66 protein-coding genes and 1 pseudogene (1 of these 67 cut by a window edge) are annotated in these 52,945 nt (G+C 63.1%); 54 read left to right on the top strand and 13 right to left on the bottom strand.

Translation table 11 applies throughout. The features are described from left to right. The 30 genes from cutA to gdhA form a co-directional block, all read left to right on the top strand. On the top strand, positions 1-60 hold the 3' end of the coding sequence (gene cutA, locus WP12_RS14190) for a divalent cation tolerance protein CutA (RefSeq protein WP_046194327.1). It extends 156 nt beyond the left edge of the window; 60 of the gene's 216 nt are visible here — the last part of the coding sequence; its start codon lies beyond the left edge, outside the window; it ends in the stop codon at positions 58-60. Between the two features lie 290 nt (positions 61-350). Then, complete coding sequence (rpsL, locus tag WP12_RS14185; RefSeq protein ID WP_011952201.1) at positions 351-722, top strand: 30S ribosomal protein S12; 372 nt, start codon at positions 351-353, stop codon at positions 720-722. Positions 723-735: 13 nt separating this feature from the next. Continuing rightward, positions 736-1,206, top strand: coding sequence for a 30S ribosomal protein S7 (rpsG, locus tag WP12_RS14180; RefSeq protein ID WP_046194326.1), 471 nt, complete (start codon positions 736-738; stop codon positions 1,204-1,206). Positions 1,207-1,320: 114 nt separating this feature from the next. Then, entirely contained in the window at positions 1,321-3,396 is a 2,076-nt protein-coding gene (gene fusA / locus WP12_RS14175; protein WP_046194325.1) for an elongation factor G, read from the top strand. Between the two features lie 76 nt (positions 3,397-3,472). After that, positions 3,473-4,663 (top strand): elongation factor Tu, encoded by a 1,191-nt coding sequence (gene tuf / locus WP12_RS14170; protein ID WP_046194324.1) that lies wholly within the window; start codon positions 3,473-3,475, stop codon positions 4,661-4,663. Positions 4,664-4,804: 141 nt separating this feature from the next. Beyond that, positions 4,805-5,116: a 30S ribosomal protein S10 gene (rpsJ, locus tag WP12_RS14165; protein ID WP_011952197.1), complete on the top strand. Its 312-nt coding sequence runs from the start codon at positions 4,805-4,807 to the stop codon at positions 5,114-5,116. 271 nt (positions 5,117-5,387) lie between these two features. Further along, positions 5,388-6,143, top strand: a complete 756-nt coding sequence (rplC, locus tag WP12_RS14160; RefSeq protein WP_046194385.1) for a 50S ribosomal protein L3 — start codon at positions 5,388-5,390, stop codon at positions 6,141-6,143. Positions 6,144-6,145: 2 nt separating this feature from the next. Further along, on the top strand, positions 6,146-6,772 hold the full coding sequence (gene rplD, locus WP12_RS14155) for a 50S ribosomal protein L4 (protein ID WP_046194323.1): 627 nt from the start codon (positions 6,146-6,148) through the stop codon (positions 6,770-6,772). Then, a complete protein-coding gene (locus WP12_RS14150) occupies positions 6,765-7,076 on the top strand; it encodes a 50S ribosomal protein L23 (protein WP_046194322.1) in 312 nt (103 codons plus the stop codon). The genes rplD and WP12_RS14150 overlap by 8 nt, the downstream gene beginning before the upstream one ends. A 4-nt stretch (positions 7,077-7,080) precedes the next feature. Then, positions 7,081-7,917: a 50S ribosomal protein L2 gene (rplB, locus tag WP12_RS14145; protein WP_046194321.1), complete on the top strand. Its 837-nt coding sequence runs from the start codon at positions 7,081-7,083 to the stop codon at positions 7,915-7,917. Between the two features lie 3 nt (positions 7,918-7,920). Beyond that, a complete protein-coding gene (rpsS, locus tag WP12_RS14140) occupies positions 7,921-8,193 on the top strand; it encodes a 30S ribosomal protein S19 (RefSeq protein WP_046194320.1) in 273 nt (90 codons plus the stop codon). Next, on the top strand, positions 8,193-8,576 hold the full coding sequence (gene rplV, locus WP12_RS14135) for a 50S ribosomal protein L22 (protein WP_046194319.1): 384 nt from the start codon (positions 8,193-8,195) through the stop codon (positions 8,574-8,576). The genes rpsS and rplV overlap by 1 nt, the downstream gene beginning before the upstream one ends. 1 nt (position 8,577) lies before the next feature. Then, positions 8,578-9,273, top strand: a complete 696-nt coding sequence (gene rpsC / locus WP12_RS14130; protein WP_046194318.1) for a 30S ribosomal protein S3 — start codon at positions 8,578-8,580, stop codon at positions 9,271-9,273. A 63-nt stretch (positions 9,274-9,336) separates the two neighbouring features. Beyond that, complete coding sequence (rplP, locus tag WP12_RS14125) at positions 9,337-9,768, top strand: 50S ribosomal protein L16 (protein ID WP_046194317.1); 432 nt, start codon at positions 9,337-9,339, stop codon at positions 9,766-9,768. A gap of 1 nt (position 9,769) precedes the next feature. After that, entirely contained in the window at positions 9,770-9,973 is a 204-nt protein-coding gene (gene rpmC / locus WP12_RS14120) for a 50S ribosomal protein L29 (RefSeq protein WP_046194316.1), read from the top strand. Between the two features lie 12 nt (positions 9,974-9,985). Continuing rightward, entirely contained in the window at positions 9,986-10,246 is a 261-nt protein-coding gene (rpsQ, locus tag WP12_RS14115; RefSeq protein ID WP_046194315.1) for a 30S ribosomal protein S17, read from the top strand. A 19-nt stretch (positions 10,247-10,265) separates the two neighbouring features. Beyond that, a complete protein-coding gene (rplN, locus tag WP12_RS14110; protein ID WP_046194314.1) occupies positions 10,266-10,637 on the top strand; it encodes a 50S ribosomal protein L14 in 372 nt (123 codons plus the stop codon). Next, on the top strand, positions 10,637-10,954 hold the full coding sequence (rplX, locus tag WP12_RS14105; RefSeq protein WP_046194313.1) for a 50S ribosomal protein L24: 318 nt from the start codon (positions 10,637-10,639) through the stop codon (positions 10,952-10,954). The genes rplN and rplX overlap by 1 nt, the downstream gene beginning before the upstream one ends. Next, a complete protein-coding gene (gene rplE, locus WP12_RS14100; RefSeq protein ID WP_046194312.1) occupies positions 10,947-11,528 on the top strand; it encodes a 50S ribosomal protein L5 in 582 nt (193 codons plus the stop codon). The genes rplX and rplE overlap by 8 nt, the downstream gene beginning before the upstream one ends. A 32-nt stretch (positions 11,529-11,560) precedes the next feature. Continuing rightward, positions 11,561-11,866 carry a 30S ribosomal protein S14 gene (rpsN, locus tag WP12_RS14095; protein WP_046194311.1) on the top strand — a complete coding sequence of 102 codons (306 nt, stop codon included), beginning with the start codon at positions 11,561-11,563 and terminating at the stop codon, positions 11,864-11,866. A gap of 11 nt (positions 11,867-11,877) precedes the next feature. Beyond that, the gene (rpsH, locus tag WP12_RS14090; protein ID WP_046194310.1) at positions 11,878-12,273 is read left to right on the top strand and encodes a 30S ribosomal protein S8; all 396 of its coding nucleotides are present in this window, start codon (positions 11,878-11,880) and stop codon (positions 12,271-12,273) included. Further along, entirely contained in the window at positions 12,273-12,806 is a 534-nt protein-coding gene (gene rplF / locus WP12_RS14085) for a 50S ribosomal protein L6 (RefSeq protein ID WP_046194309.1), read from the top strand. Before rpsH ends, rplF begins: the two co-directional genes overlap by 1 nt. Next, positions 12,806-13,162 (top strand): 50S ribosomal protein L18, encoded by a 357-nt coding sequence (rplR, locus tag WP12_RS14080; RefSeq protein ID WP_046194308.1) that lies wholly within the window; start codon positions 12,806-12,808, stop codon positions 13,160-13,162. The genes rplF and rplR overlap by 1 nt, the downstream gene beginning before the upstream one ends. Then, positions 13,163-13,894: a 30S ribosomal protein S5 gene (rpsE, locus tag WP12_RS14075; RefSeq protein ID WP_046194307.1), complete on the top strand. Its 732-nt coding sequence runs from the start codon at positions 13,163-13,165 to the stop codon at positions 13,892-13,894. Positions 13,895-13,899: 5 nt separating this feature from the next. Continuing rightward, on the top strand, positions 13,900-14,082 hold the full coding sequence (gene rpmD, locus WP12_RS14070; protein ID WP_046194306.1) for a 50S ribosomal protein L30: 183 nt from the start codon (positions 13,900-13,902) through the stop codon (positions 14,080-14,082). A 107-nt stretch (positions 14,083-14,189) separates the two neighbouring features. Beyond that, positions 14,190-14,744, top strand: a complete 555-nt coding sequence (gene rplO / locus WP12_RS14065; RefSeq protein WP_046194305.1) for a 50S ribosomal protein L15 — start codon at positions 14,190-14,192, stop codon at positions 14,742-14,744. Positions 14,745-14,849: 105 nt separating this feature from the next. Beyond that, entirely contained in the window at positions 14,850-16,217 is a 1,368-nt protein-coding gene (gene secY, locus WP12_RS14060; protein WP_046194304.1) for a preprotein translocase subunit SecY, read from the top strand. 31 nt (positions 16,218-16,248) lie between these two features. Then, positions 16,249-16,896 (top strand): adenylate kinase, encoded by a 648-nt coding sequence (locus WP12_RS14055; protein ID WP_046194303.1) that lies wholly within the window; start codon positions 16,249-16,251, stop codon positions 16,894-16,896. A 68-nt stretch (positions 16,897-16,964) separates the two neighbouring features. Further along, a complete protein-coding gene (locus WP12_RS14050) occupies positions 16,965-17,198 on the top strand; it encodes a hypothetical protein (protein WP_046194302.1) in 234 nt (77 codons plus the stop codon). A 209-nt stretch (positions 17,199-17,407) separates the two neighbouring features. Next, a complete protein-coding gene (gene gdhA, locus WP12_RS14045; RefSeq protein WP_046194301.1) occupies positions 17,408-18,769 on the top strand; it encodes an NADP-specific glutamate dehydrogenase in 1,362 nt (453 codons plus the stop codon). Between the two features lie 37 nt (positions 18,770-18,806). Here the strand turns inward: gdhA and WP12_RS14040 are convergent, their stop codons facing one another. Beyond that, positions 18,807-19,955 carry an acyltransferase family protein gene (locus tag WP12_RS14040; RefSeq protein ID WP_235399142.1) on the bottom strand — a complete coding sequence of 383 codons (1,149 nt, stop codon included), beginning with the start codon at positions 19,953-19,955 and terminating at the stop codon, positions 18,807-18,809. A 337-nt stretch (positions 19,956-20,292) separates the two neighbouring features. Between WP12_RS14040 and rpsM the strand changes: the two genes are divergently transcribed. The 8 genes from rpsM (at position 20,293) to WP12_RS14000 (ending at position 28,909) form a co-directional block, all read left to right on the top strand. After that, positions 20,293-20,661, top strand: coding sequence for a 30S ribosomal protein S13 (rpsM, locus tag WP12_RS14035; RefSeq protein WP_046194300.1), 369 nt, complete (start codon positions 20,293-20,295; stop codon positions 20,659-20,661). A 62-nt stretch (positions 20,662-20,723) separates the two neighbouring features. Further along, complete coding sequence (gene rpsK / locus WP12_RS14030; RefSeq protein ID WP_011952170.1) at positions 20,724-21,113, top strand: 30S ribosomal protein S11; 390 nt, start codon at positions 20,724-20,726, stop codon at positions 21,111-21,113. A gap of 81 nt (positions 21,114-21,194) precedes the next feature. Further along, positions 21,195-22,256 (top strand): DNA-directed RNA polymerase subunit alpha, encoded by a 1,062-nt coding sequence (locus WP12_RS14025; RefSeq protein ID WP_046194299.1) that lies wholly within the window; start codon positions 21,195-21,197, stop codon positions 22,254-22,256. Between the two features lie 115 nt (positions 22,257-22,371). Further along, complete coding sequence (gene rplQ / locus WP12_RS14020; protein WP_046194298.1) at positions 22,372-22,794, top strand: 50S ribosomal protein L17; 423 nt, start codon at positions 22,372-22,374, stop codon at positions 22,792-22,794. Between the two features lie 145 nt (positions 22,795-22,939). Beyond that, the gene (locus WP12_RS14015; protein WP_235399141.1) at positions 22,940-25,021 is read left to right on the top strand and encodes a prolyl oligopeptidase family serine peptidase; all 2,082 of its coding nucleotides are present in this window, start codon (positions 22,940-22,942) and stop codon (positions 25,019-25,021) included. A gap of 146 nt (positions 25,022-25,167) precedes the next feature. Next, positions 25,168-25,641, top strand: a complete 474-nt coding sequence (locus tag WP12_RS14010) for a hypothetical protein (protein WP_046194297.1) — start codon at positions 25,168-25,170, stop codon at positions 25,639-25,641. Between the two features lie 120 nt (positions 25,642-25,761). Next, positions 25,762-27,360, top strand: coding sequence for a glutamine-hydrolyzing GMP synthase (guaA, locus tag WP12_RS14005; protein ID WP_046194382.1), 1,599 nt, complete (start codon positions 25,762-25,764; stop codon positions 27,358-27,360). Between the two features lie 235 nt (positions 27,361-27,595). Next, on the top strand, positions 27,596-28,909 hold the full coding sequence (locus WP12_RS14000) for a tyrosine-type recombinase/integrase (RefSeq protein WP_009820570.1): 1,314 nt from the start codon (positions 27,596-27,598) through the stop codon (positions 28,907-28,909). On the opposite strand, the gene WP12_RS13995 is transcribed toward WP12_RS14000, so the two are convergent. Further along, positions 28,881-29,171 (bottom strand): helix-turn-helix transcriptional regulator, encoded by a 291-nt coding sequence (locus WP12_RS13995; RefSeq protein WP_009820571.1) that lies wholly within the window; start codon positions 29,169-29,171, stop codon positions 28,881-28,883. The genes WP12_RS14000 and WP12_RS13995 overlap by 29 nt on opposite strands. 140 nt (positions 29,172-29,311) lie before the next feature. Beyond that, entirely contained in the window at positions 29,312-29,692 is a 381-nt protein-coding gene (locus WP12_RS13990) for a hypothetical protein (RefSeq protein ID WP_009820572.1), read from the bottom strand. A 75-nt stretch (positions 29,693-29,767) separates the two neighbouring features. On the opposite strand from WP12_RS13990, the gene WP12_RS26360 reads away from it, so the two are divergent. The 7 genes from WP12_RS26360 to WP12_RS13960 all read left to right on the top strand — a co-directional run bounded on the left by WP12_RS26360 (position 29,768) and on the right by WP12_RS13960 (position 36,266). Continuing rightward, complete coding sequence (locus WP12_RS26360) at positions 29,768-30,388, top strand: recombinase family protein (protein ID WP_327196223.1); 621 nt, start codon at positions 29,768-29,770, stop codon at positions 30,386-30,388. Next, positions 30,283-30,660 (top strand): hypothetical protein, encoded by a 378-nt coding sequence (locus WP12_RS26355; protein ID WP_327196225.1) that lies wholly within the window; start codon positions 30,283-30,285, stop codon positions 30,658-30,660. The genes WP12_RS26360 and WP12_RS26355 overlap by 106 nt, the downstream gene beginning before the upstream one ends. Continuing rightward, entirely contained in the window at positions 30,657-31,541 is an 885-nt protein-coding gene (locus tag WP12_RS13980; protein ID WP_009820574.1) for a plasmid partitioning protein RepB C-terminal domain-containing protein, read from the top strand. Before WP12_RS26355 ends, WP12_RS13980 begins: the two co-directional genes overlap by 4 nt. 1 nt (position 31,542) lies before the next feature. After that, positions 31,543-32,433 carry a plasmid partitioning protein RepB C-terminal domain-containing protein gene (locus WP12_RS13975; RefSeq protein ID WP_046194296.1) on the top strand — a complete coding sequence of 297 codons (891 nt, stop codon included), beginning with the start codon at positions 31,543-31,545 and terminating at the stop codon, positions 32,431-32,433. A 305-nt stretch (positions 32,434-32,738) separates the two neighbouring features. Then, complete coding sequence (locus tag WP12_RS13970; RefSeq protein WP_046194295.1) at positions 32,739-34,592, top strand: type II toxin-antitoxin system HipA family toxin; 1,854 nt, start codon at positions 32,739-32,741, stop codon at positions 34,590-34,592. A 14-nt stretch (positions 34,593-34,606) separates the two neighbouring features. After that, complete coding sequence (locus WP12_RS13965) at positions 34,607-35,131, top strand: DUF6361 family protein (protein ID WP_235399140.1); 525 nt, start codon at positions 34,607-34,609, stop codon at positions 35,129-35,131. 256 nt (positions 35,132-35,387) lie between these two features. Beyond that, positions 35,388-36,266 carry a LysR family transcriptional regulator gene (locus WP12_RS13960; RefSeq protein WP_268794733.1) on the top strand — a complete coding sequence of 293 codons (879 nt, stop codon included), beginning with the start codon at positions 35,388-35,390 and terminating at the stop codon, positions 36,264-36,266. On the opposite strand, the gene WP12_RS13955 is transcribed toward WP12_RS13960, so the two are convergent. The 4 genes from WP12_RS13955 to trbF are packed head-to-tail and all read right to left on the bottom strand — an operon-like array spanning position 36,233 to position 39,411. Further along, a complete protein-coding gene (locus WP12_RS13955; protein WP_046194294.1) occupies positions 36,233-36,481 on the bottom strand; it encodes a DUF2274 domain-containing protein in 249 nt (82 codons plus the stop codon). The two genes, WP12_RS13960 and WP12_RS13955, sit on opposite strands and share 34 nt — an antisense overlap. Before the next feature lie 4 nt (positions 36,482-36,485). Further along, the gene (locus tag WP12_RS13950) at positions 36,486-37,730 is read right to left on the bottom strand and encodes a TrbI/VirB10 family protein (protein ID WP_046194293.1); all 1,245 of its coding nucleotides are present in this window, start codon (positions 37,728-37,730) and stop codon (positions 36,486-36,488) included. Then, positions 37,727-38,728, bottom strand: coding sequence for a P-type conjugative transfer protein TrbG (gene trbG, locus WP12_RS13945; RefSeq protein WP_046194292.1), 1,002 nt, complete (start codon positions 38,726-38,728; stop codon positions 37,727-37,729). The genes WP12_RS13950 and trbG overlap by 4 nt, the downstream gene beginning before the upstream one ends. After that, positions 38,728-39,411, bottom strand: a complete 684-nt coding sequence (trbF, locus tag WP12_RS13940; RefSeq protein ID WP_428842952.1) for a conjugal transfer protein TrbF — start codon at positions 39,409-39,411, stop codon at positions 38,728-38,730. Before trbF ends, trbG begins: the two co-directional genes overlap by 1 nt. 417 nt (positions 39,412-39,828) lie before the next feature. Between trbF and WP12_RS13930 the strand changes: the two are divergent. Together WP12_RS13930 and WP12_RS13925 are read left to right on the top strand one after the other, a co-directional pair. Next, positions 39,829-40,274 (top strand): annotated as a pseudogene (locus tag WP12_RS13930) (helix-turn-helix domain-containing protein); the annotation flags it as partial. Between the two features lie 182 nt (positions 40,275-40,456). After that, positions 40,457-40,870 carry an EVE domain-containing protein gene (locus tag WP12_RS13925; RefSeq protein WP_046194291.1) on the top strand — a complete coding sequence of 138 codons (414 nt, stop codon included), beginning with the start codon at positions 40,457-40,459 and terminating at the stop codon, positions 40,868-40,870. A gap of 9 nt (positions 40,871-40,879) precedes the next feature. Here the strand turns inward: WP12_RS13925 and WP12_RS13920 are convergent, their stop codons facing one another. From WP12_RS13920 to WP12_RS13910, 3 genes are all read right to left on the bottom strand, one after another. Then, positions 40,880-41,857: a 50S ribosomal protein L11 methyltransferase gene (locus tag WP12_RS13920; protein WP_046194290.1), complete on the bottom strand. Its 978-nt coding sequence runs from the start codon at positions 41,855-41,857 to the stop codon at positions 40,880-40,882. Next, positions 41,847-42,557, bottom strand: coding sequence for an SDR family NAD(P)-dependent oxidoreductase (locus WP12_RS13915; protein ID WP_046194289.1), 711 nt, complete (start codon positions 42,555-42,557; stop codon positions 41,847-41,849). The genes WP12_RS13920 and WP12_RS13915 overlap by 11 nt, the downstream gene beginning before the upstream one ends. A gap of 180 nt (positions 42,558-42,737) precedes the next feature. Then, a complete protein-coding gene (locus WP12_RS13910) occupies positions 42,738-44,099 on the bottom strand; it encodes a methyl-accepting chemotaxis protein (protein WP_046194288.1) in 1,362 nt (453 codons plus the stop codon). Positions 44,100-44,274: 175 nt separating this feature from the next. Between WP12_RS13910 and sdhC the strand changes: the two genes are divergently transcribed. Genes sdhC through sdhA form a run of 3 tightly spaced genes read left to right on the top strand, consistent with a single transcriptional unit; the run spans position 44,275 to position 46,858 of the window. Continuing rightward, a complete protein-coding gene (sdhC, locus tag WP12_RS13905) occupies positions 44,275-44,682 on the top strand; it encodes a succinate dehydrogenase, cytochrome b556 subunit (RefSeq protein ID WP_046194287.1) in 408 nt (135 codons plus the stop codon). After that, positions 44,682-45,071 (top strand): succinate dehydrogenase, hydrophobic membrane anchor protein, encoded by a 390-nt coding sequence (gene sdhD, locus WP12_RS13900; RefSeq protein ID WP_046194286.1) that lies wholly within the window; start codon positions 44,682-44,684, stop codon positions 45,069-45,071. The genes sdhC and sdhD overlap by 1 nt, the downstream gene beginning before the upstream one ends. Continuing rightward, complete coding sequence (gene sdhA / locus WP12_RS13895) at positions 45,071-46,858, top strand: succinate dehydrogenase flavoprotein subunit (RefSeq protein ID WP_046194285.1); 1,788 nt, start codon at positions 45,071-45,073, stop codon at positions 46,856-46,858. Before sdhD ends, sdhA begins: the two co-directional genes overlap by 1 nt. Before the next feature lie 61 nt (positions 46,859-46,919). Here sdhA and WP12_RS13890 read toward each other — a convergent pair whose 3' ends face one another. Next, the gene (locus WP12_RS13890; RefSeq protein ID WP_046194284.1) at positions 46,920-47,498 is read right to left on the bottom strand and encodes an arylesterase; all 579 of its coding nucleotides are present in this window, start codon (positions 47,496-47,498) and stop codon (positions 46,920-46,922) included. A 163-nt stretch (positions 47,499-47,661) separates the two neighbouring features. Between WP12_RS13890 and WP12_RS13885 the strand changes: the two genes are divergently transcribed. Both WP12_RS13885 and WP12_RS13880 read left to right on the top strand, forming a co-directional pair. Beyond that, positions 47,662-49,521, top strand: coding sequence for a M1 family metallopeptidase (locus WP12_RS13885; protein WP_046194283.1), 1,860 nt, complete (start codon positions 47,662-47,664; stop codon positions 49,519-49,521). Positions 49,522-49,576: 55 nt separating this feature from the next. Beyond that, a complete protein-coding gene (locus tag WP12_RS13880; RefSeq protein WP_046194282.1) occupies positions 49,577-50,335 on the top strand; it encodes a phosphocholine cytidylyltransferase family protein in 759 nt (252 codons plus the stop codon). 8 nt (positions 50,336-50,343) lie between these two features. Here WP12_RS13880 and WP12_RS13875 read toward each other — a convergent pair whose 3' ends face one another. Next, positions 50,344-50,778, bottom strand: a complete 435-nt coding sequence (locus tag WP12_RS13875) for a hydrolase (RefSeq protein ID WP_046194281.1) — start codon at positions 50,776-50,778, stop codon at positions 50,344-50,346. 1 nt (position 50,779) lies between these two features. Further along, positions 50,780-51,865, bottom strand: coding sequence for a CDP-alcohol phosphatidyltransferase family protein (locus WP12_RS13870; protein ID WP_046194280.1), 1,086 nt, complete (start codon positions 51,863-51,865; stop codon positions 50,780-50,782). Positions 51,866-51,931: 66 nt separating this feature from the next. Here WP12_RS13870 and WP12_RS13865 point away from each other — a divergent pair, with 66 nt between their 5' ends. Then, a complete protein-coding gene (locus WP12_RS13865; RefSeq protein ID WP_046194279.1) occupies positions 51,932-52,723 on the top strand; it encodes a nucleotidyltransferase family protein in 792 nt (263 codons plus the stop codon). Positions 52,724-52,784: 61 nt separating this feature from the next. Then, on the top strand, positions 52,785-52,945 hold a 161-nt coding region (locus WP12_RS24185), incomplete at its 3' end, for a transposase (RefSeq protein ID WP_152663831.1).

The following is a 52,945-nucleotide window of genomic DNA, read 5'->3' as shown; positions in this document are numbered from 1 at the left end:
CGATGGGGGGGCAATATTCCGCCTGGGTCGACGCCGAAATCGGAGCCCGAGACTCGGTAGCGGCGAGTGGCGTATCGGGCGCTGCTTCGTCCTGTCTTTGCAAGGGAGCGGCGAATTGCGGCGGTTCCGGCGGTTGACCCGATCCGACTCCTTCTCTATAGGCGCGCCCTGCTCAGGACCGGCTTAGCCGTATCTGGGCAAGCTTGAACATTGCTGATGCGTGTGAAGGCCTGGGGGGTCGAATATGACCGCCGGGGCTTTCGTGCATTCCCGGATGACCTGATTTATCGGGTTTTCGGGAAGGCAAGTTGGGCATTAGTAAAGTAACTCTCTTAGAGGTGAAGGGCTTCATGCCAACGATCAACCAGCTGATCCGCAAGGGTCGCGAGCCGCAGAAGGCCAAGTCCAAGGTCCCTGCGATGGAAAAGAACCCGCAGAAGCGTGGTGTTTGCACCCGCGTCTATACGACGACCCCGAAAAAGCCGAACTCGGCGCTGCGCAAGGTGGCCAAGGTCCGCCTGACGAACAGCCGCGAAGTGATCAGCTACATCCCCGGTGAAGGTCACAATCTTCAGGAGCACTCGGTTGTCCTGATCCGTGGCGGCCGTGTGCGCGACCTTCCCGGTGTGCGCTACCATGTGCTCCGCGGCGTGCTCGACACGCAGGGTGTGAAGGACCGCAAGCAGAGCCGTTCGAAGTACGGCGCCAAGCGTCCTAAGTAAGAGGTAGATCGAAATGGCTCGTCGTCGTCGTCCCGAAAAGCGCGAAATCCTTCCGGATCCCAAGTTCGGAGATATCGTGCTCACCAAATTCATGAACAGCGTCATGCTCGACGGAAAGAAGTCCGTCGCCGAAGGCATCGTCTATGGCGCGTTCGAAACTATCGAAACCCGTGCCAAGCGCGAGCCGCTCGGTGTGTTTCATGATGCACTCAACAATGTGAAGCCGGGCATCGAAGTTCGCAGCCGCCGCGTCGGCGGTGCGACCTATCAGGTTCCGGTCGAAGTCCGCACGGAGCGCTCGCAGGCGCTCGCCATTCGTTGGCTGATCTCGGCCGCGCGTGCACGTTCGGAGCACACGATGGCCGGCCGTCTGTCGGGCGAACTGATGGATGCCGCGAACAATCGCGGTAACGCCGTCAAGAAGCGCGAAGACACGCACCGCATGGCGGAAGCGAACCGCGCCTTCTCGCACTACCGCTGGTAACAGCACCGCTTATCGAGCCTCACCCCCGGTGGGTGGGGCTCGAAAGTGTAACACTTCGTTCCCATATCGTCGGGGCAGGGCCAAAGCCTTCCCCGACATCGGAGTTTTAAGATCATGGCCCGCAGCCACCCGCTCGACAAGTATCGCAACATCGGCATCATGGCCCACATCGATGCCGGCAAGACGACGACGACCGAGCGCATCCTTTATTATACCGGCAAGTCCTACAAGATCGGCGAGGTCCATGAGGGCACCGCGACCATGGACTGGATGGAGCAGGAGCAGGAGCGCGGGATCACGATCACGTCGGCGGCCACGACCTGTTTCTGGGACGACCACCGGATCAACATCATCGATACTCCCGGCCACGTCGATTTCACGATCGAAGTCGAGCGTTCGCTGCGCGTCCTCGACGGCGCGGTCGCATGCTTTGACGGCGTTGCCGGCGTCGAGCCGCAGTCCGAGACCGTCTGGCGCCAGGCCGAGAAGTACAAGGTCCCGCGGATGTGCTTCGTCAACAAGCTCGACCGCACCGGCGCCAGCTTCGAGCGTTGCGTCGAAATGATCAAGGATCGCCTGGGCGCCCGCCCGGCCGTTCTTTATCTTCCGATCGGCATCGAAGGCGGCTTCAAGGGCCTTGTCGATCTGGTTGAGAATCGCGCGATTATCTGGCTCGAAGAGTCGCTCGGCGCGAAGTTCGAATATCAGGAAATTCCTGACGATCTGAAGGGCGCTGCGGCAACGGCGCGGTCCGAGTTGATCGAAATGGCGGTCGAGCAGGACGACCACGTCATGGAGGCCTATCTCGAAGGCGATGAGCCCGACGCCGCGACCCTGAAGAAGCTGATCCGCAAGGGCACGCTCAACTTCTCGTTCGTTCCGGTCCTCTGCGGTTCGGCGTTCAAGAACAAGGGCGTGCAGCCGCTGCTCGACGGCGTCATCGACTATCTGCCGAGCCCACTGGACATTCCGCCGGTCGAAGGCCTCAAGCTCGACGGCGTCACGCCCGAGACGCGTCCGGCTACCGACGAAGCGCCGATGTCGGCGCTCGCGTTCAAGATCATGAACGATCCGTTCGTCGGCACGCTCACCTTCGCCCGCATCTACTCGGGCAAGATGGACGCCGCGACGACCGTTCTGAACTCGGTCAAGGACAAGAAGGAAAAGGTTGGCCGCATGCTGCTGATGCATGCGAACAGCCGCGAAGACATCCAGGAAGCCTATGCGGGCGACATCGTCGCGCTGGCGGGCCTCAAGGACACCACCACGGGTGACACGCTCTGCGCGCAGAACGCCCCGATCATCCTGGAGCGGATGGAGTTCCCCGATCCGGTGATCGAGCTTTCCGTCGAGCCAAAGACCAAGGCCGACCAAGAGAAGATGGGCATCGCCCTGAATCGCCTCGCTCGCGAAGATCCGTCGTTCCGCGTTTCGTCGGATGCCGAATCGGGCCAGACGATCATCAAGGGGATGGGTGAGCTTCACCTCGAAATCCTCGTCGATCGCATGAAGCGCGAGTTCAAGGTCGAAGCGAACATCGGCGCGCCGCAGGTCGCCTATCGCGAATCGATCGGCCGCAAAGTCGACGTCGACTATACGCACAAGAAGCAGTCGGGCGGTTCGGGTCAGTTCGGCCGGATCAAGTTCACCGTGGAGCCGGGCGAGCGCGGCCAGGGCGTCATCTTCAAGGATGAGGTCAAGGGCGGCAATATTCCCAAGGAATATATCCCGTCGGTCGAAAAGGGCATCCGCGAGATCGCGGCATCGGGTTCGCTGATCGGTTTCCCGATCATCGATTTCACCGCGACGCTGTATGACGGCGCCTATCATGACGTTGACTCGTCGGCGCTGGCGTTCGAAATCACCGGCCGTGGCGGTATGCGCGAAGCGGCCCAGAAGTCGGGCATCAAGCTGCTCGAGCCGATCATGAAGGTCGAAGTCGTCACCCCCGAGGATTATCTCGGCGACGTCATCGGCGACATGAACAGCCGCCGTGGCCAGATCCAGGGCACGGACAGCCGGGGCAATGCCCAGGTCGTCGAGGCGCAGGTGCCGCTGGCCAACATGTTTGGCTACGTCAACCAGCTGCGTTCGTTCACTCAGGGACGCGCGCAGTACACGATGCAGTTCTCGCATTATGAGGAAGTGCCGGCGAATGTGGCCGAAGAGGTCAAGGCAAAGCTGGCATAATCCGAAATTTGTAGTTATGGGCGCGTCCGCATCGGGCGGCGCGTCCGGCAATTGATTCGAAGAAAAGAGGCGAAAAATGGCTAAGGCTAAGTTTGAGCGGACCAAGCCGCACTGCAACATCGGCACCATCGGACACGTCGACCATGGCAAGACGTCGCTCACGGCTGCCATCACGAAGGTGCTCGCCGAGACCGGCGGCGCGACCTTCACCAGCTACGACAACATCGACAAGGCTCCTGAAGAGCGCGAGCGCGGCATCACCATCTCGACCGCGCACGTCGAGTATGAGACCGAAGCGCGCCACTATGCGCACGTCGATTGCCCGGGCCACGCCGATTATGTGAAGAACATGATCACCGGCGCCGCACAGATGGACGGCGGCATTCTCGTCGTTTCGGCCACCGACGGCCCGATGCCGCAGACCCGCGAGCACATCCTGCTCGCCCGTCAGGTTGGCGTGCCGCAGCTCGTCGTGTTCATGAACAAGGTCGATCTGGTCGACGACGCCGAGATCCTTGAGCTCGTCGAGCTCGAGATTCGCGAGCTGCTCTCGTCCTACGACTTCGACGGCGACAACATCCCCGTCATCGCGGGTTCGGCGGTCTGCGCCCTGAACGGCACCAAGCCGGAGATCGGCCATGACGCCGTTCTGAAGCTGATGGCCGCAGTGGACTCGTTCATCCCGCAGCCCGAGCGTCCGCTCGACAAGCCGTTCCTGATGCCGATCGAAGACGTGTTCTCGATCTCGGGTCGCGGCACCGTCGTCACCGGCCGTGTCGAGACCGGCATCGTCAAGGTTGGCGAGGAAGTCGAGATCGTCGGCATCAAGGACACCCGCAAGACCGTGGTGACCGGCGTCGAAATGTTCCGCAAGCTGCTCGATCAGGGCCAGGCTGGCGACAACATCGGCGCGCTGATTCGCGGCGTCGGCCGTGAAGAGGTCGAGCGTGGTCAGGTTCTTTGCAAGCCGGGCTCGATCAAGCCGCACACTGACTTCTCGTCGGAAGTCTACGTCCTGTCGAAGGAAGAGGGTGGCCGTCACACGCCGTTCTTTGCGAACTATCGTCCGCAGTTCTACTTCCGTACGACCGACGTGACCGGCACCGTCGAGCTGCCAGAGGGCACCGAGATGGTCATGCCCGGCGACAACATCAAGCTTGGCGTCAAGCTCATTGCCCCGATCGCCATGGAAGAGGGCCTGCGCTTCTCGATCCGTGAAGGTGGCCGCACCGTCGGCGCCGGGGTTGTCAGCTCGATCTCGAAGTAATATAGGGCGGCACCGCTCGGCTCCTTAAGGAGTCGGGCGGTGCGCTTTTTAAACAATATTTTGCCTCGGTCATGAGGTGAGGGCGACCCCCGGGGTCGCCTTATCTTTGGCCAGGCGCGGCTCTTTCGCATCGGTGAGACCATGGAAACGCAGAATATTCGTATTCGTCTGAAGGCTTTTGATCATCGTGTGCTCGATCAGGCTACCGGCGACATCGCAGACACCGCCCGCCGTACCGGCGCTCTCATCCGTGGTCCTATCCCGTTGCCGACCCGCATCGAGAAGTTCACCGTGAACCGGGGCCCGCACATCGACAAGAAGTCGCGCGAGCAGTTCGAGGTTCGCACCTACAAGCGGCTGCTGGACATCGTGCAGCCCACCCCGCAGACCGTCGACGCTCTCATGAAGCTCGATCTCGCCGCGGGTGTTGATGTCGAGATCAAACTGGCCTAAGAGGCCGGCTCCGCGCGGGATCGAATCGGTCCCGCGCTCGTCGTTTCTCTCCCTTCGGATTGAGAAGCGACGGAAAGAGTAGGGATACCGACCGGCCCGATCTTCGGATAGGTGCCGGTGCTCTGGTCCCCGCCTTTTCGCAGTAATGCGAAAAAACCGAGCCCAGGCGGGGGCTATCGTACATTGGGCTGGAAGCTTCGGTTCGGACCGGAGCTTTTTTCGTTGGCACGCTCGCCGCTAACGCGAGCCTCTGTTGTGGAAGGAACGGATCATGCGCACTGGCGTGATCGCTAAGAAGATGGGGATGACCCGCCTGTTCCAGGATGATGGCCGGCACGTGCCGGTTACCGTCCTGCAGCTGGAAAATGTCCAGGTCGTGGCTCGCCGCGAACAGGACCGTGACGGCTATGTCGCGGTTCAGCTCGGCGCCGGCACGGCAAAGGCAAAGAATGTTTCGAAGCCGGAGCGCGGCCATTTCGGCAAGGCCGAAGTGGAGCCCAAGGCTTTCGTCGCCGAGTTCCGCGTGTCGGAAGACGGCCTGCTCGACGTTGGAGCGGAAATCTCCGCCGACCATTATGTCGCAGGCCAGTTCGTCGACATCCAGGGCAGCACCCAGGGTAAGGGCTTTCAGGGCGGCATGAAGCGTTGGGGCTTCGGCGGTTTGCGCGCTACCCACGGTGTCTCGGTCTCGCATCGCTCGCTCGGTTCGACCGGTCAGCGCCAGGATCCGGGCAAGGTCTTCAAGAACAAGAAGATGGCCGGTCACATGGGCGCCAAGAACCGCACCCAGCAGAATCTCGAGATCGTCCAGACCGACGCCGAGCGCGGCCTTCTCTTCGTCAAGGGTTCGGTCCCGGGCTCGAAGGGCGGCTGGCTCCTCGTCAAGGACTCGGTCAAGATCGCCGCACCCCAGGGTACGCCGTTCCCGGCCGGCCTGAAGTCGGTGGCCAACAGCAACAATGCGCCTGCCGAGACGCCTGCGGAAGTGACCGCGGCGCCTGAAGCGGCCGAAGGCCAGGAGGGCTGATCATGAAGGTCAAGGTTCAGACCCTCGACGCCAAGGCATCGGGCGACATCGAGCTCAACGACGAGATCTTCGCCGTGGAGCCCCGCGCAGACATCCTGCACCGTGTTGTCACCTGGCAGCTCGAGAAGCGTCGCGGCACCGCTCGCGGTGCTCGTGAGCGCTCGGACGTCGCGCGCACCGGTAAGAAGTTCGGTCGCCAGAAGGGCGGCGGTACGGCGCGTCACGGCGACCGCCGCGCTCCAAACTTCATCGGCGGCGGTAAGGCTCATGGTCCCCGCGTCCGCGACTTCAATCCATCGCTGAACAAGAAGGTTCGTGCGCTTGGCCTGAAGATGGCGCTGTCGTCGAAGGCCAAGGACGGAAAGCTGCTCATCCTCGACACGCTGACCGTCAAGGAGTCCAAGACCAAGTCGCTGCTCGCGCAGATCGGCAAGCTTGGCTTCGGCAACACCACCCTCGTGATCGATGGCGACATGGTCGACAACGGTTTCGCGCTGGCGTCTTCGAACATTCCGAAGCTCAACGTGATGCCTGCCGTCGGCGCGAACGTGTACGACATCCTGAAGCATGAAACGCTGGTGCTGACGCGCGCCGCGATCGAAAAGCTGGAGGCGCGCTTCAATGGCTAAGAAGGAAGGCGTGGTGGACAACCGCCACTATGACGTGGTGCTCAAGCCCCACATCACCGAAAAGACGACGCTGCTTTCGGAGCATAACGCCGTTGTTTTCCAGGTTGCCGGCGATGCCAGCAAGCCGGAGATCAAGGCCGCTGTCGAAGCGCTCTTCAATGTCAAGGTGACGGGCGTGAACACGATCGTCGCCAAGGGCAAGACGAAGCGCTGGAAGGGTACGCCCTACAAGCGCTCCGACGTGAAGAAAGCGATCGTGACGCTGGCCGAAGGCCAGTCCATCGACGTTACGACGGGAATCTGAGGCCATGGCGCTCAAGCATTATAACCCGACGAGCCCGGCCCGCCGCGGCCTGATCCTCGTCGACAAGTCCGCACTGCACAAGGGCAAGCCCGTCAAGGCGCTGACCGAAGGCAAGCGCAAGTCGGGTGGCCGCAACAACATGGGCCACGCGACCGCGCGTGGCATCGCGGGCGGTCACAAGCAGAAGTATCGGATCATCGATTTCAAGCGCCGGAAGTGGGATCAGCCCGCGACCGTCGAGCATCTCGAATATGACCCGAACCGCTCGGCGTTCATTGCGTTGGTGAAGTATGAGGACGGCGAGCTCGCCTACATCATCGCACCGCAGCGTCTGACCACCGGCGACGTGGTCGTCGCTGCGAAGAAGACCGACACCAAGCCGGGCAACGCGATGGAAATCGGCCAGGCTCCGGTCGGCACGATCGTCCACAACGTCGAGATGAAGCCCGGCAAGGGCGGTCAGATCGCACGTGCGGCGGGCACCTATGTGCAGATCGTCGGCCGCGACAAGGGCATGGTGATGGTTCGCCTGAACTCGGGCGAGCAGCGCTACATCCGGTCGGACTGCATGTGCACGGTCGGCGCGGTGTCGAACCCCGACAACGCCAACCAGAACCTTGCGAAGGCCGGTCGCAACCGCTGGCTGGGCAAGCGTCCGCTGACTCGCGGCGTCGCCAAGAACCCGGTCGACCATCCCCATGGCGGTGGTGAAGGCCGGACCTCGGGTGGCCGTCATCCGGTTACTCCGTGGGGTAAGCCGACCAAGGGTGCGCGTACGCGTCACAACAAGTCGACCGACAAGTTCATCATCCGTTCGCGTCACGCGAAGAAGAAGAGGTAATCCATGGCCCGTTCCGTTTGGAAAGGTCCGTTCGTCGATCTTCACCTTCTCAGGAAGGCGGAAGGCGCTCAGGACAGCGGCGCTCGCGCCCCGATCAAGACCTGGTCGCGTCGCTCGACCATCCTGCCGCAGTTCGTTGGGCTCACGTTCAACGTCTATAACGGCCGGAAGTTCGTGCCTGTCTCGGTCAACGAGGACATGGTCGGTCACAAGCTGGGCGAGTTCGCGCCGACGCGCTACTTCCCCGGTCATGCCGATAAGAAGGGTAAGCGCTGATGTCGAAGTCCGCATCCCCGCGCAAGGTCGGTGAGAAGGAGGCTCTTGCGGTCGCCACCACCGTCCGCGGCAGCCCGCAGAAGCTCAATCTCGTCGCGGCCCTGATCCGTGGCAAGAAGGCCGGCGACGCGCTCAACATCCTGACCTTCTCCAAGAAGGGCATGGCTATTGACGTTCGCAAGGTGCTCGCCTCGGCGATCGCCAATGCCGAGAACAACCACAATCTCGACGTCGACGCGCTCGTCGTGAAGGAAGCTTCGGTCGGCAAGTCGATCGTCATGAAGCGCTTCGCTACCCGCGGCCGCGGCAAGTCGACCCGCATCATCAAGCCGTTCGCGCGTCTTCGTGTCGTCGTGCGCGAGCAGCAGGAAGAGGCTGAATAATATGGGTCAGAAGTCCAACCCGATTGGTATGCGGTTGCAGATCAACCGCACCTGGGACAGCCGCTGGTACGCCGACGGCGCCGACTATGGTCGTCTGCTGCTCGAGGATCTCAAGATCCGGAAGCACATCATGAAGGCGATCCCGCAGGCCGCGATCTCCAAGGTCGTGATCGAGCGTCCCGCCAAGCTGTGCCGCATCTCGGTCTATGCTGCCCGTCCCGGTGTGATCATCGGCAAGAAGGGCGCGGACATCGAAAAGCTGCGCCGCGCGCTCGGCAAGATGACCTCGTCGGAAGTCTCGCTGAACATCGTCGAAATCCGCAAGCCCGAGATCGACTCGAAGCTCGTGGCCCAGGGCGTCGCCGATCAGCTCGAGCGTCGCATCGCCTTCCGCCGCGCCATGAAGCGCGCGGTGCAGTCGGCGCTGCGTCTCGGCGCAGAGGGCATCCGGATCACCTGCGCCGGCCGTCTCGGCGGCGCGGAGATCGCGCGGACCGAATGGTATCGCGAGGGCCGGGTGCCGCTGCATACGCTGCGTGCCAATGTCGACTATGCCGAAGCCGAAGCCCACACCGCCTATGGCGTGTGCGGTATCAAGGTCTGGATCTTCAAGGGTGAAATCCTTGGTCACGATCCGATGGCCCAGGACCGGCTCATGATGGAAGCTCAGACGTCGGGGGTCCGGCCGGCGCGATAAGGGGTTCCCCCTTATCAGCGTCGCCTGATCGACCGGACAATCGGTGTCAGAAGGCGATAAGAAATGCTGCAACCAAAGCGCACTAAATACCGCAAGGCTCACAAGGGCCGCATCCATGGCAACGCGCCCGGTGGCGCGACGCTGAACTTCGGTTCGTTCGGCCTCAAGGCCCTCGAGCCGGACCGGATCACCGCACGCCAGATCGAAGCGGCTCGCCGCGCGATCACGCGTCACATCAAGCGCCAGGGCCGCTTGTGGATCCGCATCTTCCCGGACGTTCCGGTCTCGTCGAAGCCTGCCGAAGTCCGCATGGGCTCGGGTAAGGGTTCGCCGGAGTTCTGGGCCGCCCGCGTCAAGCCCGGCCGTATCCTGTTTGAACTGGACGGCGTGCCCGGGCCGCTTGCCCGCGTCGCCTTCGAGCGCGCGATGGAGAAGCTCCCGATCAAGACCAAGGTGGTCGCCCGCTTCGGCGAGTCCATCTACGAGGACGCATAAGATGGCGAAGATTGCCGATCTCACTGCCAAGACCGACGATCAGCTTTCCCAGGATCTGGGCGAGCTGAAGCGTGAGCAGTTCAACCTGCGTTTCCAGGCTGCGACCAACCAGCTTGAGAAGCCTAGCCGCGTGCGTGAGGTCCGTCGGACCATTGCGCAGATCAAGACCCTGCAGACGCAGCGCTCCGCTGCGGCCGCGAAGTAAGGAGGCCTAGCCATGCCGAAGCGCGTGCTGACCGGAACGGTGGTCTCCGACAAGACCGACAAGACCGTGGTGGTGAAGGTCGAACGTCGCGTGAAGCACGCGATGTACGGCAAGATCATCAAGCGGTCGAAGAAGTATCACGCCCACGACGAGACTAACCAGTATCGCGAGGGTGAGACGGTGCGCATCGAAGAGACCGCGCCGATTTCGAAGCTGAAGTCGTGGAAGGTAGTCGAGCGGGTTGATACCCACGCGACGCCTAACCACGCCTGATTACGGAAGGGTCTGAACAATGATCCAGATGCAGACGAACCTCGACGTTGCTGACAACAGCGGCGCCAAGAGGGTGCAGTGCATCAAGGTGCTGGGCGGTTCCAAGCGCCGTTTCGCGACCGTGGGCGACATCATCGTCGTCTCGATCAAGGAAGCGGCTCCGCGCGGCAAGGTCAAGAAGGGTGACGTGCATCGCGCGGTCATCGTGCGCACCGCCAAGGACATTCATCGTCCCGACGGTTCGACGATCCGCTTCGATGGCAACGCCGCCGTCCTGATCAACAAGAACAGCGGCGAGCCAATCGGCACCCGCATCTTCGGCCCGGTTGTCCGCGAGCTCCGTGCCAAGAACCACATGAAGATCATCTCGCTCGCGCCTGAGGTGCTGTAATGTCCGCGCTGAAGATCAAGAAGGGCGATCGCGTTGTAGTCCTGTCCGGCAAGGACAAGGGCAAGACCGGCGAAGTCACCAAGTCCTTCCCGAAGGACGCCAAGGTGATCGTGTCGGGCGTCAATGTCTCGACCCGCCACCGCAAGGCGAGCCAGACGAACCCGCAGGGCGGCCTCGAGCGCATCGAAGCGCCGATGCATGTCTCCAAGGTCGCGATCGCGACCAAGGACGGCAAGCCTTCGCGCATTCGTTTCGAGGTGAAGGACGGCAAGAAGGTCCGCGTCGCGGTCAAGACCGGGGAGACGATCAATGGCTGATGCCTACATCCCGCGCTTCAAGTCGCTGTATGATGACAAGATCATCGCCGCGATGACCGAGAAGTTCGGCTACAAGAACGTCATGGAAGTGCCGAAGATCACCAAGATTGTCCTGAACATGGGCGTTGGTGAGGCGACCCAGGACAAGAAGAAGGTCGAGAAGGCCGCGCAGGAAATGACGCGGATCGCGGGCCAGAAGTCCGTGATCACCAAGGCGAAGAAGTCGATCGCGCAGTTCAAGCTGCGTGAAGGCATGCCGATTGGCGCGAAGGTCACTCTCCGCCGCGAGCGCATGTACGAGTTTCTCGACCGCTTCGTCACGATCGCGCTTCCCCGCGTTCGAGATTTTCGTGGACTGAACCCCAAGTCGTTCGACGGCCGCGGCAACTATGCCACCGGCCTGAAGGAACAGCTGATCTTCCCGGAGATCAGCTATGACTCGGTGGACCAGATCCGCGGCATGGACGTCATCATCGCCACCACGGCGAAGACCGACGATGAAGCGCGCGAGCTGCTTCGTCTTTTCGGCTTCCCCTTCCCGGTGGAAAATCAGGATCAGAAGCAGGCCGCGTAAGCGGTCTGCTTAGAGAAGGAAGAACTTAAGTCATGGCGAAACTGAGTTCGATCAACAAGAACGAGAAGCGCAAGAAGCTGGTCAAGGCTTATGCGGGCAAATATGCGCGTCTGAAGGCGATTGCCGACGATGAAGGCAAGGACGAGACCGAGCGGCTGATCGCTCGCCTCAAGCTGGCCGAGATCCCTCGCAATGCGAATCCGACCCGCGTGCGCAACCGTTGCGAAGTGACGGGCCGTCCCCGCGCTTATTATCGCAAGTTCCGGCTTTGCCGTATTCAGCTGCGTGATCTGGCCAACAAGGGCCTGATCCCCGGCGTTACGAAGTCGAGCTGGTAAGGAAGATAAAGATGGCTCTGACCGATCCCCTGGGTGATTTGCTCACCCGCATCCGCAACGGGCAGCGCGCCCGCAAGGACAGCGTGCTTTCGCCCGCTTCCAAGCTGCGCGCCCGCGTTCTCGACGTGCTTCAGCGCGAAGGCTATATCCGTGGCTATAGCGAGGAAGACCTCGCCGGCCACAATGGCCTGCGCATCGAGCTGAAATATTTCGAAGGGCAGCCTGCGATCCAGCATGTCGCCCGTGTCTCCAAGCCTGGCCGCCGCGTCTATTCGGGTTCGAAAGAACTCCCGCGCGTCCGCAATGGCCTGGGCATCACCATCGTCTCGACGCCAAAGGGTGTTCTGTCCGACGCGGAAGCGCGCGAACAGAATGTCGGCGGCGAGGTTCTCGCGGAGGTCTTCTGATGAGCCGCATTGGTAAGAAGCCAGTCCCCGTTCCCGCAGGCGTCACCGCCGCGATCGAAGGCAAGACGCTTTCGGTCAAGGGTCCGAAGGGCACGCTGACGCTGAGCCTGGCCGACGAGGTCACCTATGCCGTCGAAGACGGCTCGATCTCGGTACAGCCATCGAACGAGACCAAGCGTGCGCGCTCCTTCTGGGGCATGCAGCGGACGCTGGTGCAGAACCTGATCACCGGCGTGACCGAGGGTTATACCAAGACCCTCCAGATCACCGGCGTCGGTTATCGCGCCAACGTTCAGGGCAAGAACCTGAAGCTGCAGCTCGGCTACAGCCATGATGTCGACTTCGCGATCCCGGAAGGGATCACGATCGCGACGCCCGATCAGACCACGATCAATATTTCGGGCATCGACAAGCAGCAGGTTGGCCAGGTTGCCGCCGAAATCCGCCGTTGGCGCAAGCCGGAGCCCTATAAGGGCAAGGGTATCAAATACGCCGGCGAGTATATCTTCCGTAAGGAAGGGAAGAAGAAGTAATGGCCAAGGGTCTCTCTCTCTTCGAACGCCGCCGTCGGCGCGTTCGTACCGCGCTCCGCGCCAAGGGCGGCTTGCGTCCGCGCCTTTCGGTGCATCGTTCGGGCCGTCATATCTATGCTCAGGTCATCGACGACGAGGCCGGCCGCACGGTCGCTTCGGCTTCGACCCTCGAGAAGGATATGAAGGGCAAGACCGGCGCCACCGCCGACGCAGCTGCGTCGGTCGGCAAGGCGGTTGCCGAGCGCGCCAAGAAGGCGGGCGTCACGCAAGTGGTGTTCGATCGTGGCGGCTTCCTGTTCCATGGCCGCGTCAAGGCGCTGGCCGATGCTGCCCGCGAAGGCGGATTGGAGTTCTAAATGGCTGACGAAACCGAAATCCAGGCGGCTGCGCCTGCTGAAGCCATTCCCGGTGCCGAAGGCCAGGGCGAACGTCGTGGTCGTGGCGGCCGTGGCCGTGGCGGTGGCGGCGGCAATGACCGTGGCCCCGGCCGTGGTGGCCGTGACGGCAATCGCGGTCGTCGTGACGATCGCAACAAGGGCGGCGACGATCAGGGCGAAGAACTGATCGAGAAGCTGGTCCACATCAACCGCGTCTCCAAGACGGTGAAGGGCGGCAAGCGCTTCGGCTTCGCGGCGCTGGTCGTCGTGGGCGACGGCAAGGGCCGTGTCGGCTTCGGCCATGGCAAGGCGCGCGAAGTGCCGGAGGCGATCTCCAAGGCGACCGCCGCCGCCAAGAAGGCGATGGTCCGCGTGCCGCTGCGCGAGGGCCGGACGCTGCATCATGACGGCAAGGGCCATTTCGGCGCTGGCCGCGTGACGGTCCGCACCGCGCCTCCGGGCACCGGCATCATCGCCGGCGGTCCGATGCGCGCGATCTTCGAGAGCCTCGGCGTCCATGACGTCGTGACCAAGTCGGTCGGCACCTCGAACCCCTACAACATGATCCGGGCGACTTTCGAAGCGCTCGGCGAACAGACTTCGCCGAAGTCGGTTTCGCAGCGTCGTGGCAAGAAGATCGCCGACCTGCTGGGTCGTGGCGGCGCTTCCGCTCCGGTCGCTGAGGCCGAAGCGGCGGCGATTACGGAGTAATCGACATGGCTGCCAAGACCATCAAGGTGACCCAGACGGGTTCGCCGATCCGCCGTCCCACCGACCAGCGTGCAACGCTGATCGGCCTCGGCCTCAACAAGCTGCATCGTACCCGCGAGCTTCAGGACACGCCGGCTGTGCGTGGCATGATCGCCAAGGTGCAGCACATGGTGAAGGTCGAGGATTAATCCTCGACCGGATCAGCCGGCTCTCGGGGCTGGCAAAAAGACGCGAAGGGGGCTAATGGCCCCCTTCCTCTATTCAGCGCGAACATAGCGAAAGCGAGTGCACGAACATGAAACTCAACGATCTCCGCGATAATGCAGGCGCCCGTAAGGGCCGGGTCCGTGTCGGACGCGGTATCGGCTCAGGCCTGGGCAAGACCGGCGGCCGCGGCCAGAAGGGCCAGAAGAGCCGCTCGGGCGTCTCGATCAAGGGCTTCGAAGGCGGTCAGATGCCGCTCCACATGCGGCTGCCGAAGCGCGGCTTCAACAACATCTTCGCCAAGGACTATGCCGAGGTGAACCTCGGTGCGATCCAGAAGCTGGTCGACGCCAAGACGCTCGACGCCAAGGCCCTCATCGATCACGAGGCGCTCAAGGCAGCCGGCGTGGCGCGCGGCGGCAAGGACGGCGTGCGTATTCTCGGCAAGGGCGAGCTCACCGCGAAGCTGTCGTTCAAGGTTGCTGGCATCTCTGCCGGTGCCAAGGCCGCGATCGAGAAGGCCGGCGGTTCGGTCGAAGTGATCGAGGTGGTTCCGGCCGCCGACAAGGCCAAGGCGAAGCATCGCACCGTCCAGAAGGTGCGTGCTGCCGACAAGGAAGCCAAGAAGGCTGCGGCCAAAGCCTGAGCCGCCTCGCATTCGGGCTTAGACAAGCGCGACGCGAACACTATATGAGGCGGCGGCGGGACCGATAAGGTTCGCCGCCGCTTTTATTTCGGGGTCAGAAAACACATGGCATCCGCAGCCGAACAAATGGCCGCCAACATCAACCTGGGCCAGTTCGCCAGGGCGACCGAGCTCAAGAAGCGCCTGTGGTTCACGCTTGGCGCGCTCATCATCTTCCGTCTGTTGAGCCATGTGCCGCTGCCGGGTCTCGACCCGCGCGCGCTGCAGACGCTGTTCGACACGACGCGGGGCGGCGTGCTCGACTTCTTCAACGCCTTTTCGGGCGGTGCGCTTACCCGCATGTCGCTGATTGCGCTCGGCGTGATGCCCTACATCACCGCCTCGATCGTGGTGCAGCTGGCGACCTCGCTGTCGCCGACGCTCGCCGCGATCAAGAAGGAAGGCGAAAGCGGGCGCAAAAAGCTCAACCAGTACACCCGCTATGGCACGGTGCTGCTCACGGCCATCCAGGGCTATTTCATCGCGGTGGGCCTTGAGACCTGGGGTGCGAGTGCGGGGATGGAGGCGGTCGTCGTCGATCCCTATCTTTTCCGCGTCACCACCGTGATCTCGCTGATCGGCGGCACGATGTTCCTGATGTGGCTCGGTGAGCAGATTACCAGCCGCGGCATCGGCAATGGCGTCTCGCTCATCATCATGGCGGGCATCGTATCGCAGCTGCCCACGGCCCTCGCCAATCTGTTCGAGGGCGGCCGCACGGGCTCGCTGTCGGCGTTCTTCATCATCGCGGCGGTCGCCGGCGTGATCCTGCTCGTCGCCGGTATCGTGTTCATGGAGCGTGCCCAGCGCCGCGTGCTGATCCAATACCCCAAGCGGCAGACCGCGCGGGGACATATGCAGGCGGACAAGAGCCACCTGCCGCTCAAGATCAACACCGCCAATGTGATCCCGCCGATCTTCGCCTCATCGCTGCTGCTTATGCCGCTGACGGTCAGCCAGTTCGCCGGGCAGCGCGTCGCGGGCGAGAGCAGCTGGGGCGATTTCGTCATCGCCATGAATCAGTATCTCCAGCACGGCACCCCACTTTACATGGGGCTCTACGCGGCCGGGATCATCTTCTTCTGCTTCTTCTACACTGCAGTCGTCTTCAACCCGGAAGAGACGGCGGACAATCTGAAGCGCTATGGCGGCTTCATCCCCGGCATCCGGCCGGGCAAGAACACCGCCGATTATCTCGACTATGTGCTGACCCGGATCACCGTGATCGGCGCTGCCTATCTGACCTTCATCTGTCTGGTGCCTGAATATGTCACCGCGCAATATGGTCTGGGCCTTGCCCTCGGCGGCACCAGCCTGTTGATCGTGGTCAACGTGACGATCGATACCGTGACGCAAATCCAGAGCCATCTGCTCGCCCATCAATATGGCGATCTGATCAAGAAGGCCAAACTCAAGGGGGGAACTCGCCGGTGACAAACCTGGGGTTCGTGCGAGGTTTCGCCTCGTGAATATCATATTGTTGGGACCGCCCGGGGCCGGCAAGGGTACGCAAGCGTCGATTCTCGTCACCGAGCGCGGCATGGTGCAGCTCTCGACGGGCGACATGCTGCGTGCCGCGGTCAAGGCAGGCACTCCAATCGGGGTCCAGGCCAAGGCGGTGATGGATGCCGGCGGGCTGGTGTCGGACGAGATCGTCTCCGGTCTGATCGGCGAGAAGCTCGACAGCATGGCGGCGTCGGAAGGTGCTATCTTCGATGGCTATCCACGCACTGAGGCGCAGGCCGTCTCGCTCGATGAGATTCTTGCTGGCCGCGGCCGTACCCTCGCGCATGTCATCGAGCTCGAAGTCGATGAGGATGCGCTCGTCGAGCGGATCACCGGCCGCTACACCTGCGCCAGCTGTGGCGAAGGCTATCACGACACGTTCAAGCAGCCCAAGGCAGCCGGAACCTGCGACAAATGCGGTTCGACCGAGTTCAAGCGCCGGCCCGACGACAATGAGGAAACGGTGCGCACCCGCATGGCCGAGTATCGCGCCAAGACCGCGCCGATCCTGCCGCTCTACGAAGCACGTGGGCTGGTAAAGCGCGTCGATGGCATGGCCGATATGGGCGATGTTTCGGCGGCAATCGCAAAGATCCTCGGAAGCTGATCCGCTATGGCAATCGGCTCTGAGGAGCCGGTTGCTAAAGTCGCTTTGGGTTCGCAACGATTTCGTGCATGTTGCGCGCTGTCATGGAACAGCAACCGGTCAGGCGACGGAGACGGCGGAGGCGGCGTTCATCCAGCGTCGGCCGCGAGAGCGTTGCATGGCTCACCTATTTGTTCAGCCTGGCGCGCCGCGCCTATCACTGGGCGGCGCTTTTCCTGATCGTCGGCATTATCCTGGCATTGGGCCTGGGCGGCCCCAGCTCTCTGCTTGAATCCATATTTCTGTGGTGGGGGCATTGGTAAGCCGCAAGATACGGCGCCGCACCGCCAAAAGATGCATTTGCGACGATATCATTCAAGCAACATGGCGTCGGCGACATAATTGGTTAAATTCTCCCACAAAATCCTGCTGAAAGTCCTTGCTCGCTTGCCCGAATCGCGGGATGCCTCCGATTACGGGCGCCGAGTCTCATGGGGATAGGATTGCGCCTGAGGAGCAGGGGAATTCAATTATGGCCGTTTCTGATCATGTCGACTTGGCGTCGTTCGTCGAGGGTGTGAAAAAGCGCAATCCGGGTCAGCCCGAATTTGCCCAGGCGGTGCAGGAAGTCGCCGAGGATATCTTCGACTTCATCGCCGACAAGGAACAATACCACAAATATCAGATCCTCCGCCGCATCGCGGAGCCCGATCGCGTGATCAGCTTCCGCGTCTGCTGGGAGGACGACAACGGCAACATCCGCGTGCAGCGTGGCTGGCGCGTCCAGAACAACAATTCGATCGGGCCGTACAAGGGCGGCATCCGCTTCCATCCGTCGGTGACGGAGAGCGTTCTGAAGTTCCTGGCGTTCGAGCAGACCTTCAAGAACGCGCTGACCGGCCTGCCGATGGGCGGCGGCAAGGGCGGCTCCAACTTCAACCCGAAGGGCAAGAGCGCCAATGAAGTGATGCGCTTCTGTCAGAGCTTCATGAACGAGCTCTATCGCCACATCGGCGCGGACGTGGACGTCCCCGCTGGCGACATCGGCGTGGGTGGCCGAGAGATCGGCTATATGTTCGGCCAGTATAAGCGCCTGACCAACGAGTTCACCGGCGTGCTGACCGGCAAGGGCCTTGAATATGGCGGCTCGCTGATCCGTACCGAAGCGACGGGCTATGGCGCGGTGTACTTCCTGAACGAGATGCTGAAGCACAAGGGCAAGGAGATGGTCGGCCTGAACGCGGTCGTCTCGGGTTCGGGCAATGTCGCGACGCACGCCGCCGAGAAGATCAACCAGCTGGGTGGCAAGGTGCTGACCCTGTCGGACTCGGAAGGCTATATCTACGATCCGGAAGGCATCACCCAGGAGAAGGTCAACTGGGTCAAGGAACTCAAGAATGTCCGCCGCGGCCGCATCTCCGAATATGTGAAGGAGTTCAAGGGCGCCCAGTTCCACGGCGGCGGCGCGCGTCCGTGGGCCGTGCCCTGCGACGTGGCGGTGCCTTGCGCGACGCAGAACGAGCTCAATGCCGATGAGGCCGCGGTGCTCGTGAAGAATGGCTGCATCGCGGTCGCCGAAGGCGCCAACATGCCGACCACGCTCGAAGGCACCCATGTCTTCAAGAAGGCGAAGATCCTGTTCGCGCCGGGCAAGGCCGCCAATGCCGGTGGCGTTGCGGTTTCCGGCCTCGAGATGAGCCAGAATTCGGCGCGCATCTCGTGGAAGGAAGAGGAGCTTCAGCGCCTCCTGCTCGACATCATGCAGGGCATCCACTCGCGCTGCATCGAATATGGCGGTGCCGCCGGCAGCGATCATATCGACTATGTGAAGGGCGCGAACATCGCGGGCTTCAAGAAGGTCGCCGACGCGATGCTCGCTTACGGCGTGGTGTGATCCATCGCCCCTGACGGGTTGAGGACGGGGCGTCCGCTCAGGATTGAGCGGGCGCCCCTTTCTTTTGTGGCCGGTGATCGGCGGGATGCGTCCCACGCTTCAGGAAATGCCGCTCGACCAGCCACCAGCTCGCGACGCCGGCCGCCAGGGCCAGCAGCATCGAGAGCAGGATGAAGAGCGGGAAGGGAAGGTCGAGCGTCGCCACCAGCATCTGCTGGATCACATAGGCGTAGAGATAGGCGCCGTAGGAGAAGTCCCCATGGCGGGCGAATCGCGACAGGCGGATGCGGGGATGATAGGCGAACCAGAAGACCAGATAGGCGAGCACCGGCGGCGCGATCAGATGCGCCGCGATCATTCCGCCAGCACCGCGTCCGCCGAGGTGGAAAGCCATGAAGCAGGCGATCAGGCCGGCGATCAGCAGTGGCGTCGAACGCGGGATATGATCGCGCAGCAGATAGGCGATCATGCCCAGGAGGAAGTTGGGCAGCACCCGGAACCATTGATAGGGAAAGCCGATGACCTCGGCGACCAGCGCGGGGCCGCCCGGTTTGCGCCCGGTCGCGTCGAGCCAGCACCAGGTCGCGATTACCGCTAGGTAGAGCAGGGGCACCGTCCAGCGTCGCACGCTCAGCGCCAGTATGCCGAGCAGCGCCAGTCCGAGATAGCACAGGAATTCGTACTTGATGCTCCACAGTGCCCCGTTGACCGCGGTGATCGGGTTGCCCGTGAAAGGTTCGGGCAGAGGGAAGATATTGCCGAGCAACAGATTGCCGGCGATCGTGCGCGCGATGTCCGCGAGGTCCAGCGCGAAGCCAGGCGGAGCGAAGATCGGGATGACGATGAAGGCGCAGACCGACGTCGCGGCCAAATAGCCCGGATAGATGCGGCGGATTCGTTTCGACAGGAAGCTGCCGAACGAGCGCGATTGCTCGAAACTGCGTGCTATCAGGAAGCCGCTGATGACGAAGAACACCCAGACGCCGATATTGCCGCTGTTGTAATGGCCGTTGGTCGCGATCGACAGCGGCTCGCGCTCTTCGCTGCCGAGCGCCAGCGCATAGCTGTGCGAAAACACGACGAGCAGCGCCATCATCAGGCGGAGGGCGTCGAAATTGTTGCGATAGAAGCCGGCGCCATCCTGGGGTATCAGCAGACCCCGGCCCAGGCGATCACCGGCCCGCATGTGGCGCGGGCGTCCCCGTCGTCGGTCTTCGTCCGCCAACCCCGATCAGCATCCCCATTCCTCCCTGCGTCGGCCATCGCTATAGGCCGGGATGCTCAGTGCTCCAAGGATATGCGCGCCTTGCACCTTGTCGCCAAAAGTGTGTAATTGAGTCCGGTCACGCGCTTGACAGTCTCGGACTCGCGCAGTAGTGACGCTCGCTCCCATACCGCTCTGATCGGTGCCGCTTTGCGCGCGTGCCGTGTTTGTTGCGTTCTGGGGGCGGCCCCGGTCCAATGGGGCGAGCGTCGAGATGGGGTGGTTCGCCAGCTACCCCGTGGAGCAGGAGAATTGCACAGTGGCACGTATCGCGGGCGTTAATATCCCGACCAACAAGCGCGTCGAAATCGCGCTGACCTATATTCACGGCATTGGCTCGACCAAGGCCAAGGAAATCACCACCAAGCTCGGTATCGAGCCGCAGCGTCGCGTCCAGGACCTCAGCGATCAGGAAGTTCTCCAGATCCGCGAGGCGATCGACGCCAGCTATACCGTGGAAGGCGATCTTCGCCGCCAGGTGGCGATGAACATCAAGCGCCTGATGGATCTGGCCTGCTATCGCGGCCTGCGTCATCGCAAGGGCCTTCCGGTCCGTGGCCAGCGCACGCACACCAATGCGCGCACCCGCAAGGGCAAGGCCAAGCCGATTGCCGGCAAGAAGAAGTAATGGGCTTGAGTGCCGGGCCTTCGGGTTTCGGCATTCGCTCCTTCAGGTAGGAAACGGATAACATGGCACGTGAACCCCAGCGCATTCGCCGCCGCGAGCGCAAGAACATCACCGCCGGCGTCGCGCATGTGAACGCCAGCTTCAACAACACGATGATCACGATCACCGACGCACAGGGCAATGCAATTGCTTGGTCGTCGGCGGGCATGATGGGCTTCAAGGGGAGCCGCAAGTCGACCCCTTACGCCGCCCAGGTCGCCGCCGAGGACGCGGGCAAGAAGGCCGCCGAACATGGCGTCCGCACGCTCGAAGTCGAGGTCAAGGGCCCCGGCTCGGGCCGCGAGTCGGCGCTGCGCGCGCTCCAGGCGGTCGGCTTTCACATCACGTCGATCCGTGACGTGACGCCGATCCCGCACAATGGCGTTCGTCCGTCGAAGCGCCGTCGCGTCTGATCCGGCACGGAGGCTGCGGCCTTCGTTTCAAATCTTCCGGCAGGTGGCCTTCCGCGCCTGCCATACCCCAAGGGGAACACAGTGGCTGTCAACGCAAAGAACTGGCAGGAACTCAAGAAGCCGAATGGCCTCGAAAAGAAGTCGGGCGGCGATAGCAAGCGCAAGGCGACCTTCGTCGCTGAGCCGCTCGAGCGTGGCTTCGGCCTGACGCTCGGCAACTCGCTGCGCCGCGTGCTGCTGTCCTCGCTGCAGGGCGCGGCCGTTACGTCGATCAAGATCGAGAACGTCCTTCATGAGTTCTCGTCGCTCGCGGGTGTCCGCGAAGACGTGACCGATATCGTCCTCAACGTGAAGCAGATCGCGCTCAAGATGCAGGGCGAGGGGCCGAAGCGCCTCCAGCTCTCCGCCACGGGCCCGGCTGAAGTCACCGCGGGCATGATCGCCTCCACCGGCGACATCGAGGTGATGAACCCCGATCTCGTGATCTGCCACCTCGATGAGGCCGCGACGCTCAACATGGAGCTGACCGCCGACATCGGTAAGGGCTATGTCACCGCCGCGGCGAACCGTCCGGTCGACGCGCCGATCGGCCTCATCCCGGTCGACGCGCTTTATTCGCCGGTCCGTCAGGTCGCCTATAAGGTCGAGAATACCCGCGTCGGACAGGAGCTTGACTATGACAAGCTCACCCTGACGATCGAGACCGACGGCACCGTGACCCCCGAGGACGCACTCGCCTATTCGGCGCGCATCCTGCAGGATCAGCTCCAGCTGTTCGTCCACTTCGACGACGGCATGGCCATTTCGGCCCCGACCGCGGGCGCCGCTTCGCCGGCTGCCGGTGGTGCAGAGCCCGAAGGCGACGCCAACCAGCTCAACCGTTACCTTCTCAAAAAGGTCGACGAGCTGGAACTCAGCGTCCGTTCGGCCAATTGCCTCAAGAACGACAACATCATCTACATCGGCGATCTGGTCCAGAAGACCGAAGCCGAGATGCTGCGCACGCCGAACTTCGGCCGCAAGTCGCTCAACGAGATCAAGGAAGTCCTCGCTTCGATGGGGCTGCGCCTGGGCATGGAAATCCCCGGCTGGCCGCCTGAGAATATCGAGGAAATGGCCAAGAAGCTCGAACAGGAATTCTGATGCGTGCGGGGAGGCTTGCCTCCCCGCTCCATCGAACAGGGTAGGGGCGGTGCCCTCAATCACCGCCTGGCTTGGGGTACCTCGCACGGCCCTCTGACAAACGAAGGAAAATATCATGCGTCATCGTGTTGGCGGTCGTAAGCTTCAGCGGACCGGATCTCATCGTACCGCCCTGTTCCGCAATCAGTCGGCGGCGCTCATCAAGCATGAGCAGATCACGACAACGCTCGCCAAGGCGAAGGAGCTTCGCCCCTATGTCGAGAAGCTGATCACGCTCGCCAAGAAGGGTGGCCTGGCTAATCGCCGTCTCGCCCATGCGCGCCTGCTCGACGATACCCAGCTGAAGAAGCTGTTCGACGTCCTGGCCGAGCGCTACGCGAGCCGTAATGGCGGTTACACCCGCGTCATCAAGGCAGGCATCCGCGCATCGGACGCCGCTCACATGGCGATCATCGAGTTCGTCGACCGCGACGTCTCCGCTAAGGGCCAGGATTCGGGCCCGGTCGAGAGCGACGAGGACGTCGCCGAAGCCGCCTGATCGGTTTAGATACTGACAGCATTGCAAAAAGGGAGCCGCGGGCGTTACGCTCGCGGCTCTTTTTATGTGACTCAATCTCGGGAGAGCCTGTCTGATGTCGCCGAACCGGGTGCCCGCCGCCTTTTTTGCCTTGATGATGATGACCATGACCATGCCCGCCACGGCCGCAGACACCATCACCTATCCCGAGACGCGGCGCGACGACCTCGTTGAGACACAGTTCGGCGTCCCAGTGGCCGATCCCTATCGCTGGCTGGAGAATGACGTACGCACCGACGAATCGGTCGCGCGCTGGGTCGATCAGGAAAACAGCATCACCGAGCGCTATCTTGAAACGCTGGGCAGCCGCGACGCGATCAAGGCGCGGCTCAAGACATTATGGAATTACGAACGCTATGGCGTTCCCCGCAAGCGCGGCAGCCATTATTTCTATACCCACAACAGCGGGTTGCAGAACCAGCCGGATTTGCTGGTGCGCGACGGGCTGGACGGTAAGGAGCGCAAGCTGCTCGATCCGAGCGGTTGGGCGAAGGACGGCGCGACCGCGCTCGACGAATGGCGGCCCTCCAACAATGGTGATCTGCTGCTCTACTCGATCCAGGACGGCGGCAGTGACTGGCGCACGCTGCGGGTCATCGACGTCGTCACCGGCAAGACGCTCGACGATGAGATAAAATGGGTGAAATTCTCCGATCTCGCCTGGGACGGCGATGGTAAGGGCTTCTTCTATTCGCGTTTCCCGGAGCCCGGCAAAGACGCCGCCTTCCAGCAGCTCAACCTGAACCACCAGGTCTATTATCATCGGATCGGGACGCGTCAGTCCGAGGATCGCCTGCTCTATGCGACGCCCGCCCGGCCCAGGCTCAACCATAGCGTCGAAACCACACAGGACGGGCGCTACGCCCTCGTCACCTCGTCCGAGGGGACCGACGAACGCTACGAGCTGACCTTGTTCGACCTCGCCGAGGCTGACCCGAAGCCGCGCAAGCTGGTCAAGGGATTCGTCAACGAATGGGCGCTGGCGGGGAGCATCGGCAGCCGATTCTACTTCCGCACCAACCTCAAGGCGCCACGCCAGCGCGTGGTGATGGTCGATGTGGCCGAGCCTCGCCTCAAGCCGGTCGAGATCGTCGCCCAATCTCCCGATACGCTTGTCGGTGTGTCGCTCGTCGGCAGCCGCCTGATCCTGGCCTATCTCGGCGATGCCAAGACCGAGGCGGAGCTTCGTGAGCTGGATGGCACGAGAGTTGGGCCGATCACCCTGCCCGATATCGGCGCTGGTGCGGGCTTTGGTGGGCGGGTGGGCGATCCGGAGACCTTCTTCAGCTTCTCGAGCTATGCGACGCCGGGAACCATCTATCGGCTCAACACCTCGACCGGCAAGATGGAGCTGTTCATCCAGCCCAAGCTCGCCTTCGATCCCGCCGACTATGTCGTCGAACAGCAGTTCTTCACCTCGAAGGACGGCACGCGGGTGCCGATGTTCATCACCAGGAAAAAGTCCACGCCCGCGGGCGCCCCGGCGCTACTCTATGGCTATGGCGGCTTCAATATCTCGGTCACGCCGGCTTTTTCCCCGGCGGCGCTCAGTTGGATGGAGATGGGCGGCGTCTATGCGGTCGCAAACCTTCGCGGTGGCGGTGAATATGGCAAGGCGTGGCACGATGCCGGCCGGCTCGCGCAGAAGCAGAATGTCTTCGACGATTTCATCGCGGCGGGCGAATATCTGATCTCCAGCGGAATCAGCGCAAAGGGACGGCTTGCGGCGATGGGGCGCTCGAATGGCGGGCTGCTGATCGGCGCGGTGGTCAATCAGCGGCCCGACCTGTTCGCTGCTGTCAATCCCGCGGTCGGCGTGATGGACATGCTGCGCTTCAATCGCTTCACCGCGGGCCGTTACTGGACCGACGACTATGGCGATCCCGGCAAGGCGGAAGACTTCAAGCTGCTGCGAGCCTATTCGCCCTATCACAACATCCGCGCGGGGACCGATTATCCCGCGATCATGGTCACGACGGCCGACACCGACGACCGCGTCGTGCCAGGACATAGCTTCAAATACACGGCCGCGCTGCAGGCCGCGCAGCTTGGCTCGAAGCCGCATCTCATCCGCATCGAGACGCGCGCGGGCCATGGTTCGGGCAAGCCGACCGACAAGGTCATAGAAGAATATGCCGATCTGTGGGCGTTTTTGGGCCATTGGACGGGAATGGCGTTGCCGAAATAGGCGCGGCTGATTGGCGAGCGTTCACAAGTGCGCGGTGCGCAGTGCGAATTGACGCTGTTGCGGGAAGCTATTCAGCTTGTCGCAAGCATGTGGCGGCTAATCGCTAATTCCATCATGATTTGCGTATCAGGTAGCGGGGCATCGAGATGATCAAGGCACTCATCGGTTCGGCGACGGCACTGGCTCTGTTGGCCACGGCGGCATCGCCCGCGGCGGCGCGTCCGCGCTGGGGTGGCTATGGCCATCACCACCATCGCGGTGGCGGCGACACGTTCGGCAACATCCTGCTCGGCGGCGTAATCGCCGGTGGCATCTTCGCGATTGCCAATGCGTCAAAGAAGAATCAGGGCACGCCGTCGCGCCGCGCAGACGATCAGCGCGACGACCTCCGCGAGGATGGTGAGGACGCCCGTGAAGTGGCGGCGATGTGCACCAGCGCGGTCGAGAACATGGCGCGTGGCCCGGTCGCGCAGGTCGACTCGGTCGGCCGCGACGGCCCCGATGGCTGGCGCGTCGACGGCACGGTTCGCGCCGAGCGGGGCGATCGTCACTTCTTCTGCGGCGTCCAGCAGGGCCAGATCGAGAATCTCGAACTCGGCGACAAGATGGCGTCGCGCTGAGCCATATCAACGATTAAGCGGCAGCCCGCGCTCACATGGTGAGCGCGGGCCGTTTTGTATCCGCACGATAATCGCGGCGACTGGCTGGACAGCGGCGCGCTCCGCCATTATCGGCTCCCCATGACAGCCCAGCTTCCCGCCACCGCCGCCCCGAAGCCCAGCAGCCAGCCGCAGGAATCGATCCTGATCGTCGATTTCGGCAGCCAGGTGACCCAGCTCATCGCGCGACGGGTTCGGGAGGCCGGTGTGTACAGCGAAATCGCCCCCTTCAACGCCGCCGACGCCGCGTTCGACCGGCTCAATCCGAAGGGTATCATCCTTTCGGGCGGGCCTGCCTCGGTCGCGGATATCGGCAGCCCGCGCGCGCCGCAGCGCTTCTTCGAGGCGGGCGTGCCGATCCTCGGCATATGCTACGGCCAGCAGACGATGTGTCAGCAGCTCGGTGGATCGGTAACTCCCAGCCACGACAGTCGCGAGTTCGGCCGCGCCTTTATCGAGATCAGGGGCCGCTCGGCGTTGTTCGACGGGTTGTGGAAGGAAGGCGAGGCGCATCAGGTCTGGATGAGCCATGGCGATAAGGTCGACGCGCTGCCTGAGGGTTTTTCGCCGATCGCGATCTCCGAAGGCGCGCCCTTCGCGGTGACCTCCGACGAGAAGCGGCGGTTTTACGGCGTCCAGTTTCACCCCGAGGTGGTTCACACGCCCGATGGCGGCAAGCTGATCGCCAATTTCGCGCGCCATGTCTGCGGGTTCGCCGGCGACTGGACGATGGCGGAGTTCCGCGCGACCAAGATCGAAGAGATCCGCAAGCAGGTCGGCTCAGGCCGGGTGATCTGCGGGCTGTCAGGCGGCGTCGACAGCGCGGTCGCGGCGGTGCTGATCCATGAGGCGATCGGCGACCAGCTCACCTGCGTGTTCGTTGACCATGGCCTGATGCGGCTGGGCGAGGCCGATCAGGTCGTCAGCCTGTTCCGCGAGCATTATGGCATCCCGCTGGTCCATGTGAACGCCGAAACGCTGTTCCTGAATGGCCTCAAGGGACTCACCGATCCCGAGCTCAAGCGCAAGTTCATCGGCAAGACTTTCATCGAGATTTTCGAAGCCGAGGCGAAGAAAATCGGCGGCGCCGATTTCCTGGCACAGGGCACGCTCTATCCCGACGTGATCGAGAGCGTCAGCTTCACTGGCGGTCCCTCGGTCACGATCAAGAGCCATCACAATGTCGGCGGCCTGCCCGAGCGGATGAACATGAAGCTGGTCGAGCCGCTGCGCGAACTCTTCAAGGACGAGGTCCGCATCCTCGGCCGCGAGCTGGGACTGCCCGAGATTTTCGTCGGCCGTCATCCCTTCCCTGGGCCGGGCCTCGGCATCCGTATTCCCGGCGAAGTCACGAAGGATCGCTGCGATATATTGCGCAAGGCCGATGCGGTCTATCTCGATGAGATTCGCCGCGCCGGGCTGTATGATGCGATCTGGCAGGCCTTTGCGGTACTGCTGCCGGTCCGCACCGTTGGCGTGATGGGCGATGGCCGCACCTATGACTATGTCTGCGCGCTGCGCGCCGTCACCTCGACCGACGGCATGACCGCCGATGTCTATCCCTTCGACTCGGCCTTCCTGAGCCGCGTGGCGACGCGCATCGTCAACGAGGTGCAGGGGATCAATCGGGTGACATATGACTACACGTCGAAGCCACCGGGCACGATCGAGTGGGAATGATTCGGGGCCATTTTTGGCTATCGCGATCAATCGGCGTTTAACCATCAACACATTGAAATAAAAAGATTATCTCACGTTATCTATCGGGATCAATCGCGGAGCAGCGGTTGGCTCTGGCGTCATGCGTGACGGTATCCGGCAAACTTGCACTTGGCCCAATCCAGCGATACCGTCAGAGGTATTGAAGCCAGTGACGGTATTTTTTCCGCACTAAACCATTGTAAATCAAGCGATAATGTCGGCGAAAATGGCCGAAAATCGCCTGACGGTATTTTGCGTAGAGGAGGTCGGTATGCTCACCGATGTTGCCCTTAAGAACCTGAAACCACGCGAGAAAGCCTACAAAGTCACGGACCGTGACGGCCTTTATGTCCAGGTCTCAACCTCCGGGACGCTGACGTTTCGGCTGGACTACCGGCTGCATGGGCGGCGCGAGACGCTAACGCTTGGGAAATACGGTCCCTCCGGTTTGTCCCTTGCTCGAGCCCGTGAAGCGACGATCGACGCTAAACGTGCAGTCTTCGAAGGCAGGTCTCCGGCCCAGGAAAAACAACGCGACAAACGCCGGATCAAGGAGGCCAAGAGCTTCGGTGAGTTTGGAGAGCGCTGGTTGGTGAAGGCGCCAATGGCGGACAGCACCCGCGCGATGCGGCGTTCGATCTTCGAACGAGAGCTTCTGCCAGTCTGGAAGAACCGGCTGTTGACAGAAATCACGCCGGATGACCTGCGCGCCCACTGCGGCAAGATCGTTGATCGCGGCGCACCGGCAACTGCGATCCATGTCCGCGACATCCTCAAGCAGATCTACGGGTTTGCGATCTTGCACGGCGAGAAGGTTGCCAATCCGGCCGACGATGTCGGTCCCGCCTCGATCGCGACGTTCGTTCCAAAGGACCGGTCGCTGTCGCCGACGGAAATTCGCGTGATGCTCAAGCAGCTCGACCATGTGGCGACGCTGCCAACGATCCGACTCGGGATGCGCCTCTTCCTGCTGACAATGGTGCGCAAGAGCGAGCTGCAGGATGCGGTCTGGGACGAGGTGGACTTCGAGAACGCCGTGTGGACGATCCCCAAGGAGCGCATGAAGCGATCCAAGGCGCATAACGTCTATCTCTCGCAGCAATGCCTCGACATCATGATCGCGTTGAAGACTTGCGCGGGCAACTCGCGCTACCTTCTGCCGTCTCGGTATGATGCGGATGCGCCGATGTCCCGGGCTACCTTCAATCGCGTCACCTACGCCGTCGTGGAGCGCGCGCAGAAGGAAGGCTTACCGCTGGAGCCGTTCACGGTACATGACTTGCGCCGGACTGGATCGACCCTGCTCAACGAACTGGGGTTCAACAGTGACTGGATCGAAAAGTGCCTGGCCCATGAAGATGGGCGGTCCTCGCGCGGCGTCTACAACAAGGCGGAGTACGAGCACCAGCGGCGGCATATGATGCAGGAATGGTCTGATATCATCGACGCCTGGGTGGCAGGGCAGAAGCGCGTGCCGGTCCTGATTCCGCCCTCGATGCCTATGCTCGCGCCTGATCCGGCGCTTTGACGGGACGCGCCTTACGCTTGCGCACATCGGGATGCGGCGCCCGGTCGATTGGCGATCGCCGGGCTGTCGCCAGGCGATCGGTCAGCCAGGCTTCGACCTCGGCCAGATCCCACACCACACAGCGTGGGGTGAGCGCAAAGCGACGAGGGAATTCGCCGCGCTGTTCCATCTCATAGATGGTGGTGTCGGCCAGCGGTACGATCTGCCGAAGCTCATGGCGGCGGATCATCCGCTTTTTGAGGGCCTCAGATTTCGTCGACATAACTCTACTCCAACGAGATTAGCGTCTGATGCCGATTGGAGCCGATAGACCCGACATGAAAAGAGCGAACGCACCGGCGTAGGGCTCGCGGCGGCAATGGCGTACAAATCGGCGGGGTCGTTCTTGTCGTCCCGTAGCCCTTAGTCAGGCGCGAGGGGCAGTCCGTCGATCGCCGCGACGGCGTCAACAAGCTGTCGTCGCAGGCTCGCCAGACCGATCGCCAAAACCAAGTCTTGCCGATCCGCCAAGCTGAGCATCGTGCGGAGGACGAGATCAGAGTGACGCATCAGGATTACCAGGTTCTCCCCACTGGGGCTGTTTTTGCCCTCGAACCAGTTCCGAACCGCGCGCTCGTTTGAGCGCGTGAGCTGCGCCACGGTCTTGTGGGCGGAGGGGGTGTTGCCGAATTCCGCCTTCAGCGCTGCGGCGATCGCGGCGGCGAGCGGCTCGTTTGGCTGGGGCGACGGAAAAGAGTTTCCAGTTTTCGACTGAAGTTTTCGGTCTTTCTCGGAGAACGACATTCGTCCTGACTCCCAATAGATTTGGTGGGAAGTCGAACCTGTCCGCTCGGAGCCTAAACGAAAGCAGCCGGTGTGATGAACTTATCGGAGTCGGTCACTGCTGAAGCATCGCCGCGACCTCCGGTGCGCGCTGCGCAGTATGTCCGTATGTCGACGGAGCATCAGAAATATTCGACCGAGAACCAGGCCGAAATCATCGCCCAATACGCCGCTCGGCGTGGCTTCGAGATCGTGAAGACCTACGAGGACTCGGGCAAGAGCGGCCTTCGGCTCGATGGTCGGCTATCGCTTCAGCAGCTCATTGCCGACGTGCGAGGCGGTCAGACCGACTTCAAGGCGATCCTGGTCTATGACGTGAGCCGCTGGGGCCGGTTTCAGGACGCAGATGAGAGCGCCTACTACGAGTTCATCTGCCGGGAAGCGGGGATCGCCGTTCAATACTGCGCCGAGCAGTTCGAGAATGATGGCAGCCTGAGCGCGACGATCATCAAGAGCATGAAGCGGGCGATGGCTGGCGAATATACGCCCCCTCGCGGGACTATCGCTACATCGAGACCAATCGAACGCTGCGGACACTGCATCCCGATGTCGTGGCGCAGGTCATCGCCGATATCGGCGCGGCCGGCGGCACCGTGCGCCGCGACCCGGTCACCGACCTCCTGCATATCAATGACGAGTTCACGGCCTCGCTGGTGATCTCTCGGTGCCACATCAGCCCCGCCGGCGGGCTGCGCTGGAAGGTGCGCTTTGACAGCGGGTTGAGGCCCAGCATCACCATCGTGGCGCGGATGCAGGAAGATAACGCCGCCATTCACGACTACTACTTGCTGCCATGGCTGGACGTCGGCGCCACGCCGAATCTGCGGCTCGCACCAGAGAACGGCATCCTGCTCGATGCCTACCGCTTCGATACGCTGGAGGCGTTTTTCGATCTGACGCGCCGCGTGCCGCTGAAGGTTGCCGCATGAGCGCGCCGCCCCCCGAAATCCGCTCGGTGCCGGTCGATCTGATCACCATTCTCAACCCGCGGGTTCGCAACAAGCGGATCTTCCAGGAGCTGGTGAATAGCATTGCCCATCTCGGGCTGAAGAAGCCGATCACGGTCAGCCAGCGACCCGGAAAGACGCGGTTTGACCTCGTGTGCGGTCAGGGTCGCCTCGAGGCCTTCATCGCGCTCGGCCAGACCGAAATCCCGGCTATCGTGATCGATGCGGCTGAGGAAGATTGTTACGTGATGAGCTTGGTCGAGAACCTTGCGCGGCGCCAGCACAGCCCATTGGAACTGGTTCACGCCATCGGCGCGCTGAGCGCCCGGGGCTATTCGCACCCGGAGATCGCCGCCAAGGTCGATTTCTCGGTCGAGTATGTCAGCGCGATCTGCCTGTTGCTCGACAATGGCGAGGAGAAGCTGATCGCGGCGGTCGAGCGCGGCGTCATCCCGCATTCGATCGCCATGGAGATCGCCCGCGCCAAGGAGGGCGAGGTTCAGCAGGCGTTGGCGCAGGCCTATGAGGAAAAGTCGATCCCGGGCAATCAGGTACTCGCGATCCGGCAGATCATCGAACAGCGCAACACCAGCGGCAAGCAGCTCCACAAGCGCGGATCGCGGGTTGGTCGCACCCAAAAGCCTGTCACATCGGAGAGCCTGATCCGCGCCTATCAACGCGAAACGGAACGGCAAAAGCTGCTGATCAAGCGCGCCTCCTTGGCGCGCAGCCGGTTGCTGTTCGTCGCCAACGCCATGCGGCGTCTGCTGGCCGACGATCATTTCGTGACGCTGCTGCGAGCGGAGGGGCTGAGCACCTTGCCGCGCGCACTGGCCGAGCGGATTGGACCGACGAAGGCGTAGCATGTCCGATACGGTCAAAATTGCCTTCGAGCGCAAGATCCTAGCCCTCCCAATCGGTGAGCTCTTGGCGACCAAGGCGCTGCCGGCAGGGGTGCGTGAGTCCGTCAAATATCGCCGGATCGCGGCATCTGTTGCGGAAGTCGGGCTGATCGAGCCGCTGTCGATCGCGCGCCAGAAAGGTGGCAGCTACCTTCTCCTCGACGGACACATGCGGCTGGATGCCCTGCGGTTTCTTGGTGCGACCGAGGCCCCTTGCGTTGTCGCCGCCGACGACGAGTCCTTCACCTACAACAAGCGGGTCAACCGGCTGGCGACGATCCAGGAACACTACATGATCGTGCGCGCGCTCGATCGTGGGGTATCGGAGGAAAAGCTGGCGCGCGCGCTCAATGTCGACGTGAAGGTGATCCGCCAGCGCCGGCATTTGCTGGCAGGGATCAGCGGGGATGTCGCCGAGCTGCTGAAGGACAAGCCGGTTGGGCACCACGCCTTCCAGAAGCTGCGCAAGATGAAGCCGATCCGTCAGCTCGAGGTGGCCGAACTGATGGTGTCGGCGAACAATTATACGGTCAGTTATGCCAAGGCGCTCCTGGCGACCTCGAAGCCATCGGATCTGCACAAGCCTGACGAACTCAAGAAGGCGACGGGGTTGTCGGCCGAGCAGATGGGGCGTCTCGAACGGGAGATGGCGTCGGTGAGCGAGGACTATAAGGAGCTTGAGGTCTCCTATGGCGACGACATGCTGGTCCTGGTCGTGGCTTCCGGCTTTATCGAGCGCCTGCTGGCGAAGCCCGAGATCGAGGGATTTCTCGCGGGGCGGCACCCTGAGTTTCTGGAGAATTTCCGCGCCATCGTGCAGGCCACCTCGCTCGATCAATCGACGACGCCCTGACCGTTCAAGATTGGGGACCGGGACCCAGAAGCGCCGGGACCGTCGGAGAAGCCGCCGCGAGGGGCGGATCAAGGGCGGTGGCGGGGATGGCGGCGAACCCGCTCGGAGCCCGCTAGGCCAGTCGCCATAGGGCTGGCTGCGTGCCGTTCGCGGCATGATTGTTCTGGAGCGCGCCGATCATTCAAGGTTGGCGCGCTCCAATTGGTCCACGGGCCGGGATTATCTCGCATCTCAGATGCGCGATAATTCTTGCACGCGAAGCCGAATCGTGGGATTAACGCGCATCTGAGATGCGAGATAATCCTATGGCTCTTCATTTGGTCGGTGAGACGATCGACGCCAAACGTGCGCATCAACGCGCGCAGGTCGGTGAGTTAGTCCAGCTCGTACGCGGTGTTTACGTCGATGACCAAGGGGATATCGAGGCGACGATCCTCGGCCATGCGGTCCGTATTGCGCACTATCTCTATCCCAACGCCTATCTATCGTCGGCAAGCGCAGCACTGCTTGCACCCACGCCGGACGGACGCCTCTTCATCAGCGGCCGCCGTAACCAGCGCACGCGGCTGCGGACGCTCGAGATCATCCAGAACGAAGCACCGAAGCATCCATCGACGGCGATCGCGGTTATCGGCGACGACCTGGGCGAATCGCGCATCGATGCCTCATCGCCGCGCCAGCGTTTTCTCGAAGCGTTCCGCCTGCGCAGCGAACATGCGAGCGCCGTTACCGCCGACATGCGCGCGCAGATGGCAGCGCGTCTGGTGGAGGAGCATGGGACGCCCCAAGCCGCAGCCGACGCCGTCTGGGTGCTGGCGCGTGAGAATGAATGGTATCGCGAAGGCGAAGGCGCCGAACGCTTCCTGTTGGCACAGTCGGGCGTTGCCAAGGCGCCGGTCAACAAGGCGGCGCTCGATCTTCTCGTCGCCTGGCACGGTGAACCGCTCGGTCGGCTGACCCACGATGGATTCGAATGGCGCTGGAAACCGGGGCGTCGAGCGGGACCGGCTCTCGTGCGCGAAACCACGCCGGGCAAGCTGCCGGCCTTCATTGAATCGCTGCTGCCCGAGGGCTGGCTGGCGCAGGTTCTCCACGAACGCGATGAACGCGAGGCGCTCCGGCGCGGACGGCGATATATGTCGAACATTGTCATCGTCGAGGGTCGAGAGGAACTGGCAGCGCTGCCTGCCGACATTCTCACGACAACACTGGCTGGATACGTCGACGCCGGTCGCTTCACCGGCCGCTACGCCGGTCCGGCGCGGGGTGAGATTGAGGAGACCTTCGAGCAGAACCTGGCGCGCATCTTCGCGCGCGCGGAAACACCGCGCCTGTCAGGCGTCCAGATCAAGGCGCCAATGAGCCTGATGCCTGATGGCGCCCTCGTTCCGGCCATTGATCAGCCGTTCACCCATATCCTCAAGCCCGCCGGCACGGCGGGCTTCGAGACGTTGCCGGTCGTCGAGTGGCTTTGCCTGGAGCTCGGCCGCTCGGCCGGGTTCGATGTGCCCGATGCCGCGCTGCTGGAAATGCCCGACGGCATGTCGCCTGCACTAGTCGTCGAGCGGTTCGATATTCGTCGCGGGCCAACGGATCAGCGACGTCTGGCGCTGGAGGACTTTTGCTCCATTTTGGACTTACCGGCTGCGGCGAAATATGATGGCACGATTGAGCGCATGGCTCGGGGTCTGCGCCCGCTTTCGACCGATCCGGTCGCCGACCTAGACATCCTGTTCCGCCGTGCGGTCTTCGCCTGGCTAATTGCCGACGGCGATATGCACTTGAAGAACCTCGCGATGCTCAAGACGGCTGCCCCAGGTGCTAAGGCCTTTACGAGTGTGCGTTTCGCGCCGCTCTATGACGCCGTCACCACGCGTGTCTTTCCGGGACTTGGCGGTGACCGGATGGCGTTGAAGTTAAACGGCAAGGATGATCGGCTGACGCGGCAGGATTTCCTGGCGCTGGCGCGGACGATTGGTCTGACGGTCGGTGACGCCGAGGTGGCTATGAGCGAACTTGCCGGGCGATTGTCCGGGCGCGCCAAAACGCTGTGCCTGCCCGCGTTCGCCGGTGAGGCTGAAGCTGCTAGGTTCGCGCATGATAAAGTAACCGCCATCACCGTTGAGCGATGCGCTGGCCTCAGCGGGGTGAACGCGTGAGGCGCCCACAAGGCGTGGAGCCATCGCTGGGGTGGTCGTATCTTTCGCGCGATGCCTTGGCGCGCGCGAAGGCGCAGATGGATGAAGAGTCCACAGGCGTCAGAGATGAAATCGGCTTTCTGACAATCCACCAGAGTTATGCAGACCGGTTTTTCCCCGGCACATCGGTGCTGCATACGAGAGCGCGTTACGCGCTTATCGTTCCTTGGCTATTCGAAGATTTGGCAGGTCTGACGGGACCGGCGGCAACACGCGCACTTCGCGATCGCGAGTGCGAACTCGCTGGGCGCCTAGCTGGTGCAGGCGTGATAGGCAGACGCGTTTTTCCCAAGCCATCAAGCCAGCCACCATCAACGGTCTACTGGAATGCTTTAGCTCTGGGGCAGCCCAACCAGGAGGATTTCCTCGAAATCTTGTCTCGCGGGGGTGCCGCCACTCGGGCGCTGCTGCACCCGTTGGTCCTTGATTTGTCCGCAATGGGCCTTCGGCAGTTGCCGGGGGCGGATGGGAAGCCATTGGCTATCGAAGAAAAGAGTTAAGCACCGCCGATGATGCGACGGTTCATCGCACGAGTTTCTAGTAGATAGGTCTTACCGTCGGCGAGAAGATGCAACCCTTGGCCGTCGCTCGCGGCAACATGGCATCCGTTCCCTTCTCTTTAGACGGCCATGGGCGCGGGTGTGGGCGTGACGGCGATGACCTGCCCTGTCGTGACGAAGACAATCAGGCCGCGGTCAGTCCCCGTCATGTCGAGATAGGCTCGCACCTGCGCGCGATAGTGATTGAGGGTTTTCCATAGCTGAACATCGCAGCCTCCGCCGTGCGGCGAAAGTGATTGGTATCAGCGAATCGGCATTGAGCCATCGTCTCCGCGCCCTGGAGGATGTGCTAACTGTTGCTCTGTTTCATCGCTCATCGGAGGGCGTGGAGCCTACCCAAGCGGGGCTGGTCTTCTTTGAACAAGCGCGCGAGGCTTTGCGCGTGCTTGATCTGGCGGTGGCCAATGCGGGCGCGACCAGTCGGGGTGTCGCCGGTCGCTTGACCCTTGGTCTTTACACATCGCTATCGACGGGCCGCCTGCGTGATGCGTTGGCGGCTTATACTGAGCGACACCCCGAAGTGGATCTACATATTGTTGAGGGCGATCGCTCGCGCATGGTCGAGGGCATCAGCTCGCGCGCGATTGATATTGCGGTCCTCCTGGGCGCTCCAGATGAGATGCTCGGCGAACCACTGCTGCTTTGGCACGAGCGGCTGCATATCATCCTCATGGCCGATCACCCCTTGGCGGAGAGGTCAGAAATCGCCTGGCCAGATGTAGAAAGCGAAACCTTCCTCGTGTCGGCGCGGGGAGCCGGCCCTGAAGCCGTTCGGTTGCTTGCGGCGCAGCTTGCTGGGCCAGGCCGGGAGCCACTCACGCGGTCGCATCTGATCAGTCGTGAGACGGCGCTTTCCATGGTCGGCATGGGTTTGGGCATCGCATTGATGATCGAATCCGATCTAGGACGGCTGCCTGAAGGTGTGCTGGCGGTGCCGCTCGCCAGCGAGGCGGACGACGCCCTGGTGCCGCTGACGGCGTATCGTGATCCGGGAAACGATAACCCGCCACTGCGGCGGTTCTGGTCGTTGCTCAAGAGCGGCTATGTCGAGCCGTCGCCGTCGCCCGAGGGCTGAGCCTTAGCCCGACGGGCTTTGGCGAAAGCGCGATCCGAAGCCATGAACCGCGCTAGCATTGGCGCGATCAACTTGGTCGGCTCGGTCTTCGTGCCGGTCTCCCGCGCCAAGACGTCGGCATAGGCGGCCAGGTCACGGTGAATTGCAGCGGGCAGTTCGATCGTCATACGAACCGGGCGGTCATCAACCAGCGCGCCGAGTTTGAGCATTGTCATCGGTTCAGCCTCTATATGGTTCGAGGACGAGATCGCGGGTGACGATCACGCGGACCGGGAAGCCAGGGCGGATGGTGATGGTGGGCTGGATACTCAGCGAGCGGCCGACAATCTGCCGTCCTGTCTGGCTGATGCTGTCGGATCCGCCACGCCGTATCGCCTGAAGCAGGTCGCTCTCATCTGAGGATGTGCCTGCTTCCGACCCGACGCTCAGCAGGGTGGACAGCATCGCGGCTCGGAATAGTTGCCCCCAATGGTTGTCTACCTTGTCTTCAAGTCCGGCATAGCCGGAGGCGTCGGCACCGGGCTGACGCTCCAGGATGATCGAGTGGCCGTTGGGGACGATCAGGCGGCTCCAGACCAGAAGCGCCCGGGATTGGCCGAAACTGACCTGTGCGTCGTACTGTCCAATCAGTCGGGCACCCTGGGGGATGAGCAAGATGCGCCCGGTGGGGCCGTCATAGACATTCTCGGTGACTTGTGCGGTGATCTGGCCGGGCAGGTCCGAGCGCAGGCCCGTCACCATCGCTGCGGCAATCACAGCGCCCGCTTGCACGGTATAGGGACTCGCCGGGGCCTGAAGCGTTTCGGTACTGATCGTGCGCCGGTCAGCGGGACCGCCCAAGAATGCCGACCTCCGATCGCCTTCGCTTGGCGGCGGTGTCGGTTGACCGCTTCCGGCCGCGAGGGCGCCGAGTTGCGGCGGCGCCGCTCCCGGCATCTCGAGCCCAGCGGCTGAGGGACCGCTGCCGGGCGTGCGGGATTCCCCCGCGAACAGTCGACTGGCGCGAGCGGCCTCGCGTTCCTGAGCGATCCGCTGACGCTCCTGCGCAACGCGCTGGGCTTCCGGATCCGGCGCGGTCGCGGGTGCCGGAGCGCCCGGGATAGGACCGGGCTGGATGCCGTTGTTGAGCATGGGGCGTCCGAGATCGCCGGGGAGCGGCGGCCCGAGCGGCGGCACTTCACGAGGCACCCCGGCATAGGATGTAGGCAGCCGCGACAGGCCGTCGGCCGTGGTCCTGTTGTCGGTATTATAAAGCTCAGCGATCGTTGTCGGTCGGCTGGATTGCAGCGCCCATATCAACGATCCGCCGATTGCGACCGCCGAAACGCCCGCGATGAGGCCGAGCACTTTTCGCGACAGGCGAACGACCTTGGGCCGGTCGGGCCGAAGACGCAGCTCAGCGGCGATTTCGCGCTCTGGCCGAGGAGGATCGTCCGGCGTTTGCTCAGGAACGGGGCCGGTCACGATGCCGGCCTCGCGTCAATGCGAACGATACGGACGCGCCGTTGGCGGTCTTCGCCCAGGCGAAGCTCAGCGCCGCCAAAGAGACGGTCAACGACCATGTAGCGGCCGCGCACACGGTAGTTCACCAGTTCGGCATTGCCCTGTGCGCCGATGATCCAGAGCGGGGGCATCTCGCCCTGCGCAATGCCAGTTGGAAACTCGATGAAGACCTGCCGCCCGTCGTCGAAGGCCCTAACCGGTCGCCAAGCCGGATTGTCGCCTTCGATCCGGTAGCGAAAGTTCAGCGACTCCAGCGCCGGCAACGGCGAGGTCGCTGCCGTCTCCGCGGCCTGCGTTTGTGAGTTCTGGCGGCGTAGGGCGATGAGCTGGTCTTGCGGATAAGACCAGGAAACACTGGCCATGTAGGTGCGCTCGGCCGCCCGCAGTTCGAGATGATACGTCCGGCGATCGGTATTAATCACCAAGTTGGTCTGAAGATCGGCGCGCGTCGGCTTGACGAGGATATGGATCCTTCGGGTCGGCCCGCTGCCGCTTTCCGTATCACCGATGATCCAGCGCACCGTGTCGCCGGCGGCCACAGGTCCTGTGCCGACCAGTTGCTCACCCGCTTCGAGGGCGATGTCGGTCACCTGGCCCGGCGCTGTGTACACTTGGTACAGCGCGCCATCCGAATAGGGATAGACCTGAACCGCGTTGAAATAGCCGGACCGGCTTGGCTGAATGCGGGCCGCGCCATTGGCGGCTTCCACCCGTGCGCGCGGGTCGGCCGGCTCCGGTGTCTGCGAGGGGGGCGGTGGAATGCGTTGGAGTTGGCCTGGCAGAGGCAAGGGCGTCGGAATCTGCACGATTTCGACCGGCTTGGGCGGCTCGACCTCGGGCGTCGCCGGCTGCGGGGCCGCGATAGGATCATAGGTGATCTCCGGCGGCTTCCAGGTATGCGAACAGGCCGCGAGCGATACCGACGCAAGCATGATGGTTGTAACGGGGATCAGTCGCATCAGCCGAGCTCCTTCGACCAATTGAGGGCATGGACGTACACACCGAGCGGATTCTTGCGCAGGCGCTCGACGTCACGAGGGGTTTGGATTGTGATGGTCAGGATGGCCGTCCAGCGCTCGGTGGCCGCGAGCGCACCATCGACGTATCGCCGCTCGACCCAAGCAACGCGAAAGCTCCCCGGTGACGCTCGGATGACGCTGGAGACATCGACCGCGACCTGTTCCCGGCCGACCTTGGCAAACGGGTCGTTGACCCGGGCATAGTCGTTAAGCGCCAGCGCGCCTTGGTCGGTCGTATAGTCGTAGGCGCGTAGCCAGTTCTGGCGCAGCACGATCGGGTCCGCCGGGATTGAGCGGGTTTCCTCGATAAAGCGGGCGAGATGCCAAGCGATCTGAGGATCGGTCGGCCGATAGCCGGTCTCTGCTGGCGAAATCGCCTGGGCTTGCCCGAGCCGGTCAACCTGCACGACCCACGGCACGACCGTTCCAGACATGGCTTGCCAAACGACGGCAGCGGACAGGCCGGCAGACAGGAACAGCGAGCCGAACGCCATCAGTCGCCAGTTGCGAGCCTGGATGCGCGCAGACCCGATGCGGTCATCCCAAGCCTGAGCGGCACGTTGATAAGGGGTCTCTGGTTCGGGCGTCCGGCCGTAACGGCTGGACGGTCGTTTGAAGAACATCATTCACCCTCTCGAATGCTGACAGAAGAGCCTGCGCCGCCTCCATCGCCGGCACGGACGGCATGGATGGCGGTCTGGATGCCGTGCGCGGCTGATTGGCGTCGACGCATCGATTTGGCCCAGGCGGGCTCCCCGGAGGCGGAGCCCGCATCGTTGGCCGGGCTGGCGTCGGTCCCTCCGGTGACTTTGCCGCCCATGGCTTCGAACGCCGCCCGGCCACCGGCTTGGTAGCGCTGCCCCATCTCAGCGGCTGCTCTGCGGAGCGGCGAGGCCGCTGCGGAAGCCCCGGCTTGCGCGACGCCGGATAGTCCGCCCGCAACGCTGCCACCTTTGGCGGCGCTTCCAAGTTGATAGGCCGTCGAAGCGCCGCCAGCGACACTGGCTCCGCCCCGCACGGCCGCCATCGCCGCACCGGGCATTGCAACTCTGGCTCCTCTGATCGAGCTGAGATACTTTATCGGCCGATTACCGGCCCCCACGGCCCGGTGCTGCGCCGAATGGCGTCCGCCGACAGTCATCTCGGCCAGATTCGCCGCGCCGTTGCCCGGATTCGCGATCATTTTGACGAGCAGTTGCGGATCGAGGATGTCGCCGCCGCTGCGGGAATGAGCACATCTTCGCTGCACGAGCATTACAAGGCCGTGACCCGGATGACGCCGCTGGAATATCAGAAGCAGCTTCGACTTCAGGAGGCGCGCAGGCTGATGCTGTCCGAGGGTGCGACAGCCGGGAACGCGGGCTTCGCGGTGGGTTATGACAGTCAGTCGCAATTCACCCGGGAATATCGACGCCTGTTCGGCGCTCCCCCACGTCGGGATGTCGAACGGCTGCACGCCTCGCGGGCCGATATGATCGTGGCGTGACGTCTTTCAGCCCGCTACTGCCGGCGCCGATTACCGAGACCAATCGCCGATATTGGCTGTTCGGATGGCTTCCGCCCCCCGGCTTTCGAGGCCTGTCGGGCCGGCGGTGCGCTATCTTTGCCTTTGGGCCGTCGAGCCTATAGGCCCAGAGCGGTTGGAGACCGAAGCAGGGGACCGATTTCATGACGACCTCCCATTGGCTAGTGAAGTCAGAGCCCAACACCTATTCCTACGGCGATCTGGAGCGTGACGGCAAAACCATCTGGGATGGCGTCCGCAACAACGCTGCGGCCTTGCACCTGAAGGCGATGCGGGAGGGTGACGAGGTCTTCTTCTATCATTCACAGGAAGGGCTGGCGGTTGTCGGTATCGCCAAGGTCGTGCGTACCGCCTTCCCGGACAAGACCGACCCCGCAGGGCGTTTCGTCGCCGTCGAGCTCGCGCCGGTCCGCGCGCTCACCCGCCCGGTCACACTTGCCGACATGAAGGCCGAACCTGCGCTCGCCGACATGGCGATGTTGCGCCAGAGCCGCCTGTCAGTTTCCCCGGTCGCTGCCGACCAATGGAAGGTGATCCTGAAGATGGCGGGCGGCTAAGGCCGATCATCAGGTTCGACGCTTGACCATTCGCAGCGTCGGCCAGTCGCCGCGGACGATGCTTTCGGCCAGATACATGCCCTGCCGCCGATAGGCCTGCGCCACCGCATCGGCCTGGCTATCGAGCAGGCCGGCGAGGATCAGCGATCCGCCCGGTAATACGGCATTGCCGAACACCGGGGCGAGCTCGATCAGCGGTCCGGCAAGGATATTGGCGATCAGCAGGTCGTAAGGAAGACGGGTTTTGAGGCGTCGATGGGCAAGGCCCGCCGCGACGACCAGTTCGACCTGTCCACGACCTGACCCCAGGCGCACGGCATTGGGCCCGGCATTTTCGGCGGTCACTTCGATTGAGACCGGATCGATGTCCGACGCGATGACCTTGGCCGCGGGCCACAACGAGCGTGCGGCAAAGGCGAGCAGGCCGGTGCCGGTGCCGATATCGGCGATATCGTCGAAGCGCAGGCCGCTACGGCGAAGCTTGTCGAGCATCATCAGGCAGCCGGTGGTCGTCTCGTGATGGCCGGTCCCGAAGGCGCGGCCCGCGTCGATCACGAAGCCTGTCATCCCCTCGGGCGCCTGGTCGGCATTATAGGGTGTGTGGACGAAGAAGCGCCCGGCGCGGATCGGTTCGAGACCCGACTGCGACAGCGTCACCCAGTCTTCCTCGGGGATGTGGGTGACGGTCGGCTTTGCGCCTTTCGCGCTTGGCACCAGCGCGGCGATCAGGGCAAGCAGGGCCTTGTCGGGCTTCTGCTCGACATAAGCGTCGAGCTGCCAATCGTCGGGCTTGTCGGCGTCGGGCTCGCTGGTCATCAGCGTGGGGGGCGGATCGAGCAGTGCGATCTCCGGCACGTCGCCCGCCAGCAACTCGGCCTCGGCCTTGGTGCAGGGCAGGGTGATCTTCCAGCTTCCCGAGCGTTCGGGCGCGAAGGGGAAGCCTGTCACGCCATCGCCCTTGGGTTCTTTCCTGGACTTAGCGGACATAGCTGGCTCCGTTGATGTCGATCACCGCGCCGGTCATCGAAGCTGGCGCGTCGAGCGCGAGGAATTTCACGGCTTCGGCGACCTCGATCGGATCGGCGACCCGGCCCAGCGGAATGTCGGCGAGCAACTTGTCCCCGCCGCGGCTGGCCAGATAGTCCTCGGCCATGCCCGTCATCGTGAAGCCGGGGCAGATCGCGAAGGCGAGGATATTCTCCGCCGCATAGCCGCGCGCGATAGTCTTGGTCATCGCCACCATGCCCGCTTTCGATGCCGCATAATGCCAGTGCGCCGGGCTGTCGCCGCGATGGGCGGCACGGCTGGCGATATTGATGACACGGCCGCCGCCATGGCGCCGGAAATGCAGCACTGCAAGCCTGCACAGTTCGGCCGATGCAGTGAGGTTGATCTGCATCGTCCGGTTCCATGCCTCGGTCCACGCCGCGTCGGGGGCGTCGATCGATGCTGCCTCGAAGATGCCGGCATTGTTGACCAGTATGTCGATCCGCCCGTCGAGCCGTTCGAGCGCCTGTTCCCAGATGCGGCGCGGCGCGGTGGGATCGGTCAGGTCGGCGGCGAGTGTCGTTTCGTCAGCTTCGGCGGAGCGATGGCCGATGATCCGGACATCCTCCCCCGCGAAGCGTTCGACGATCGCCTTGCCGATGCCCCGGCTGGTGCCGGTAGCGAAGATATTGATGGTCATCGGGGCGGGATAGGAGGTGATCGCGCCGGGGGCAACGGGAAGCGGACGAGCCGCCGGTCAGCAAGAGGCGCTAACGGGCCGAGCCACCGGCCTGCGAGGCCGAACGACCGGCCGCGCTTATGCGAGGAAGCCAAGCAGGGTGGATGATCGTGGGCGCCGGCGTCTGAGGGCTAAATCAAACTACGCCGCGATCTTGCTGACGAAGTCGCCGGTGATCGTTTCGAGATTGGAGAGTTCGCCATCGACCCGGCGGAAGCCGGCTTCCAGATGGTCGATCTCGCCCGCGACATTCTCGGTGTCGGCGCGGATCGCCGAGATGGTCGTCGACATCGAGTCGGCGGCCAGCGCAGTCTCGTCGACTGCCGCCGTGATCATGGTCACGGTCTGCGCCTGTGTTTCCATTGTCATACGAATGCGCTCGGCAGAGGTCTGGACCTCGCCGACGATGTCGCGAATCGCGCCATTGGCTTCGACGGTCTGACGGGTGGCCGCCTGAATCGCTGCAATCTTGGCGGCGATATCGTCGGTGGCGCGAGCGGTCTGACTCGCAAGGCTCTTCACCTCCTGCGCAACCACTGCGAAGCCGCGGCCGGCGTCACCCGCGCGGGCTGCCTCGATCGTGGCGTTGAGCGCGAGCAGATTGGTCTGGCCGGCGATGTCGCGGATCAGGCCCAGGATCGATTCGATCGCCTGCGCATGATCGGACAGCACTTCGGAGATGGCGACCGCATGGACCGAGCGATCAGCGGCGCGGGTGGCGATCTGGGCGGCCACCTCGACTTCGGCGCGGCTTTCCTCGATCGCGCGGATCAATCCGGCGGCGGTATGCGCGGCTTCGCGCATCGCCAGGGCCGATTGCTCGGCCGCTGCGGCGACTTCGGAAGTCTTGCCCAGCATGCCGCGCGCAGCGTGCGAGGTGTGGCCCGTGCGCTCGCGCAGCCCGCGGCTGTCGTCGAGGGCGCGGGTTAGCGTCTCGGAAATATCGGACCGGAAGGTGCGGCTCTGGCTGGCGAGCCCCTGATGCTGACTCGCGCGATTTTGCGCGCCGACCTGAGTGAAGGTGAGGTCGAAATAGAGGCCGTTGAGGGTAAACAGGGCCTCGCAGCTGCGCGCTACGAACTCGGAATCCTGGGGAAAGCGCCGGATGATCTCGCCGCTGATGTGGGCGATCGCCCCGGACGTCCTGCAGGCGACCGAACTATGGTCGCCGCCATTCAGCACGAAATTGAAGGTGTTGTCGGAATAGACACGCAGGTTGGCGATCGAGAGCCCTTCGCTGAGGATGGTTTTCCACATGCGGTTGACGCGCTGGCCGATATCATCGCCGCCGGTGACGGCATTATAAGCTGCGCGACTCGTCGGGTCGGATTCGAAAATGCCGCTATAGTGAACCCGCAGGGAATCGAGCAGCTCGTCGCCGAGCCGCGCCCAGATGGCCTTGAGTCGCTCATTGAGGTCGCCCCGATGATCATAGATCCCCAACTTGCGGGTGATCTCCTGATCGGACAGCCCGACTGCGCTCACCTCTTGACCGTTCATCATGACTCGCTGCGTTCCCTATGATTCTGCGAACGAGGGCAGTTTTAGGCGGCAATGGTAAACAGGGCCTTTAGGCTATTTGGAATTCGGCGGAATAAAGCGACCGAAACGACGCCAAGCGCCTTGCATGGCGTGGCGCTTCGGCTAAGAACGTCGCCGTCGACAGAGGGAGGGCATCATGTCGCGCAATCCAGGGCGTCCGCTATCGCCACACCTCACAATCTGGAAATGGGGACCACATATGGTGGTCTCGATCCTGCACCGGGTAACCGGATCGGGCATGGCCGTGGTTGGGGGACTTGGCTTCATCTGGTGGCTGGTGGCCGTCGCGAGCGGACCGGAGGCCTATGCGACCTTCCTGGCCGTCGCGACGTCATGGTTTGGCTATCTCGTCGCGGTCGGGCTTACGTGGGCCTTCTTCCAGCATATGTTCTCGGCGCTGCGGCACTTCGTGCTCGATATCGGCGCGGGCTATGAGCTGAAGACCAACAAGATGGCTGCCGTGGCGACCATGGTGGGTGCGATCCTGGTCACGCTGCTGATCTGGGGGCCCATTCTGGCCCGGCTCGCGCAGGGAGCTGAATAATGGGTTCGGGAACGGGAATCGGCCGCGTCCGCGGTCTCGGCTCGGCCAAACATGGTTCGATGCACTGGTGGCGTCAGCGGGTGACGGCGGTCAGCAACCTGCTGCTCGGGCTTTGGTTCGTGGTATCGCTGTTCCGCCTGCCGTCATTCGAGCATGGCGCAATCATCCAATGGATCGGCACGCCGATGGTGGCTGTTCCGCTGATCCTGTTTACGATTTCGGTCTTCTATCATCTGCGGCTCGGCCTGCAGGTGGTGATGGAGGATTATGTGCATGAGGAGGCCGGCAAGGTGTTCTTCGTGCTGTTGCTGAACTTCTATTCGATCGCGGGCGCCGCGCTGGCGATCTTCTCGATCCTCAAGATCGCATTCGGGGGAGTGCCCGCCTGATGGCCGAGGCTTACAAGATCATCGACCACCTCTATGATGCGGTGGTCGTCGGTGCGGGCGGATCGGGCCTGCGCGCGACCATGGGCGCTGCCGGCGCCGGTCTCAAGACCGCGTGCATCACGAAGGTGTTCCCGACCCGCAGCCATACCGTCGCGGCGCAGGGTGGCATTGCCGCCTCGCTCGGCAATATGGGGCCGGATCACTGGACCTGGCATATGTACGACACCGTCAAGGGGTCCGACTGGCTGGGCGACCAGGACGCGATCGAATATATGGTGCGCGAGGCGCCCGCCGCGGTGATCGAGCTGGAGCACGCTGGCGTGCCGTTCAGCCGCACCAACGAGGGCAAGATCTACCAGCGCCCATTCGGTGGCCATATGCAGAATATGGGCGCGGGCCCGCCGGTGCAGCGCACCTGCGCCGCGGCCGACCGTACCGGCCACGCCATGCTCCACGCGCTTTATCAGCAGAGCCTGAAGTACGACGCGGACTTCTACATCGAATATTTCGCGCTCGACCTGATCATGGAAGGCGGCGAGTGCAAGGGCGTGATCGCGCTGTGCATGGAGGATGGTTCGATCCATCGCTTTCGCAGCCATGCCGTGGTTCTCGCGACGGGCGGTTCGGGCCGCACCTATTTCTCCGCGACATCGGCGCATACCTGCACCGGTGACGGCGGCGGCATGGTGCTGCGCGCGGGCCTTCCGCTCCAGGACATGGAGTTCGTTCAGTTCCATCCGACCGGCATCTATGGCGCGGGCGTGCTCATCACCGAGGGTGCGCGAGGCGAGGGCGGCTATCTGACCAACTCCGAAGGCGAGCGCTTCATGGAGCGCTATGCGCCTTCCGCGAAGGACCTCGCCAGCCGCGACGTCGTGTCGCGTTCGATGGCGATGGAGATGCGCGAGGGCCGTGGCGTCGGCAAGAATGGCGATTATATCTACCTTCACCTCGATCATATCGATCCGAAGGTGCTGGCGGAGCGCCTGCCGGGCATCACCGAGACCGGCAAGATTTTCGCCAACGTCGATCTGACCCGCCAGCCGCTGCCGGTAACGCCGACGGTCCATTATAATATGGGCGGCATCCCCTGTAACTATCATGGCGAGGTCGTCACCCTGAAGGACGGCAACCCGGACACGGTGGTGCCGGGCCTGTTCGCGGTCGGCGAAGCCGCCTGCGTTTCGGTGCATGGCGCGAACCGCCTCGGCTCCAACTCGCTGATCGATCTGGTCGTGTTCGGCCGCGCGACGGGCTTCCGCCTCGCCGAGCTGATCAAGCCGAACAGCAAGCATGGCGCGGTCGTCACCGAAGCCGACGAGAAGGCTCTCGGACGGCTCGACCATTATCGCAGCGCGAAGGGCGGCACGCCCACGGCGGAAATCCGCCTCAACATGCAGCATACGATGCAGAAGCACTGCGCGGTGTTCCGCGATAACGAGCTGCTGCGCGAGGGCCTCGGTCTGATCGACAATGTCTATGCCAATCTGCAGGACGTCGGCGTCACCGACCGTTCGCTGATCTGGAACACCGACCTCGTCGAGACACTCGAGCTCGACAACATGCTGCCGCAGGCGGTGGTGACGATGCACTCAGCGGCCAACCGCAAGGAAAGCCGTGGGGCGCATATGCATGAAAGCTATCCCGATCGCGACGATGCGAACTGGATGAAGCACACGATCACCTGGTTCGATAAGGGCGCGGTGACGATCGATTACCGCCCGGTGCACGAATATACGCTCACCGACGAAGCCGAATATGTGAAGCCGAAACCACGCGTTTACTGAGCGGGGCTTTCACCAAATACGAAAAAGGGGGGGCTGCGGCCCCCCTTTTTTGTATCTGGGCTCAGGCCGCGCGTGCGCTCGGCGCTTTCAGGGCAGATCGCACCGCCGGGACGAACGCCTCGGCTATCGCAGCGATGCCCAGGGCATTGGGATGAATTCCGTCGCGCAAGCAAAAGCGCGGATTGGCGAGCACATCCTTAGGGAAGAAGGGCGCGACGGGAATATCATGCTTTGCCGCAAGATCGTCGTAGAGCGTGGCGCAAGCCTGGCCGAACGCGCCGAACGATGCAGGCGCTTCCATCTTCGCCAGCAAGACCGGAATGCCGATCCGCGTCAGATCCGTAATGATTATGTCCAGATTGGCGCGCGTCTGCGTCAGCGGGATGCCGCGCAGCAGATCATTGGCGCCGAGTTCGACGATCGCCAGATCGGGCCGGGCCTTGAGACGGCTCAGTTCGCGCGAAAGGCGCTTCAGCGCGGCGGTGGTCGTATCGCCAGACACGCCGGCGTTGATGACCTTAGCACCGGCATGGCTCGACTGAAGCTGCCGTTCGAGCTGTGCCGCGAAACTTTGGTAGGCCGCCAGACCATAGCCTGCGGTCAGGCTATCGCCGAAGGCGAGGATGAACGGGGCGGTCATACAGACATCCCCGTCTTGAACGAAGCCGTCAGGCTCCGCGCAGTGCGTGCGAACATGATATCTCCTTGAGAACTCCCGATATGGGAAGCGAATGCCGGATTTCCAATATGGTCAGCGCGCGTGCCGTGCTTGCAGTCGGATGCCAGCCTCGCCAAAGTAGGCCATGCGCTTTTTGATCCCCGCCATGCTCCTGCTGGCCGCCGCCCCGCTTGCGGCCGCGCCCAGGCCTTCGCCGATCCTTACAACCCCCGACGCGCGCGATGCGCTGTCCTATGCCCGGCCCGAAGTGGCTCGGGTGACGCATATCGATCTCGACCTCATCGCGGATTTCACCACGAAGGAAATGCGCGGGACGGCAACGCTCGACATCGTCGCGCGGCCCGGCGCATCGGAGATTGTCCTCGACGATAAGAGTCTGGTGATTGAGCGAATCGCCGACCCGAAGGGCAGGCCGCTGACCTGGAGCGTCGGCGCGGCCGACGCTTATAAGGGAGCGCCGCTGACGGTGCGGATCGGCGCGGCGCGCAGGATCGTCATCACCTATCGGTCGAAGCCCGAGGCGAGCGCGCTCGGCTGGCTGCCGCCCGAGCTTACCGCGGGCAAGAAGAAGCCGTTCCTGTTCAGCCAGGGCCAGTCGATCGAGAACCGAAGCTGGATACCGACCCAGGACAGCCCCGGCCTCCGCCAGAGCTGGTCGGCGCGCATCACCGTGCCCGCCGACCTGGTCGCGGTAATGAGCGGCGCGCGGCTGACGCCCAGAGGGGAGGCGGCCGGACGGGGGATGAAGCGCTTCCGCTTCCGCATGGATCATCCGGTACCGCCTTATCTGATTGCGCTCGCGATCGGCGACATAGGCTTCAAACCGCTGGGCAAGCGCACCGGTGTCTATGCCGAGCCGGTGGCGCTGGACATGGCGGCGCGCGAACTCGACGATACCGAGGCAATGATTCGCGCTGCCGAGGGATTATATGGCCCCTATCGCTGGGGGCGCTACGATATGCTCGTGCTGCCACCCTCCTTTCCTTATGGCGGGATGGAGAATCCGACGCTGACCTTCCTCACGCCGACGATGTTCACTGGCGACAAGGCGAACACCGATCTCGTCGCGCACGAACTGGCGCATAGCTGGTCGGGCAATCTCGTTACCAACGCGACATGGTCCGACAGTTGGCTCAACGAGGGTTTCACCACCTATTTCGAAAACCGGATCGACGAGATCGTCTATGGCAAGGAGCGCGCCGCGGTGCTGGCAGACCTGTCATGGGACGATCTGCAACGCGACCTGAAGGAAGCCAAGCCGAGCGCCACCCGGCTCCACGGCGAGCCTGAGGAACTTTACGGCGAACTCGCTTATAATAAGGGCGCGATCTTCCTGCGCACGATCGAGCAGGCGGTCGGCCGCGCGCGATGGGACGCCTATCTGCGCTCTTATTTCGACCGGCATGCCTTTCAGCCGCAGACCACCGCCAATTTCCTGACCGACATCCGCGCGCAGTTGATCAGAGGCGACGCCGGGCTGGAGGCGAAGCTTCAACTCGACCGCTGGGCGTATCAGCCCGGGTTGCCGGACAATGCGGTCCATGTCCGTTCGAATACGCTGGCCCAGGTCGATCGTTCGATCGAGCAGGTGAAGGCGGGAGCGGCGATCGCGTCGTTGCCCTTTTCGAGCTGGGGGACGCAGGAATGGCAGCGCTTCCTCAACGGCCTGCCGCGCAAACTGCCGGCCGCGCGGCTTGACGAGATCGACGGCGCCATGCGGCTCTCCGGGTCGCCGAACGCCTATGTCCGTTCGGCCTGGCTCGTGCTGGCGCTGGGCAACCGCTATCAGCCTGCCGTGGCCTCGGCGGAGGAGTTCCTGCCGCGCATCGGGCGGATGCTGCTGATCCGTCCGGTCTATCGGGCGCTTCACGAGCAGGGCGAGTGGGGCAGGCCGATCGCCAATCGCATCTATGCTGGCGCGCGGCCGCATTACCACCCTGTCACGGTCGCGTCGGTCGACAAGATCCTCAGCGGAAACCACTGACACGCCCGGCTGGCTTTCATCTTCCTGCCGCAATTCCGGCCTAGGGGCCCGCCCCATGAAGAAAGCCATAATCCTCTCGGCGGGGCAGGGGTCGCGACTGCTGCCGTTGACCGCCGACCAGCCTAAATGCCTGATCGATTTCGCGGGTAAGAGCCTGATCGCCTGGCAGATCGAGTCGCTGGTCGCCAACGGCATCGCCGAGATCGCGGTCGTCACCGGCTTCCGTGACGCAAAGCTCAACGCCGCGCTGGCGGAGATCCGGCATCCGGGCCTGACGATCCGTACCGTGTTCAATCCCTTCTACAAGGTCGCGGATAATCTCGGTTCCTGCTGGATCGTGCGGGAGGAAATGGATCAGGATTTCATCATTCTCAACGGCGATACGCTGGTCTCGCCAGAGATCGTCGGCCGGCTGATCGCGGGTGCGACATCGCCGATCACGGTCACGATCGACATCAAAGACAGCTACGACCTCGACGACATGAAGGTGCAGCGCGACGGCGATCGGCTGCTCCAGATCGGCAAGCGGCTCGAACCGCATGAGACCAATGCGGAGTCGATCGGCATGCTTGCCTTCAAAGGCGACGGCCCGTCGATTTTCCGCAATCAGGTCGAGGCGATGATGCGGACGCCCGAAGGCGTGCTAAACTGGTATCTGAAGGCCATCCATGCGCTGGCCCCGTCGGGGGTGGTGAGCACGGTGTCGATCCAGGGGCTGGACTGGGCTGAGGTCGATTTTCCCGAGGACCTGCCGATCGCAAGGGCGCTCACCGAAGGGTGGGGGAGCGGGCCGGTACCGCTTCCACGTAAGTGAAACAAACTCTAGGAGGGCCAGATACCCTTGAGCCAGACAGCCAACGCCTTGATCTGATCGGCATCAAGCGCAACCGCCTGCCCCAGCGCGGGCTGCCCCGCCCAGCCGGCGTCGGTGACGGATACGCCACCATATTCCCGGTCGCCTTCATAGCGCGGGATGACGTGGAAATGGACGTACGGATCGACCATCATCAGCATCAGATAATTGATCTTCTGATAGGTAACGGCGCGCGTGAGCGCCGCTTCGATCTCGGCAATGATGATGGCCAGTTCGGCGTGCGCCTCGGGCGGCAGCGCGCCGAAGGCGGTGGCATCGGACTTGGCGGCGAGGACCAGTGATCCCAGCGTAGGCTGGGCAGGGCGCAGCAGCACGACCCAATGATGATAATCGCGGATCAGCGTTGCGGGATAACCGAACTTCTCGATCGTCGCGTTGGCCATCCTACACCTCCAGCCAGGACCGGATTTTTATGCCGCGCCGGCGCCGCTTGGTCGCCTGGTAAAGGCGTACCGCGTGGAAGACGCAGGATAGCACTGTCCAGACCGCAACCCCAATGATGCCGAAGTCGGGCCGCTGCAGAGCGGTCGCGACGAACAGGATGACCATGTTCGGATTGCGCCGGGCGGTGATCAGCCGGAAATCGCTGTCGACCTTTTGCCAGACATGGATGTGCATATTGCCGAATCGCCGCATGAACACGCCTTCGATCAGACGCTGGACGACATAGCCGCCGACGATCGCGATCATCACGATAGCGAACACGGCATGGGGAAGCTCCTGACCCCAATGGACGAGGCCTACTCCCCACGCCCACCACCAGAAGGGCGGATGGACCAGATCGAGCCCATGGTCGAAGATATTGCCCCAATAGCTCGAGGTAATCGTGCACCGCGCGAGCTTGCCGTCCACCGTATCGAGCACCATGAAGCCGAGTCCGGCGGCCATGCCCTCCCAATAGCGGCCTTCCCAGAACAGCCAGGTTGCGAGCACGCACAATATGGCGCCGATCGCCGTCACCATATTGGGGGTCATGTGGAGACGCGCGGCGATCCGCGTCAGCACCAGCGCCCATTCAGGCCAGAGATATTTGGTCAGGATGTCGGTCACGCCCTTATAGGCGCCATAATAGGTCTTGCGTTCGATCGAGCGGACGCTGCCCGGTTCGAGCTTCTCTATCACCGGTTCCTCGCGCTTGCGCAGCGAGGCGTTGTAGAAGACACGGTGGTCCTCGGCGCGGACCTCGGTCAGGCCGTCGAACGAGGCTTTCTCCTGCGATTCGGTGACGTGCGCGATCACCGGTTCGCCGTTCAAGGTCAACACCTCGCCCGGGCGCGACGCCATGAACTTCAGCCACGCCGGCTCGAACACATGGCTCGCGGCCACCACCAGCGCCGGCCCCTGGCCAGCGCGGTCGAAGGGCAGTTTCTGCGCGCGGGCGATACGGCGCAGCCGTTCGCTGCTGGTCATGCCCCACAACAGGGTAGGGTTCGTTCCGACCGGACGAACGGTAAGCGAGGAGACTGTCATGCTGTCCTTAATTCTTGCTTGGCAGCTTCCTTGCCCATCGTCCGCCGGACTGGCAAGGCTCGAAAGATGCATAATGGTGGCTTCACTGCGATCGTCCTTGCCGGCCAGCGACCCGGCACAGACCCCTTGTCCGAATATTTCGGTCAGCCCCGCAAGGCGTTGATCGAGGTGGCCGGCCAACCGATGCTGGCGTGGGTCGGCGCGACCCTGATCGCGCGCGGCGATGTCGATCGGATCATTATCCTCGCGCAGGATGCCGATGCCCTGCTTGATCATCCCGGCACCCGCTGGCTGCGCGACGAAGCTCGGGTGACCGCGCGCGACTGCGGCGATTCGATCGTCGAGGCGATCAGCCGGACGCTTCGCGCCATGCCGAACGCCTATCCCTTCCTGTTGACGACCGCCGACAACGTCCTGCTCGACGACGCGATACTCCATCAGTTCGCCGCGCGATCTGCCGGCGCCGACGTGGCGGTGGCGCTGGTCGAGCGCCGGACGCTCGAGCTCGCCTATCCTGGAAACCGTCGCACCTGGCTCCCTTTTCGCGGAGGCGCATATTCGGGCGCCAATCTCTTCTGGCTCGGCAGCCCGGCTGCGCTGGAGGCGCTGGCGGTGTGGCGGCGGATCGAGCAGCAGCGCAAGAAGGCGCGTGCGGTGTTGGGGGCCTTTGGCCTTGGTCTCGCCCTGATGATCGGGACGCGATTGCTGACCCTCAATCAGGCGATCGCCCGAGCGGGCGGGCGGCTGGGGATCACGGCGCGTGCCGTGGTGTTGCCCTTCGCCGAAGCCTGTATCGATGTCGACAAGCCGTCCGACCATGCGATGGCGGAGGATATCCTGCGCAAGCGGCAGCGATAGAGTCTAGGGGTTGTGGGGATTTAGGATTCACATTTTTGGGGAGATGTGATTCACACTTTGGATGGAACGCTTCGTACTGACCGACGCCCAGTGGGCAAAGATGGAACCGCATTGTCTGGGTAAGCCGACCGACCCGGGACGAAGCGGGAGGAACAACCGTCTATTTTTGGAGGCAGTGCTATGGATTGTCCGGACGGGCAGTCCATGGCGTGATCTGCCGAC

The sequence above is a fragment of the Sphingomonas sp. SRS2 genome (assembly GCF_000971055.1).
Taxonomy (GTDB): domain Bacteria; phylum Pseudomonadota; class Alphaproteobacteria; order Sphingomonadales; family Sphingomonadaceae; genus Rhizorhabdus.
Note: the sequence above shows the minus strand (reverse complement) of the source record. Positions and strands in the feature narration are given on the sequence as shown.

Excerpts from the sequence above, each read along its gene's own strand:
- WP12_RS13970 (WP_046194295.1), top strand. The coding sequence starts at position 32,739 with ATGGCTCTTCATTTGGTCGGTGAGACGATCGACGCCAAACGTGCGCAT.
- trbF (WP_428842952.1), bottom strand. The coding sequence starts at position 39,411 with ATGTTCTTCAAACGACCGTCCAGCCGTTACGGCCGGACGCCCGAACCA.
- WP12_RS13915 (WP_046194289.1), bottom strand. The coding sequence starts at position 42,557 with ATGACCATCAATATCTTCGCTACCGGCACCAGCCGGGGCATCGGCAAG.
- WP12_RS26360 (WP_327196223.1), top strand. The coding sequence starts at position 29,768 with ATGAACTTATCGGAGTCGGTCACTGCTGAAGCATCGCCGCGACCTCCG.
- WP12_RS13875 (WP_046194281.1), bottom strand. The coding sequence starts at position 50,778 with ATGGCCAACGCGACGATCGAGAAGTTCGGTTATCCCGCAACGCTGATC.
- sdhA (WP_046194285.1), top strand. The coding sequence starts at position 45,071 with ATGGCCGAGGCTTACAAGATCATCGACCACCTCTATGATGCGGTGGTC.
- trbG (WP_046194292.1), bottom strand. The coding sequence starts at position 38,728 with ATGCGACTGATCCCCGTTACAACCATCATGCTTGCGTCGGTATCGCTC.
- sdhD (WP_046194286.1), top strand. The coding sequence starts at position 44,682 with ATGGGTTCGGGAACGGGAATCGGCCGCGTCCGCGGTCTCGGCTCGGCC.
- WP12_RS13920 (WP_046194290.1), bottom strand. The coding sequence starts at position 41,857 with ATGTCCGCTAAGTCCAGGAAAGAACCCAAGGGCGATGGCGTGACAGGC.
- rpmC (WP_046194316.1), top strand. The coding sequence starts at position 9,770 with ATGGCGAAGATTGCCGATCTCACTGCCAAGACCGACGATCAGCTTTCC.
- rplD (WP_046194323.1), top strand. The coding sequence starts at position 6,146 with ATGAAGGTCAAGGTTCAGACCCTCGACGCCAAGGCATCGGGCGACATC.
- tuf (WP_046194324.1), top strand. The coding sequence starts at position 3,473 with ATGGCTAAGGCTAAGTTTGAGCGGACCAAGCCGCACTGCAACATCGGC.
- secY (WP_046194304.1), top strand. The coding sequence starts at position 14,850 with ATGGCATCCGCAGCCGAACAAATGGCCGCCAACATCAACCTGGGCCAG.
- fusA (WP_046194325.1), top strand. The coding sequence starts at position 1,321 with ATGGCCCGCAGCCACCCGCTCGACAAGTATCGCAACATCGGCATCATG.
- rplV (WP_046194319.1), top strand. The coding sequence starts at position 8,193 with ATGTCGAAGTCCGCATCCCCGCGCAAGGTCGGTGAGAAGGAGGCTCTT.
- WP12_RS14000 (WP_009820570.1), top strand. The coding sequence starts at position 27,596 with ATGTCGGCGAAAATGGCCGAAAATCGCCTGACGGTATTTTGCGTAGAG.
- rpsC (WP_046194318.1), top strand. The coding sequence starts at position 8,578 with ATGGGTCAGAAGTCCAACCCGATTGGTATGCGGTTGCAGATCAACCGC.
- rplC (WP_046194385.1), top strand. The coding sequence starts at position 5,388 with ATGCGCACTGGCGTGATCGCTAAGAAGATGGGGATGACCCGCCTGTTC.
- sdhC (WP_046194287.1), top strand. The coding sequence starts at position 44,275 with ATGTCGCGCAATCCAGGGCGTCCGCTATCGCCACACCTCACAATCTGG.
- rplQ (WP_046194298.1), top strand. The coding sequence starts at position 22,372 with ATGCGTCATCGTGTTGGCGGTCGTAAGCTTCAGCGGACCGGATCTCAT.
- rpsQ (WP_046194315.1), top strand. The coding sequence starts at position 9,986 with ATGCCGAAGCGCGTGCTGACCGGAACGGTGGTCTCCGACAAGACCGAC.
- rpsN (WP_046194311.1), top strand. The coding sequence starts at position 11,561 with ATGGCGAAACTGAGTTCGATCAACAAGAACGAGAAGCGCAAGAAGCTG.
- rplF (WP_046194309.1), top strand. The coding sequence starts at position 12,273 with ATGAGCCGCATTGGTAAGAAGCCAGTCCCCGTTCCCGCAGGCGTCACC.
- WP12_RS14150 (WP_046194322.1), top strand. The coding sequence starts at position 6,765 with ATGGCTAAGAAGGAAGGCGTGGTGGACAACCGCCACTATGACGTGGTG.
- WP12_RS13955 (WP_046194294.1), bottom strand. The coding sequence starts at position 36,481 with ATGACAATGCTCAAACTCGGCGCGCTGGTTGATGACCGCCCGGTTCGT.
- WP12_RS13890 (WP_046194284.1), bottom strand. The coding sequence starts at position 47,498 with ATGACCGCCCCGTTCATCCTCGCCTTCGGCGATAGCCTGACCGCAGGC.
- rplN (WP_046194314.1), top strand. The coding sequence starts at position 10,266 with ATGATCCAGATGCAGACGAACCTCGACGTTGCTGACAACAGCGGCGCC.
- WP12_RS13865 (WP_046194279.1), top strand. The coding sequence starts at position 51,932 with ATGCATAATGGTGGCTTCACTGCGATCGTCCTTGCCGGCCAGCGACCC.
- rpsS (WP_046194320.1), top strand. The coding sequence starts at position 7,921 with ATGGCCCGTTCCGTTTGGAAAGGTCCGTTCGTCGATCTTCACCTTCTC.
- gdhA (WP_046194301.1), top strand. The coding sequence starts at position 17,408 with ATGGCCGTTTCTGATCATGTCGACTTGGCGTCGTTCGTCGAGGGTGTG.
- rplE (WP_046194312.1), top strand. The coding sequence starts at position 10,947 with ATGGCTGATGCCTACATCCCGCGCTTCAAGTCGCTGTATGATGACAAG.
- WP12_RS13880 (WP_046194282.1), top strand. The coding sequence starts at position 49,577 with ATGAAGAAAGCCATAATCCTCTCGGCGGGGCAGGGGTCGCGACTGCTG.
- WP12_RS13910 (WP_046194288.1), bottom strand. The coding sequence starts at position 44,099 with ATGATGAACGGTCAAGAGGTGAGCGCAGTCGGGCTGTCCGATCAGGAG.
- rplO (WP_046194305.1), top strand. The coding sequence starts at position 14,190 with ATGAAACTCAACGATCTCCGCGATAATGCAGGCGCCCGTAAGGGCCGG.
- WP12_RS13885 (WP_046194283.1), top strand. The coding sequence starts at position 47,662 with ATGCGCTTTTTGATCCCCGCCATGCTCCTGCTGGCCGCCGCCCCGCTT.
- WP12_RS14040 (WP_235399142.1), bottom strand. The coding sequence starts at position 19,955 with ATGCGGGCCGGTGATCGCCTGGGCCGGGGTCTGCTGATACCCCAGGAT.
- rpsK (WP_011952170.1), top strand. The coding sequence starts at position 20,724 with ATGGCACGTGAACCCCAGCGCATTCGCCGCCGCGAGCGCAAGAACATC.
- WP12_RS13990 (WP_009820572.1), bottom strand. The coding sequence starts at position 29,692 with ATGTCGTTCTCCGAGAAAGACCGAAAACTTCAGTCGAAAACTGGAAAC.
- WP12_RS13995 (WP_009820571.1), bottom strand. The coding sequence starts at position 29,171 with ATGTCGACGAAATCTGAGGCCCTCAAAAAGCGGATGATCCGCCGCCAT.
- WP12_RS14050 (WP_046194302.1), top strand. The coding sequence starts at position 16,965 with ATGTTGCGCGCTGTCATGGAACAGCAACCGGTCAGGCGACGGAGACGG.
- WP12_RS13980 (WP_009820574.1), top strand. The coding sequence starts at position 30,657 with ATGAGCGCGCCGCCCCCCGAAATCCGCTCGGTGCCGGTCGATCTGATC.
- rpsJ (WP_011952197.1), top strand. The coding sequence starts at position 4,805 with ATGGAAACGCAGAATATTCGTATTCGTCTGAAGGCTTTTGATCATCGT.
- rpsE (WP_046194307.1), top strand. The coding sequence starts at position 13,163 with ATGGCTGACGAAACCGAAATCCAGGCGGCTGCGCCTGCTGAAGCCATT.
- rplR (WP_046194308.1), top strand. The coding sequence starts at position 12,806 with ATGGCCAAGGGTCTCTCTCTCTTCGAACGCCGCCGTCGGCGCGTTCGT.
- WP12_RS14015 (WP_235399141.1), top strand. The coding sequence starts at position 22,940 with ATGACCATGCCCGCCACGGCCGCAGACACCATCACCTATCCCGAGACG.
- WP12_RS13925 (WP_046194291.1), top strand. The coding sequence starts at position 40,457 with ATGACGACCTCCCATTGGCTAGTGAAGTCAGAGCCCAACACCTATTCC.
- rplP (WP_046194317.1), top strand. The coding sequence starts at position 9,337 with ATGCTGCAACCAAAGCGCACTAAATACCGCAAGGCTCACAAGGGCCGC.
- rplB (WP_046194321.1), top strand. The coding sequence starts at position 7,081 with ATGGCGCTCAAGCATTATAACCCGACGAGCCCGGCCCGCCGCGGCCTG.
- WP12_RS13870 (WP_046194280.1), bottom strand. The coding sequence starts at position 51,865 with ATGACAGTCTCCTCGCTTACCGTTCGTCCGGTCGGAACGAACCCTACC.
- rpsL (WP_011952201.1), top strand. The coding sequence starts at position 351 with ATGCCAACGATCAACCAGCTGATCCGCAAGGGTCGCGAGCCGCAGAAG.
- rpmD (WP_046194306.1), top strand. The coding sequence starts at position 13,900 with ATGGCTGCCAAGACCATCAAGGTGACCCAGACGGGTTCGCCGATCCGC.
- guaA (WP_046194382.1), top strand. The coding sequence starts at position 25,762 with ATGACAGCCCAGCTTCCCGCCACCGCCGCCCCGAAGCCCAGCAGCCAG.
- rplX (WP_046194313.1), top strand. The coding sequence starts at position 10,637 with ATGTCCGCGCTGAAGATCAAGAAGGGCGATCGCGTTGTAGTCCTGTCC.
- WP12_RS14010 (WP_046194297.1), top strand. The coding sequence starts at position 25,168 with ATGATCAAGGCACTCATCGGTTCGGCGACGGCACTGGCTCTGTTGGCC.
- WP12_RS13975 (WP_046194296.1), top strand. The coding sequence starts at position 31,543 with ATGTCCGATACGGTCAAAATTGCCTTCGAGCGCAAGATCCTAGCCCTC.
- rpsG (WP_046194326.1), top strand. The coding sequence starts at position 736 with ATGGCTCGTCGTCGTCGTCCCGAAAAGCGCGAAATCCTTCCGGATCCC.
- rpsH (WP_046194310.1), top strand. The coding sequence starts at position 11,878 with ATGGCTCTGACCGATCCCCTGGGTGATTTGCTCACCCGCATCCGCAAC.